The organism is Streptomyces sp. NPDC031379, assembly GCF_055569615.1.
This window is the reverse complement of record NZ_JBVIIT010000011.1, coordinates 82,868-138,460: the sequence shown is the minus strand read 5'-3', so window position 1 is coordinate 138,460 and position 55,593 is coordinate 82,868. Positions and strand designations below refer to the sequence as shown.

Sequence of the window (55,593 nt, the reverse complement as noted above, 5' to 3'; positions counted from 1 at the left end):
TCCGCTGGCGCTCGCCCGAACGCTGCTGGTGCTGATGCAGGGCCTGCGGGTCGTCGGCAAGGCGTCGGCGGACCCGGCCCGGGTCCGGGACGCGGCCGAGCAGGCCCTGGCCCTGCTCGACTGACCGCCACCCTCCACCGGAGGGTGCTTTTTTTGCCTCGATACTGAACCGATCGGTCTAGAAAAAGGGGAGATCATGACCGCCACCGCACGCAACCGCTTCACGGACCGGACCGCGCTCGTCACCGGTGCCGGCTCCGGCATCGGCCGGGCCGTCGCCCTCGCCCTCGCCGCCGAGGGAGCACAGGTGGTCGTCGCCGGGCGGCGGCCCGAGCCCCTGGCGGAGACCGTCCGGCTGATCGAGGAACAGGGCGGCAAGGCCCTCGCGGTGAGCGCCGACGTCTCCCGCGCGGACGACGCCGACGCCCTGGTCCGCGCCGCCGTCGAGCACTTCGGCTCACTGGACGTGGCGGTCAACAACGCGGGCGTCTTCCGGGGCGGGCGGCCCCTGGCGGACCTCCCCGAGGAGGACTGGCAGACCCAGCTGGCGACCAACGTCACCGGCGTGTTCCTGGCCCTGCAGGCCCAGGTCCGCCAGATGCGCACCCAGCCCGCGGGCGGCGCCGTCGTCACCGTCTCCTCCACGTTCGGCCTGCACGCCGCCTCCCCGGGTGCCGCCGCCTACGCCGCGACCAAGGCGGCGGTGACCGCGCTCAGCCGGGGTGCGGCGCTGGACCACATCGGGGACGGAGTCCGGATCAACGTGGTCAGCCCCGGCGCCACCGAGACGTCCATGTCCCTGCTGCCCGGCGAGACGGAGGCGGGGCGGGCCGAGCGCGCCCGGACCACGCTCCCGCTGGGCCGGATCGCCGCCACCCGAGAGGTCGCCGCGGCCGTCCTCTACCTGGCCTCGGACGACGCCGCCGCGGTCGTCGGCACGGACCTGGTGGTGGACAGCGGCGGCTCCCTGTGAGCCACGTTCCCGGCGGCCGCCCGTGAGCCGTGTTCCGCCGGCCTAGTCGATCCCCGACCGCTCCACCCCCGCCACGATCCACCGCTGGAAGCACAGGAACACCAGCAGCAACGGCAGGATCGACACGGCCGCCGCCACGAACAGCTCGTGCAGCCGGATGACCTGGGACGTCGTGAACGACGACAGCGCCACCTGCACCGTCCACGCGTTCCGGTCCTGCCCGATCACCAGCGGCCACAGGAAGGAGTTCCACGCGCCGAGGAACACGATCGTGCCGACCGCGGCGAACACCGGCCGCGCGTTCGGCACGACCACCAGCCAGTACGTGCGCCAGTACCCGAGCCCGTCGACCTGCGCGGCGTCCTCCAGCTCCCGCGGGAAACCCAGGAAGTACTGCCGGAAGACGAAACAGGCGAAGGCGGAGAACAGCGTCGGGACGATCAGGCCGCGCAGGGTGGAGATCCAGCCCAGCGACGACACCAGCACGAAGCTCGGTACGAAGGTCACGGCGGCCGGCACCAGCAGGGTGCCCAGGATGCCGTAGAAGACCTTGTTCGCGTGCCGGTAGGGGATGCGGGCGAGGCCGTAACCCGCGAGGGAGGCGAGCAGCAGCGTGCCGAGCGTCGTCGCGACCGCGATCAGCGCGGAGTTGAGCAGGGACCGGGCGAAGGGAACGGACGGATCGGCGAACAGTTCCCGGACGTTCCCCCACCTCACCTCGCCCGGGAAGAAGGTCCACTCGGGCGAGGTGATGTCCCGCTCGCTCGACAGCCCGTTGCGGACCAGCAGGTAGAACGGGATCAGGAAGAGCACGGCGAGCACGATCAGCAGCACCAGCCGCAGCGCCCGGCCGGCCCGCACCAGGGCGTCATCCATCGGCGTCCGTCCTTCCCAGCTTCAGCCACCTCGCCTGCCCCACCGTGACCAGGGCGATGACCAGCGCCAGGATCACCGCGCCCGCGCTGCCGAGCCCCAGGTCCTGCCCCTGCCCGAGGGCGGTGTAGTAGAGGTAGACCAGCGGCGGCCGGGCATAGGGCGGATAACCCCGTGCGTCGGACAGCAGGTTGTAGAACTCGTCGAAGGCCTGGAAGGCGCCCACGACGAGCAGCAGCACCACCGCGACCGAGGTGGCCCGCAACTGCGGCAGGGTGATGTGCCGCAGCACCGTCCAGCCGGGCCGGGCCCCGTCCACCGCGGCCGCCTCGTACAGCGCCGGGTCGATGCGCTGCAGCCCGGCGAGGAACAGGATCATGTAGAAACCGGCCTGGAGCCACAGCCGTACGGTGACGATGACCAGCCAGTACCAGGGCGGATCGGTGGTGGACAGCCACGCCACGGGGTCGCCGCCGAACCAGCCCAGCACGGTGTTGGCCAGCCCGAACCGCACGCCGTTGAAGATCGACATCTTCCAGATCAGGGCCGCCACGACGTAACTGCACGCGGCGGGCAGGAAGAACACCGACCGGAAGAAGGCCCGGGCGCGTCCGACGCGGTTGACCATCAGGGCGAGGCAGAGGGCGCACACATAGGTCGCGGGCACGATGCAGGCGGTGAAGACGAGGAAGGTCCACAGGCTGTCGACGAACGCGTCGTCCTTCAGCATCGCCGTGTAGTTGGCCGCCCCGACGAAGTGCGTGGGCGTGACGGTGTTGTGCGCCTCGAAGAAGCTCAGGCCCACGCTCCACAGCAGCGGAACGTAGGTGAACAGCGCGAGCCCCAGGGCGAAGGGCCCTACGAACACCCAGAACCACAGCGCCCGTCGGCGCCTCACGACGTCTTCTTCACCCGGTCGAGTTCGCCCGACACCTTCCGTACGACCGACCTCAGCTCGCTCGCCGGATCGGCCCCGCTCCTGATGATCCGGCTGAGCGCGTCCTGGTAGGCGGTCTGGCTCGCCGGGGTCCACAGCAGCGGCTGGGAGGTGTGGCCGTACTCGGTGGTGAAACGGACCGCGTCCGCGGCCGCGCCCGACCTGAGCTTGGCGGCCTTCTCGGCGAGGGAGATCCGGGCGGGGATGTGGAAGCCGTAGGAGAGGGCGAAGTCCTGCTGGTGGTCGGTCCGTTCGACCCACAGCCACTTCACGAACTCCTTGGCCGCCCGCCGCTCCTTGCTCCGGGCGCTGACGACGGCGCCGTACGCGCCGACGGGCACCGCGGGACGGCCATGGCCGCCGTCCCGGGGGAAGGGCAGCACCCCGAAGTCGTCGCCGAGTTCCTTCTGCACCTGCGGCAGCGCCCACAGCCCGGACCACTGCATCGCGGTCAGCCCCTGCAGGAAGGCGGACGGGTCGGACCAGTCGGTGGGGGCGCCGAGCAGGAGGGACTTGTCGGCGTACAGCTGGTGCAGCTTGCCCAGGGTGCGGGCGGCCGCGGGGTCGTCGAAGCCGACCTTGCCGTCGGCGGTGACGAGTTCCAGTCCCGCCGCGTACAGGGGCGTGCCGCCGAGCACACCGGCTCCCCCGTCGTTGCCGAGGAAGAGCCCCTTGACCTTGCCGCCGGTGAGCTTCGCGGCCGCGTCGACGAGGGCGTCGAGGGTGGTGGGCGGCTCCACCGCGGCGTCCCGCAGCAGGCTCTTGCGGTAGTAGAGGAGCTGCATGTCGATGACCTGGGGGACGCCCCAGATCTTCCCGTCGTACGTCTTCGGGGTGAGCACGGCCGGGTTGAAGTCGTCCTCGACGCCGTCCAGCAGGTCGGTGAGGTCGACGACCTGACCGCCCTGGATCTGGTCGAGCGTGGGCCCGCCCTCGAAGACGTCCGGCCCGGAGCCGGTGAGCAGGGCGGCGGCGGTCTGCTGGTCGTAGTTGCCCGGCCGCCACTGGACCTCGACCCGCGCCTTGCCGTAGGCGGCGGCGTACCGCTCGACCGCCTGCTCGGTGCCGGCCTCGCCGTACTGGTGGTACCACTGCGACAGCACCGGCCCCGAGCCCCCGCCGCCGTCGCCGTCCCGTCCGGTGTTCGACCCGCAGGCGGTGAGGAGTCCGGCTCCGGCGCCCGCGACCAGCAGTGCCCTGCGGCTGATCGTCATCGTGTGCCCCCTGACGTTCGTCATCGATGCACGGCCCAACGATCAACCATGCGCGACGATTACGACCGGGGTGTTGCGGCGGTGTGTCACCCCTCCAGGGCTTCGTAGGACACGCCGGTCAGCCGCACCGATTCCTCCCAGAGCCTGCGGGAGACGGCGTCGTCGACGGCCCACCGTGCCCGCCGGGACGGCACCGGCGCGCCCCGCCACATCGCGAACGACGGCCCGAAGAAGGAGTCGGGCCGCACGCCGGGCGCGGTCGCCGCGTACAGCGTGGGCAGGGCCCCGGCCTCGGCCGGCTGGGCGAAGACCCGGTTGGCGGCCGCCATCATCCGCTCGGCCGTCCGGCGGCCCTCGGCACGCGGCCCGGCCGTCTGGAGGTTGGTGGCGGCGTACCCGGGGTGCGCCGCTGCCGCGACGGTGTCGGCGCCCCGGGCCGCCAGCCTGCGCGCCAGCTCGTGCGTGAAGAGCAGGTTGGCGGTCTTGGACCGCCCGTAGGCGATCCACCGCCTGTACCGCCGCTCGCCGCCCAGATCCCGGATGTCGATGCCGGCCAGGGCGTGCAGCATGCTGGAGACGGTCACGATCCGGGCACCCGGGGCGGCCAGCAGCCTCGGCAGCAGCAGCCCGGTGAGCGCGAAGTGCCCGAGGTGGTTGACCCCGAACTGCGTCTCGAACCCGTCGGCGGTGGTCCCGTACGGTACGGCCATCAGGCCGGCGTTGTTGACGAGCAGATCGAGCCGGTCGTACGGCAGCCGGTCCGCGAACTCCCGCACCGACGCGAGGTCCCCGAGATCGAGCCGCCCCAGCTCCACCCGCCCGTGCGGCACCTCCCCCGTCGCCCGCGCGACGGCCTCCCGCCCCCGGGCCTCGCTCCGGCACCCGAACACCACCCGCGCCCCCTTGCGGGCCAGCTCCCGCGCGGTGACATAGCCGAGCCCGCTGTTGGCCCCGGTGACGACGGCGACGCGGCCGGTCAGGTCGGGGATGTCGGTCGTGGTCCAGCCGGACATGAGCGGACTCCCTCCGCACGGAGTGATCCCGCCAGCCTAGGCGGGCCCGGGGCGCCCCGCCGTCCGCGCGCGGCCGGAACCGCCGGAAGACGCCGAAGGGGCGGCACTCCCGCAAGAACTCGTTTGGCGGACCACGGCGACCGCTGCTACCTTCCCGGAGGCCGTGCGAGAGAACGAGGAGGTGGTACCCGTGAACGCAGTATCGACATGGGTGCTCCCCTCCGGGGTCACGGTCGGGCGATAGGTCGTCCGGGAGCGCCGCTCAAGAGCACTCCCGAAGGGCACGACCATGCGATTCACTTCCGAACAACGCCTCGACGACGGCGTCCTCGAACGCGAGTTCACCCTCGGCGAGATCCCCGGCACCCTGTGGACACCTGGATCCGCCGCACCGTCCCCGCTGATCCTGATCGGCCACAACGGCGGCTTGCACAGGCGGGAATCCCGGCTGGTGGCCCGCGCCCGGCAATCCGCGGCGTACGGCTACGCGGTGGCCGCCATCGACGCCCCCGGGCACGGGGACCGGCCCCGTTCCGCCGTCGATGAGCAGGCCCGCGCCGACCTCCGCCGGGCGATGCGGGCCGGCGAGCCGGTCGACGACATCTTCGAGTCCTTCATCGGCCCGCTGGTCGAAAAGACGGTCCCGGAATGGCGGACCACCCTGGACGCACTCCTTTCGCTGCCCGAGATCGGCGGCCCGGTGGGGTACTCGGGATGGACCGCCGTCGGCATCCGGCTGGCGGTGGTCGAGCCGCGCATCGTGGCCGCCGGTTTCTTCGCCGGGGGTTTCGTGCCCCGCGCCCAGCGCGAGGAGGCCCGGCAGGTCACCGTCCCACTGCTGTTCCTGCTGCAGTGGGACGACGAAGGGAACCCCCGGCAGCGGGCCCTGGACCTGTTCGACGCCTTCGGCACCCAGGAGAAGACGCTGCACGCCAATATGGGCGGGCACGCCGGCACCCCGTGGTTCGAGGTGGACGACGGGGACCGGTTCTTCGGCCGGCACCTGAAGTGATGCCGGGCCGACTCCCCGAGGCCAGAGCACTGGCGTGATCCCGTGCCCGGCGGGAACAGCCGATCCGACAGGCACTGTTGCACCAGCCGAGGGAAATGCGCCTGCGGCGGAATCGGACCGAGGCGTTTTCACACAGGAGGACTGTTTCATGAATGACCGGCCCTTGACGCTCATGGCGGTGCACGCCCACCCCGATGACGAGGCCACCGGAACGGGAGGTGTCCTCGCACGGTATGCGGCGGAGGGCATCCGCACGGTCCTCGTGACGTGCACCGACGGCGGTTGCGGTGACGGACCGGGGGGTGTCAAGCCGGGCGATCCCGGGCACGATCCGGCAGCCGTCGCCTTGATGCGGCGTCAGGAACTCGAGTCGAGCTGCGAGATCTTGCAGGTCGGTCATCTGGAGATGCTGGGCTACGCCGACTCCGGGATGATGGGCTGGCCGACCAACGACGCCCCCGGATCCTTCTGGCGGACACCCGTGGAGGAGGGCGCTGCCCGACTCGCGGAACTCATGCGCCGTTACCAGCCCGATGTGGTCGTCACCTACGACGAGAACGGCTTCTACGGCCACCCCGACCACATCCAGGCGAACCGCATCACGATGGCGGCACTGGCGATGACCGTGCCGACACCGAAGGTGTACTGGACGACGGCGCCGCGCTCGATGATGCAGCGGTTCGGGCAGGCCATGCGCGAGTTCGGTGCGGACTGGCAGGAGCCGGATCCCGCCGAGGCCGCCGCGATGGCCGAGATCGGACTCCCCGACGAGGAGGTCACCACCTGGGTGGACACCACCGCGTTCGGCGGTCAGAAGTTCGATGCGCTGGCCGCGCACGCCAGCCAGGGCGAGAACATCTTCTTCCTCAAAATGGGCCAGGACAGGTTCACCGAATTGATGGGCGTCGAGACCTTCGTACGCGTCCGGGACACCACCGGCGCGGCCGTGCCCGAGAACGACCTCTTCGCCGGACTGCGCTGATCCGCCCGCCTTCCCGCCGTGAGGGCCCGCCGGCATGCTGACGGGCCCTCACGCGGGGTCGGGGTCAGCTCTTGTAGATGAGGACCCGGAACTTCCACGACGAGTCGCCCGGGTACTGGGACGACGAGTTGTCGCTGACATCCGGATCGTTCACCCCGAACAGCAGCCGCACGGGGCGACTGTCCGTCCAGGTCATGCAGCCACCGAACGCTGTGGCCTGAGCCGGCGGCCCGACCCAGCCGCCCGGGTTGTTGTTGAACCTGAGTACGGCGGAGAACTGGAACAGGTCCGGATAGGGCCACCCGGTGGGCGGTGCGGCCAGGAGGTTGCCGTTCGGGTACGCCCAGTTGTTCCAGTAGTCGATGGTGATCGTGCTCCTGAGGTCAGGGACGATCCGCACGACGTTGCCCAGGGCGAGGACGTTTCCCGGGTTGGGCCCGGAGGGGAAGCTCCCGGCCTCCTTCCCCCATACCCTGACCACCTCATCACGGTCTCCGGGGTTGGTCGCGGGCGCTCCTCTGCTGCATCGGTCCATGGCGTTCGTGGCGGACACGGAGGCCTTGTAGATCTGCACCCGGAACTTCCACATGCCGCCGTTGTCATCGAGTTTCGGGTCGTTGACCCCGAAGAGCAGGCGTACCGGAAGGCTGCGATCCCATCGGGTGCACTGCTGGAACGCGGTGGCCTGGACAGGGGAGTCCACCCAGCCCCCCGGATTATTGTTGAACCGCAATACCGCTGAGTACTGAGACAGCCCGGGGTACGGCCATGAGTTGTCCGCCACCCTTCCGCTGCCGTTGGGCCCGTAATTCTCCCCCAAGCGAGAGACGCTCACCCGACTCCCGAATTCTGGGATGATCACGAAGACGTCTCCCGGTTCCAGCACGTTCGACGGGTTGGCGCCCGCAGGTTCACTGCCCCCGCCGTTTCCCTGGACAGCGACTTCTGGAATGTCGCGGTTCGGCACCTGCTGCTCCGTGCAGCGGGTCATCGCCGGGGCCGGTGGCCCGGCTGCTGCGCGCGGCGCCGGAACCATGACGAGAGCGGCGAGCAGGGCGAGGAACAGGAATGCCGACCAGGGTCGGGAGACCGGTGAGCTGATGCGAACAGGCTCTAGTGTCACTGAGAGCCCCCGTGAGCGGTGCGTGCGAGCAGGCGTCGGGACCGTGCCATGGGCAACCTCCAGGGTGAGGCGTGGGCGGGCGACGACCCGCCGGCCTGCGCATCAGGTTGGCGCCCTGCGCGAGCACGGTACATACGAACAAATCCGTAGCGCGGCGCACTTCCGAGGAAGAGCAATGCCTCAACGTGCCGGTTGGCAAGGGAGAACAACTCGTCTTCGCCGAGGATCCTGTATGGGCAGACCTCGACAGCCTCGGGCATCAGGACACCGGGTTCGACCACGACGAGATCGGCGCACCCAGGATCGCCGCGCTGGGAGGAGAACGCCCGAAGGGGCGGCACCCCCGCACAGGGTGCCGCCCCTTCTCTTTCGTGCGCCGGAGCCGCCGCCGATCGGTGAGGGTCGGGGACCAGCGGCGGCTCCGGGGTTCAACCGGCCGCGAGGGCCTAGCGGTGGTCGCTGCCCGCCGACTGGGTGGCGGCGCGTCCCGCTTCGAGGCGGGCGACCGGGATGCGGAACGGGGAGCAGGAGACGTAGTCCAGGCCGACCTCGTGGAAGAAGTGGACCGACTCCGGGTCACCGCCGTGCTCGCCGCAGACGCCCAGCTTGAGGTCGGGGCGGGTGCGCCGGCCCGCTTCGGCGGCCAGCTTCACCAGGGAGCCGACGCCGTCCCGGTCGATCGTCTCGAAGGGGCTGACGCCGAAGATGCCCTTCTCCAGGTACGCGGTGAAGAACGAGGCCTCCACGTCGTCGCGGCTGAAGCCCCACACCGTCTGGGTCAGGTCGTTCGTGCCGAAGCTGAAGAACTCCGCGGCCTCCGCGATCTGCCCCGCCGTGAGCGCGGCGCGCGGCAGCTCGATCATCGTGCCGATCGCCAGCTTCAGCTCGGTGCCGGTGGCCTCCTGGACCTCGGCGATGACCTGGTCCGCCTCCTCGCGGACGATCTCCAGCTCCTGGACCGTGCCGACGAGCGGGATCATGATCTCGGCGCGCGGGTCGCCCTTGGCGGACTTGCGCTCGGCCGCCGCCTCGGCGATCGCCCGTACCTGCATCGTGAACAGGCCGGGGATGACCAGGCCCAGGCGTACGCCGCGCAGGCCGAGCATCGGGTTCTGCTCGTGCAGGCGGTGGACCGCCTGGAGCAGGCGCAGGTCGTTCTCGTGCGGCTCCTGGCGGGACTCGGCCAGGGCCACGCGCACGGAGAGTTCCGTGATGTCGGGGAGGAACTCGTGCAGCGGCGGGTCGAGCAGGCGGATGGTGACCGGCAGGCCGTCCATCGCCTCGAACAGCTCGACGAAGTCCTTCTTCTGCAGCGGCAGCAGGGCCTTGAGGGACGCCTCGCGCTCCTCCTCCGTGTCCGCCAGGATCAGGCGCTCGACCAGCTCGCGGCGGTCACCGAGGAACATGTGCTCCGTGCGGCACAGGCCGATGCCCTGGGCGCCGAAGCGGCGGGCGCGCAGCGCGTCCTCGGCGTTGTCGGCGTTGGCGCGCACCCGCAGGCGGCGCTTGCGGTCGGCGAAGGCCATCATGCGGTGCACGGCCTCGACCAGCTCGTCGGCGTCGTCGGCGCCCGGGTGCATCCGGCCCTCGAAGTACTCCACGACCGGGGACGGGACGACCGGGACCTCACCGAGGTACACCTTGCCGCTGGAACCGTCGATGGAGATGAGGTCGCCCTCCTCCACCACGTGGCCGCCGGGGACCGTCATCCGCCGGCGCTTGGTGTCGACCTCCAGCTCCTCGGCGCCGCAGACACAGGTCTTGCCCATGCCGCGGGCGACGACGGCGGCGTGCGAGGTCTTGCCGCCGCGCGAGGTCAGGATGCCCTCGGCGGCGATCATGCCGTCCAGGTCGTCGGGGTTGGTCTCCCGGCGGACCAGGATGACCTTCTCGCCCGAGCGGGACCACTTCACGGCGGTGTACGAGTCGAAGACCGCCTTGCCGACCGCCGCGCCCGGCGAGGCCGCGATGCCCCGGCCGACCTGCTCGGTCTTCGCGTGCTCGTCGAACCGCGGGAACATCAGCTGGGCGAGCTGGGCGCCGCTGACGCGCTGGAGCGCCTCGGTCTCGTCGATCAGGCCCTGGTCCACCAGCTGGGTCGCGATCCGGAAGGCCGCGCCGGCGGTGCGCTTGCCGACCCGGGTCTGCAGCATCCAGAGCTGGCCGCGCTCGATGGTGAACTCGATGTCGCAGAGATCCTTGTAGTGGTTCTCGAGGGTCTCCATGATCTGCATGAGCTGGTCGTACGACTTCTTGTCGATCTGCTCCAGATCGGCGAGCGGGACGGTGTTGCGGATGCCCGCGACCACGTCCTCGCCCTGCGCGTTCTGCAGGTAGTCGCCGTAGACGCCCTGGTGGCCGGAGGCGGGGTCACGGGTGAAGGCGACGCCGGTGCCGGAGTCGGGGCCGAGGTTGCCGAAGACCATGGAACAGACGTTGACGGCCGTGCCCAGGTCGTGCGGGATGCGCTCCTGGCGGCGGTACAGCTTCGCGCGGTCGCCGTTCCACGAGTCGAAGACCGCCTTGATGGCGAGGTCCATCTGCTCGCGCGGGTCCTGCGGGAAGTCCCGGCCGGCCTCCTTCTTGACGATCTTCTTGAAGGTGGTGACCAGCTTCTTCAGGTCGGCGGCCTCCAGGTCGGTGTCGACCGTGACCTTCTTGGCCTCCTTGGCCTTGTCGATGGCCTCCTCGAAGAGGTCGCCGTCGACGCCGAGGACGGTCTTGCCGAACATCTGGATGAGGCGGCGGTAGGAGTCCCAGGCGAACCGCTCGTCGCCGGCCTGCTTGGCCAGGCCCTGCACCGAGTTGTCGGAGAGGCCGATGTTCAGGACGGTGTCCATCATGCCCGGCATGGAGAACTTGGCACCGGAGCGGACCGAGACGAGGAGGGGGTTGTCGGCCTGGCCGAGCTTCTTGCCCATCTTCTGCTCGAGGGCGTCGAGGTGCGCACTCACCTCGTCACGCAGTGCCGCGGGCTCCTCACCGCTCTCCAGGTAGACCTTGCAGGCCTCGGTGGTGATGGTGAAGCCGGGAGGGACCGGAAGACCGAGGTTGGTCATCTCGGCGAGGTTGGCACCCTTGCCGCCGAGGAGGTCTTTGAGGTCCTTGTTGCCCTCGGTGAAGTCGTAAACGAACTTCGCTACGTGGGGTTCTTTGTTTTCCGACACGGGTCTCGACTCCTTGAGGCCGCGGTGGCTGCCCTGACGGCGAGGAACATACCCAGATCGAAGGTCCATGGGTACGTCTACTTGCGCGTCATACGCCTGTAACCACCCGTCCGCCAGCGGATCGAAAGTCAAAGCTTGGCAAGCCAAGCCGGGCTGATGTTTTCACTTCTTGAACACACAGGGCCCTGGAGGCGCCTTTTTCCGCTCACATGAGCGCACCTCGGCACGGCTGAGTTCGATCGATGAACGATCAAGGGGTGGCACCGAGTGCCACCCCTTGGAGAAGTGCAGCCGCGCTTGATCCGCTCATCTGAGCGCAACCCTTATCAAGGGTGGCGAGAATCACGCTGCCACAGCGGGCCGGATTTCACCATGCGGACGCGATCCGAGACGGAAACAGACGGCAAACACGCCTGTCACAGGGGGTGCGGCAGCGGCCGTCACACACCCATCGCCACGAGCCGCTCCTCCACCCGCGCCGGCGCGTACAGGTGGTCCACGACCAGCGCCCCCGCTCCGATGAGCGCGGCCCGCTCCCCCAGCCGGGACGTGACCACGTCCAGGTGGGCCGTGGAGCGGGGCAGCGCCCGCTGGTAGAGCAGTTCGCGCACGCCCGTGAGGAAGGGCGTGCCGGCGAGGTCGCCCGCGATCATCAGCACGCCGGGGTTGAGCAGGGTCACGACCGTCGCCAGCACGTCACCGACCCGGCGCCCGGCCTCCCGGGCGAGCGCGGCGGCCTCCGGGTGCCCGGCGGCCAGCAGGTCCCGGACGTCCGAGCCGGACGCGGCCGGCACCCCGGACTCGGCCAGCCGCCGGGCCACGGCACCTCCGCTCGCGACGGCGGCGAGGCAGCCGTACGAGCCGCACCGGCACAGCGCGTCCGCGCCGACCCGGATGTGTCCGAGGTCGCCCGCGCCGCCGTCGACGCCCCGGTAGATCGAGCCGTCGACCACGACCCCGGCGCCGATGCCGGTCGACACCTTGACCAGGACGAAGGCCGAGCAGTCCGGGTGTCCGGTGCGCTGTTCGCCGTAGGCCATGAGGTTGGCGTCGTTGTCCACGAGGACCGGCACTGCCGGGGCGCCGGTGTGCTCGGTGAAGGCGCGGGAGAGGCGGCCCGTTATGTCGTAGCCGTCCCAGCCCGGCATGATCGGGGGCTGCACCACCCGGCCGGTCTCGCTGTCCACCGGACCGGGCACCGCGATCCCCATCCCGCAGACCTCCGCCGCGAGATGCCCGGACTTCTCCAGCAACTCGGCGAACCAGTGCGCGAGTTCGCCGAGCACCGCCTCCGGCCCGTCCTCGACCACCAGCGTGCCGGAGTGCTCGGCCAGGATCTCCCCGGTCAGGGTGAGGACGGCCGCGCGCGCGTGCCGGGTGTCGAGGTCGGCGGCGAGGAGCACGGCGTGGGAGTCGTCGAACTCCAGTGTGATGGCGGGGCGTCCGCCGAGCGGCGAGTCGACCGGGCCGCCGACGCCCTCGCGCAGCCAGCCGGCCCGGAACAGCCGGTCCAGGCGCTGGCCGACGGTGGCCCGGGAGAGTCCGGTCGCCTGCTGGAGCGCACCCCGCGTCACGGCCCGCCCGCTGCGCACCAGTTGGAGCAGGTCCCCGGCGCCGGCCTGACTGCCGCCCTTCGACGTCTTCCCGGTTCTGCCCGGACGTCCGGTCATGCGCACCCCCTTGTGTTTCTCAAGCTTGCCTTACATATTGGGTTTTGCGTGTTAAATAGACGTAACCCTACGGTAGCCACGACCAAACCCGGCCGGCCGGACGTCTTTCGGGGAGCCCCGAGTGGATCGCACTGCCCAGCTCACTGTCCGTCCCTCGCAGTACGAGATCGCATACGATCCGCCGCCCTCCGGCACGTCCCTGCATGTCAGGGCGGCCCGGGTGCTCGACGCGAACTGGACGGGCGGCTCTACGGTCCCGTCCCGGAGCCTGTATCCCCACCAGTGGTCCTGGGACTCGGCGTTCATCGCGATCGGCCTGCGGCACGTCTCCCCGGCACGCGCCCAGAGCGAGCTGGAGACCCTGCTGACGGCCCAGTGGGCCGACGGACGGGTCCCGCACATCGTCTTCAACCCCTCCGTACCGCTCGACGCCTACTTCCCCAGCCCCGACTTCTGGCGCTCCTCCACCGCCGGCCACCGCGCGGGCGCCCCGCGCACCGTACAGACGTCCGGCATCGTGCAGCCACCGGTGCACGCGCTGGCGGCCTGGCTGGTACACCGCGCCGACCCCGTCCTGTCCCGGGCCCGCGGCTTCCTGCCCCGGGTGTACCCGCGGCTGGCCGCCTGGCACCGCTATCTGCTGCACCGGCGCGACCTGGGCGGCGGCGGGCTGGTGTCCGTGGTCCACCCCTGGGAGCAGGGCATGGACAACAGCCCCTGCTGGGACGCCCCGCTCTCCCGTGTCACCCCGGCCCCGGCCCGCTCCTTCCGCCGCGCCGACCTCGCACACGGCGCGCCCGAGGACCGGCCGACGGATCTGGACTACGGGCGGTACGTACGGCTGGCCGCCGACTACCGGGACCGCGGATATGCCGACGGCGGCGGGGAGTTCGCCGTGGAGGACGCGGCGTTCAACGCCCTCCTCATCGCCTCCGAGCACGCGCTGGCGCGGATCGCCGAGGAACTGGGCGCGGCCGGCACCGCCCGGCACGCGCGCGCCGAGCGGCTGACGGCGGCGCTGGTGGAGCGGCTGTGGGACCCGGCGGCCGGGATGTTCCTGTGCCGCGACCTGCGGGGCGCGGGGCTGATCGGCGAGCGCGGTGTCTCCGGGCTGGTGCCGCTGCTGCTGCCGGGCCTGCCCCGGGACATCGCCGCCACGCTCGTCGGCACCCTCCAGGGGCCCCACTTCTCGCTCGGCGAGCGCACCCGGCTCGTCCCGAGCTACGACCTGCTCGGCGAGGCCTTCGACCCCCACCGGTACTGGCGCGGCCCGGCCTGGTTCAACACGAGCTGGCTGCTGGAGCGCGGGCTGCGCACGCACGGCGAGCGGGACCTGGCCGACGCCCTGCGCGAGGCGGTGCTGCACCTCGCCGACACCACCGGCTTCGCCGAGTACGTCGACCCGTACACCGGCGAGGCCTGCGGCGCGACCGGCTTCAGCTGGACGGCCGCACTCGCGCTGGACCTGCACAAAGAGCTTCTCAAGCACCGCGGACAGGGCGTGTCCCCGACGGGCACCGGCACGTTCGACAGGAGTGACAAGGGAGGGGACCGGCGATGACGGACCGGCATCATCTGCTCGTGCACGGGGCGACGTTCGCCGCCGTGGGCGACCGGGGCGACATCAGCGGGGTGCGAGGCGGCAGCTCCCCGGACGGGTTGTTCGTACGGGACGCCCGGCACCTCAGCCGCTGGCAGCTCACCGTCGACGGCGCGGTGCCCGAGGTGCTCAGCCCGGTCGCGGACGGGGACGCGGCCCGCTGCGTCCTGGTGCCCCGCGGCGGCCGGCAGGAGCCGCCCGCGCACACGCTCTTCCGTGAGCAGGCCGTCGGGGACAGCTCGTTCGTCGAGTCGCTCCGGGTGACCAGCAACCGCCCGGTGCCGACGACGATCCGGCTCGCCCTCACCGTCGACGCCGACTTCACCGACCAGTTCGAACTCCGCTCCGACCACCGCACCTACGTCAAGGCCGGCGCCCAGCGCACCCGTGAAGTCCTGCCCGACGGCATCGAGTTCACCTACCGGCGCGCCGAATGGCGGTCCTGTACGGCCATCACGGCCGACCCGGCCCCCGACGCCGTGGAGGAGACGGGCACGGGCGCCCGGCGCCTGGTGTGGACCCTCGACCTGGCACCGCACGGCACGACCCGGCTGGTGGTGCGCGTGATCGCCCGCCCGCACGGCGAGAGGCGGGCCCTGCGCGTGCCGCGCGACCCGGCCGCCGTGCACGAGCAACTGGCGGCACAGGAGAGCGAGTTCATGGAGGGCGTGGCCTTCCCGACCGGCTGGCCGGAGCTGGCGGCGGCCTGTGCGCGGGGCCTCGCCGACCTGGCCGTGCTCCAGGTGCCGGCCACCGGACCGGACGGTGAGGAGCTGCGGGTACCGGCGGCGGGCGCCCCGTGGTTCCTCACGCTCCTCGGCCGGGACGCCCTGCTCACCTCCCTGTTCGCGCTGCCGTACCGCCCGCGGCTGGCCGCCGCCACGCTCCCCGCCCTCGCCGCGACCCAGGCGACCGGCACCGGCGTGTCCCCGGTCGTCCAGCCCGGCAAGATCGTGCACGAGGTGCGGTACGGCGAGCTGGCGCACTTCGGGCAGGTGCCGTTCGGGCGCTACTACGGCTCGGTCGACGCCACCCCGCTGTTCCTGATCCTGCTCGGGACCTACGTCGAGCGGACCTCGGACACGGCCCTGGCCCGCCGCCTGGAGCCGCACGCCCGGGCCGCCATCGGCTGGATGCTGGACCACGGCGGCCTCACCACGCGCGGCTACCTCGTCTACCGCGCCGACGAGGGCGGCCTCGCCAACCAGAACTGGAAGGACTCCCCCGGCGCGATCTGCTGCGCCGACGGCTCCCGGCCCACCGGGGCGGTGATGGCGGCGGGCGCCCAGGGCTACGCGTACGACGCGCTGCGCCGCACGGCGTGGCTGGCGCGCACGGTGTGGGCCGACGAGACCTACGCGGCCCTGCTGGAGCAGGCGGCCGCCGACCTCCGGGACCGTTTCCAGCGGGAGTTCTGGATGCGGGAGCACTCCTTCCCGGCGCTCGCCCTGGACGGAGAGGGCCGCCAGATCGACGCGCTCGCGTCCGACGCCGGGCATCTGCTGTGGTCGGGGCTGCTGGACAAGGAGTACGGCGAGGTGGTGGGGCGGCGGCTCCTCGAGCCGGACTTCTTCTCGGGCTGGGGCGTCCGCACGCTCGCCTCCGGGCAGCCCGCGTACCACCCGCTCTCCTACCACCGCGGCTCGGTCTGGCCGCACGACAACGCGCTGATCACCCTGGGCCTGGCCCGCTACGGCCTGCACGACGAGGCCCGTTCGGTCGCCCACGCGCTGGTCGACGCGGCGGCGGCGACCGGGCACCGGCTGCCGGAGGTGCTGGCGGGATACGACCGCGACACCCGTCCGGAGCCGGTACCGTACCCGCACGCGTGCGTGCGCGAGTCCCGCGCCGCCGCCGCGCCGCTGGCGCTGCTGACGGCGGTGGGGGGCGTGTAACCGGCCGCCGGCACCGTGGAGTCCCCGCGCCTGCCGGGGCGCGGGTTTGCCGGGTGTTTGCCGTGTGCTGTGAACAGGGACCGGGGAGCGGCCGTACGAGAGGGCGTCACAGGTCTCGCAGGGAAAGGCCTTCGGGTTGTCTCAGTACACGAGCACGCGCCGGCCGCCGGGTACGGCCGGGGAGGCCGCGGGTGCCGCGGAAGGCGCCGAGCCGTCGGCGTCCGAGGCTCCGGCGCCCGAGGCTACGGCGTCCGAGGCGCCGGAGACCGCCCCAGAGGAGACCCCCGCGGCCGCTGCCCGTTCCTTCCGCCGGCCGTGGACCGTCTGGTCCGCCTGGACGCGGCGCTGGCGGGAGCGGTACCCGTCGGCGGCACGGGCGCTGTCCGTCACGGTCACCGTGCTCGCCGCCGGGCTCGTCGTCGCCGCGCTCGTGCTGCCGAACAGCGTCGTGGGGCTCGGACCGGCCAAGTTCGCGCGCATACCGGGGGAAGCGGTCATCGGGGCCGCCGTGCTGCTCGCGCTGCCGCGCCGGCCCCGGGTGGTGCTGGCGGCGGTGTCCGGGGTGGCGCTCGGGGCCATGACGGTGCTGAACCTGCTCGACATGGGCTTCAACCAGTACCTCGGCCGCAACTTCAACGTCGTCCTCGACTGGAGTCTGTTCGGTGACGCCGAGTCGTACCTGGAGGACTCCCTCGGCCGCTCCGCCACCCTCGCCGCCGTGGCCGGCGTGATCGCCCTCGTCCTGCTCCTCTTCGTCCTGCTGGCGCTCTCCACGGTCCGGCTGAGCAATCTGCTCGCCCGGCACACCGGCACCGCGACCCGGGGCACGCTGATCGCCGGGGTCGTCTGGATCACCTGCTCCTCGCTCGGGCTGCAGATATCCGGCGTGCCGATCGCGTCCGACCGCACGGCCACCTCGGTGAAGGCGCAGGCCCGGCGGATCTCGGACACCCTCGCGGACGAGGCGGAGTTCCGTAAGGTGGCCCGGGTCGACGCGTTCGGGAACACCCCGGGCAGCCAGCTGGTCCCGGATCTGCGCGGCAAGGACATGATCTTCACGTTCATCGAGAGCTACGGCCGCAGCGCGATCGAGGACCCGATCATGGCGCCCGGCGTGGACCGGACGCTCGAGGTCCGCACCAAGGCGCTGGCCAAGGCCGGTTTCCACGCCAAGAGCGGCTGGCTGACCTCGGCGACCTACGGCGGCAGCAGCTGGCTCGGCCACTCCACCACGATGTCGGGCCTGTGGATCAGCAACCAGCAGCGCTACCGCACCGTCATGGCCAGCGACCACCTCAGTCTGACGGAGGCGTTCCAGAAGACCGGCGCGTTCGACACGGTCGGGGTCATGCCGGGCGTGCAGAAGGGGTGGCCGGAGCAGAAGTGGTACGGCCTCGACAAGGTCTACAACGCCTTCCAGCTCGGCTACCAGGGGCCGAAGTTCAGCTGGTCGACCATGCCGGACCAGTACGCGCTCCAGCAGTACCAGGAGCGGGTGCACAGCAAGCAGCCGGCCGCGGGCAAGTCGCGGATGTCGCTGCTCATCCTGACCTCCAGCCACCAGCCCTGGGCTCCGATCCCGAAGATGGTCGGCTGGGACGAACTGGGCGACGGCTCGGTCTTCAAGGACATCCAGGCGGCGGGCGACAAGCCGGCCGACGTCATCGCCGACACCAGCAGGTCCCGCCAGGAGTACGGCAAGTCGATCGAGTACTCGGTGACCGCGCTCACCCAGTGGCTGGAGCGCTACGGCGACGACGACACCGTCCTGGTGTTCCTGGGCGACCACCAGCCCATCGCCCGGGTCAGCGGCAACCACGCCAGCCGTGACGTCCCGGTCTCCGTCGTCGCGAAGGACCCCGAGGTCCTGGACAAGATCGCCGACTGGAACTGGACGGACGGCCTGCGCCCCGCGCACGACGCCCCGGTCTGGAAGATGAGTTCCTTCCGGGACCGCTTCCTGACGGCGTACGGCTCGACCCCCCACCCGAAGACGGGCTGAGGTCAGCCGCCGGAGGTGTCGAGTTCGGCGTCCTCGCCGACGCCCGCGCAGTCGTAGGGGTCCTTCAGCCAGCCGTCCGGCAGGACGACACGGTTGTTGCCGGACGTACGGCCCCGGGGCCCGTCCGCACCGGCCGGCCACGGCTGATCGAGGTCCAGCTCGTCGAGCCCGGCCCGCAGTTCCTCGAGCGAGGACGTGATCGCGAGGCGCTTGCGCATCTCGGAGCCGACCGCGAAGCCCTTCAGGTACCAGGCGACGTGCTTGCGGAAGTCGACGACGCCCTTGGACTCGTCGCCGATCCACTCCCCGAGCAGGGTGGCGTGCCGCACCATGACGTCGGCCACCTCGCGCAGGGGGGGACGGGCGACGTCGTCGGGGCGGCCCTCGAACGCCGCCACCAGGTCCGCGAACAGCCACGGCCGCCCCAGACACCCGCGCCCCACGACCACCCCGTCGCAGCCCGTCTCCCGCACCATCCGCAGCGCGTCCTGCGCGCACCAGATGTCGCCGTTGCCGAGGACGGGGATCTCCGGGACGTGCTCCTTCAGGCGCGCGATGGCGTCCCAGTCGGCGGTGCCGCCGTAGTGCTGGGCGGCCGTACGGCCGTGCAGCGCGATCGCGGTGACGCCCTCCTCGACGGCGATCCGGCCGGCGTCGAGGTAGGTGATGTGATCGTCGTCGATGCCCTTGCGCATCTTCATGGTCACCGGCAGGTCACCCGCGCCGGCCACCGCCTCGCGCAGGATCGCCCGCAGCAGGTTCCGCTTGAACGGGAGGGCGGAGCCGCCGCCCTTCCGCGTGACCTTCGGGACGGGGCAGCCGAAGTTCAGGTCGATGTGGTCGGCGAGGCCCTCCTCCGCGATCATGCGGACGGCCTTGCCGACGGTCGCCGGGTCGACGCCGTACAGCTGGATCGAGCGCGGCTTCTCGGACGCGTCGAAGCGGATCAGCTGCATGGTCTTCTCGTTGCGCTCGACCAGCGCCCGGGTCGTGATCATCTCGCTCACGAACAGGCCCTTGCCGCCGCTGAACTCCCTGCACAGGGTGCGGAAGGGCGCGTTGGTGATCCCCGCCATGGGTGCGAGCACGACGGGCGGCGCCACGGCGTGCGGGCCGATGGAGAGCGGGTGGGTCATCGCGGGACTCCGGGACGGATGTGCGGCACAGGGCAAGCACCCATTGTCCCTCACCCCGCGCCGCACTCGTCCGCCGGTTCCGCCGGCCCGGAAACGGACGCATCGGGCGGCTCGTCGCACCACAGAAGATGATGTATGGCTCATTAGTTAGCCGCACTATCGAAATGGGCGTACGATGCCCAGCATGCACGACTCGAGCCACCGTCGACGCCTGCTCGTGCTCGCGATCTGCTGCATGAGCCTGCTGATCGTGAGCCTCGACAACACCGTGCTGAACGTGGCGCTGCCCTCGCTGCAGCGCGACCTGCACGCCGACACCTCCGGCCTGCAGTGGACCATCGACGCCTACACGCTCGTCCTGGCCTCGCTGCTGATGCTCGCGGGCTCGACGGCCGACCGCCTCGGCCGCAGGAAGGTCTTCATGGCAGGCCTGGTGGTCTTCTCCATCGGCTCCCTGCTCTGCTCCCTGGCACCCAGCCTGGAACTGCTCATCGTGTTCCGCATGGTCCAGGCGGTGGGCGGCTCGATGCTCAACCCGGTCGCGATGTCGATCATCACCAACACCTTCACGGACTCCCGGGAGCGCGCCCGCGCGATCGGCGTGTGGGGTGCGGTGGTCGGCATCTCGATGGCGGCCGGACCGCTGGTCGGCGGCCTGCTCGTGCAGTCGGTCAGCTGGCGTTCGATCTTCTGGATCAACCTGCCGGTCGGCCTCGCCGCCCTCCTCCTCACCCTCCGCTTCGTCCCCGAGTCCCGCGCGCCCCGGGGCCGCCGCCCCGATCCGGTCGGCCAGCTCCTGGTGATCGTCCTGTTCGGCTCGCTGACCTACGCGATCATCGAGGCGCCGGACGCGGGCCTGGGCACGACGGCCCCCTTCGCCGCGATCGCTCTCGCGGCCCTGGCGGCCCTCCTGTGGTACGAGCCTCGCCGCGCCGAACCCCTCATCGACCTGCACTTCTTCCGCTCCGCGCCGTTCAGCGGGGCGACCGTGATCGCGGTCAGCGCCTTCGCCGCGCTGGGCGGCTTCCTCTTCCTGTCCACCCTGTACCTGCAGAACGTGCGCGGCCTCGACGCCCTGCACGCGGGCCTGTGGATGCTGCCGATGGCCGCCCCGACGTTCCTGTGCGCACCGCTGTCCGGCCGCCTGGTCGGCAGCCGGGGCCCGCGGCTGCCGCTCCTGGTGGCGGGTACGGCGATGACGGTGAGCGGCTTCCTGTTCGCGGTCTTCGAGGCGGAGACGGCGAACACCACCCTCCTCATCGGATACGTCCTTTTCGGCATCGGCTTCGGGTTCGTGAACGCGCCGATCACCAACACGGCGGTGTCGGGCATGCCGCGTGCCCAGGCCGGAGTCGCCGCCGCCGTCGCCTCCACCAGCAGGCAGCTGGGCCAGACGCTCGGTGTCGCGGTGGTCGGCGCCGTCCTGGCCTCCGGCGTCGGCTCGTCCTCCTACCGGCACCTGTTCGTCTCGGCGGCCCGCCCCGGCTGGTGGATCCTCACCGCCTGCGGCCTGGCGGTGCTCGTCCTCGGTCTGCTCACCACCGGCCGCTGGGCCCGCCGCACGGCCGAACGGACGGCCGAGCAGCTCCGGTCGCCCGAGGTGCGCCAGGTCGTGGGGGCGTCGGGCCGCACCTGACCGGGCAGGGGCCCCTACGCGGGAGCCGGTCGGTCCCCGCGTGCGATCTCGTGCAGCCTCTCCAGCCGCTCGCGGGTCTCCTCGTTGTGCGGGGTGTACGTCAGCATGCGGGCGCCCTGTTAGGGGCCGAGCCACAGGTCGGTGTGGACCAGGGTGAGGTGGCCGACGTAGGGGTTGAGGAACTCCTTGGTCTTGGAGCGGGTGCCGACCACCTCGTAGCGCTGCCAGTTCTCACGGAACACCGGGGACTCCTCCAGCCGCCCGAGGAGCATCTTCCAGGCGGGCTCGCCGAGATGACCGGCCAGGGAGGCACGCAGCCGCGCGGCCATCAGGCGCTGGGACTCCTCCAGGTGGACGACCGCCGCCCGCCACTCCTTGTTGGTGTGCACGAGGAAGATGCAGTTGCGGTCCTCGGGCGGGATGGCGTCCAGGTCGCCCAGCAGGCGGCCGTAGGTGCGGTTGTAGGCGAGGATGTCGTACCGGCTGCTCGTGATCGCGCTGGCCCTGCAGCGGGGCGCCGGGCTGGGTCCGGTGCCGGCCGGGCTCGCGCTCGCGCCGATGGCCGTGGCGTTCCTGTTCGTCTCCCTCGCCGGACCGCGGCTGATCGCGCGCTACGGCACCCAGGTGGTCACCGCGGGGGCCGTCGTGCAGGGCGTGGGCGTGCTGCTGCTCGTGCTCACCGCCTGGCGGGACTGGCCGCATCTGGGCTTCGGCTCGCTGCTGCCGGGCGCGACCGTGGCCGGTGCCGGACAGGCGCTGCAGCTGCCCAACGTGCTGCGGATCGTGATGTCCGAGGTGCCGCCCGCGCGGGCCGGTGTCGGCAGCGGTGTGATGGTCACCACCCAGCAGTCCGCGCTCGCCCTGGGCGTGGCCACGCTCGGCACCCTGTTCCTCACCCTCGTGCCCCATCTGGGCATGCGGAACGCCCTGATCACCACGTTGCTGGTGCAGTTGGCCGGGGTCGTGCTGGCCGGCCTGCTCAGCCTGCGCCTGCCCCGCGAGGTCGGCTGAGCCGAGGGCACGGCCCGGACGGCCCGGTGCTCGGGCCGCCCTGTCGATGCCGGTCCGGCGGCACCCTCCTTGCCGTCGGGTCGCCGGACGCGGGGAGGGGAGGCGTCGTGCCAGGGGGCGGCGCCGTCATCGTGCGGGCGAGCCGAGCCCGCGTATCAGGAGGTCCACGACGGCCGTGAACTCCTCCTCGACGCCGGGGGCGGTCCACTCGCGGGCGTAGCAGGGGTCGTGGAAGCGGCCGGTGGCCTGGAAGACGGCCCGGGCCGTGGCGGCCGGGTCGGGCACCGAGAAGGCGCCCGACTCGGCCCCGGCCGCGATGACGCGGGTCAGCTGTGCGGTCAGGTCGGCGATGTGCTCGCCGACGACCGTGCCGTTCTCGCCGGTCAGCACCGTGTAGGTGGCGAACAGTTCGGGGTCGTCGCCCGCCTTGTGCCGCTTGGCCTCGAACAGGGCCGCGAGCCAGGCCCGCAGCCGCTCCTCGGGGCTGCCGTCGTCGCCGGCGATCCCGGCGAGCCGCTCGGAGGTGCGGTCCAGCCAGCGCTTGGTGACGGCCTCCCGCAGCGCCGCCTTGGTCCGGAAGTGCCGGTAGACGCTGCCGTGGCTGACGCCGAGCGCGCGGGCCACGTCGACCACGGTGGCCTTGGCCGGGCCGTGGCGGCGCAGCACTTCCTCGGTCGCTTCGAGGATGCGCTCGGCGGTCAGGGTCTCGCTGGTCGGTGCCATGCTCTAGACCGTACCGGGCGGCGGGCTCAGCGCTCGCTGTCGAGGTGTGCCATCTGCGCGGTCGGGTAGCGGTCGCCGGCCGCGGCGTCCGCCGGGACGGCCTCCTCGATCGCCGCCAGGTCGGCCGCGTCCAGGGTCACTTCGAGCGCGCCCAGCGACTCGGCCAGCCGCTCGCGGGTGCGGGCGCCGACCAGCGGCACGATGTCCTCGCCGCGGGAGAGCACCCAGGCGATGGCGGTCTGGGCGACCGTCACGCCCTTCTGCTCGGCGATCTTGCGCAGGGCGTCGACGAGGTTCAGGTTGTGCTGGAGGTTGTCGCCCTGGAAGCGGGGCGAGTGGGCGCGGAAGTCGTTCGCGGTCAGCTGCCGGTCGCGGGAGAAGTGGCCGGAGATCAGCCCCCGGGAGAGCACGCCGTAGGCGGTGATGCCGATGCCCAGCTCGCGGGTGGTGGGCAGGATCTCCTGCTCGATGCCGCGCGAGATGAGCGAGTACTCGATCTGCAGGTCGGCGATCGGGGCGGTGGCGGCGGCCCGGCGGACGGTCTCGGCGCCGACCTCGCTGAGGCCGATGTGCCGGACGTGTCCCTTCTCGATCAGCTCGGCGATCGCGCCGACGGTCTCCTCGATCGGCACGTCCGGGTCGAGGCGGGCGATCCGGTAGACGTCGATGTGGTCGACGCCGAGCCGCTGCAGCGAGTAGGCGGCGAAGTTCTTCACGGCGGCGGGGCGGCCGTCGTAGCCGGTCCAGTTGCCGTCGGGGTCGCGCAGGGCGCCGAACTTCACGCTGAGCCGGGCCTGTTCGCGGCGGGCCGGCGGGGCGCTGCGCAGGGCCTCGCCGATGAGCATCTCGTTGTGCCCCATGGCGTAGAAGTCGCCGGTGTCCAGCAAGGTCACGCCCGCCTCCAGGGCGGCGTGGACGGTCGCGACGGACTCCGCGCGGTCGACGTCGCCGTACAGGGCGGACATGCCCATGCAGCCGAGGCCGAGGGCGGAGACCTGGGGGCCGGTGGTTCCGAGGGTTCGGGTTCGCATCGTCATGGCTCCACCCTGCCATGACAGCTGACAGATTTCAATATCTGTCATTCCATCTTTGTGACCCACCCGTGGAGATCTGGTCCAGACCTATTGACGAAAGGTCTGGACCACGCGCACTGTCATAGCGCCGAACTGTCATGCCTACGACACCTCACCGCACCCCCACCGGGAGGCCCCCGCATGCTCCGACGCACGCTGCGACTGCTCACCGCCGCCGTCACCACGGCCGTCCTCGCCCCGCTCGCGATCGCCACCGCGCCCACCGCGTCCGCCGCCGACACCTGCGCGGTGAAGTCGCGGCCGGCCGGCAAGGTGCTCCAGGGCTACTGGGAGAACTGGGACGGCGCCGCCAACGGCGTCCATCCGCCCTTCGGCTGGACCCCGATCACCGACTCCCGCATCCCCGCACACGGCTACAACGTGATCAACGCCGCCTTCCCGGTGATCCGTTCGGACGGCACGGCGCTGTGGGAGGACGGCATGGACTCCGGCGTGAAGGTGGCCACGCCCGCCGAGATGTGCCAGGCCAAGGCGTCCGGCCAGACGATCCTTCTCTCCATCGGCGGCGCGGCGGCGGGCATCGACCTGTCGTCCTCGGCCGTGGCCGACCGCTTCGTGGCGACGATCGTGCCGATCCTGAAGAAGTACAACTTCGACGGCATCGACATCGACATCGAGACGGGGCTGGTGGGCAGCGGGAACATCAACCAGCTCTCCGCCTCCCAGGCCAACCTGATCCGCATCATCGACGGGATCCTCGGGCAGATGCCGTCCAACTTCGGCCTGACGATGGCCCCCGAGACGGCCTACGTCACCGGCGGCAGCGTCACCTACGGCTCGATCTGGGGCGCGTACCTGCCGATCGTCAAGAAGTACGCCGACAACGGCCGCCTGTGGTGGCTGAACATGCAGTACTACAACGGCAGCATGTACGGCTGCTCCGGCGACTCCTACTCGGCGGGCACCGTGCAGGGCTTCACCGCCCAGACCGACTGCCTGAACAAGGGCCTGGTGGTGCAGGGCACCACGGTCAAGGTGCCGTACGACAAGCAGGTCCCGGGCCTGCCCGCCCAGCCGGGCGCGGGCGGCGGTTACATGTCACCCTCGCTGGTCTCCCAGGCCTGGAGGCACTACGGCACCTCACTGAAGGGCCTGATGACCTGGTCGGTCAACTGGGACGGCTCGAAGAACTGGACCTTCGGCGACAACGTGCGGACGCTGCAGGGCCGTTGAACCGACCGGGGTGAACGCAAAAGGCCCACCCGCCCGGCCGACACAGTCGGATGGGCGGGTGGGCGATCAGTGCGACGCCGGCCTCAGCAGCCCAGAAGGCGCTGGGCCAGGTAGCCCTCGATCTGGTCCAGCGACACGCGCTCCTGCTTCATCGAGTCACGCTCACGCACGGTGACGGCGTTGTCCTCGAGGGTGTCGAAGTCGACGGTCACGCAGTACGGCGTACCGATCTCGTCCTGGCGGCGGTAACGCCGGCCGATCGCGCCGGCGTCGTCGAACTCGATGTTCCAGTTCTGCCGCAGCGCCTGGGCCAGACCCTTCGCCTTCGGGGACAGCTCGGGGTTGCGCGACAGCGGAAGGACAGCCACCTTCACCGGGGCCAGACGGTGGTCCAGCCGCAGCACGGTCCGCTTCTCCATCTTGCCCTTGGCGTTCGGCGCCTCGTCCTCGACGTAGGCGTCGAGGAGGAAGGCCAGCATGGTGCGGCCGACACCGGCCGCGGGCTCGATGACGTACGGAGTCCAGCGCTCGCCGGCCTCCTGGTCGAAGTAGGACAGGTCCTGGCCGGAGGCCTTGGAGTGCGCGCCGAGGTCGTAGTCGGTGCGGTTGGCGACGCCCTCCAGCTCGCCCCACTCGCTGCCGCCGAACTGGAAGCGGTACTCGATGTCGGCGGTCCGCTTGGAGTAGTGGGAGAGCTTCTCCTTCGGGTGGTCGTACCAGCGCATGTTCTCAGTGCGCAGGCCCAGGCCGGTGTACCAGTTCCAGCGCTGCTCCATCCAGTACTCGTGCCACTGCTCGTCCTCGCCCGGCTTGACGAAGAACTCCATCTCCATCTGCTCGAACTCGCGGGTACGGAAGATGAAGTTGCCGGGCGTGATCTCGTTGCGGAACGACTTGCCCATCTGGGCGATGCCGAACGGCGGCTTGCGGCGCGAGGTGGTCTGCACCTGGGCGAAGTTGGTGAAGATGCCCTGGGCGGTCTCGGGGCGCAGGTAGGCGACGGAGCCGGAGTCCTGCGTGGGGCCGAGGTGGGTGGAGAGCAGACCGGAGAACTGCTTGGGCTCGGTGAACTGGCCCTTGTTGCCGCAGTTCGGGCAGTTGATGTCGGCCAGACCGTTCGCCGGGGCGTGGCCCTTCTTCTCCTCGTACGCCTCCTCGAGGTGGTCGGCGCGGAACCGCTTGTGACACGAGGTGCACTCGGTCAGCGGGTCCGTGAAGGTGGCGACGTGGCCGGATGCGACCCAGACCTCGGAGGCCAGGATGACGGACGAGTCGATACCGACCACGTCCTCGCGCGACGTCACCATGTAGCGCCACCACTGGCGCTTGATGTTCTCCTTGAGCTCGACACCCAGCGGTCCGTAGTCCCAGGCGGCACGCTGTCCGCCGTAGATCTCACTGCACGGGAAAACGAAGCCACGGCGCTTGCTCAGGCTGACGATGGTGTCGATCTTGTCGGCGGCCACGGTGCTCTCTTCATTACGACGACGGGCGTTGAAGCGAGATGCTTCCAGCGAATGATTCAGGTTACCGGCGCAGGCTCCCCCTCGGCCAAATCGGCCCCCCGTCTCCGGCCCCTCGACCAGGCTTGTTGACAACGGTTTCCATGTTTGTTGAAAATGACTGTCATGAACGTACGACGACGCCTCATACCCGTGGCCGCGGCGACCGCGGTCACCGCCCTCGGGCTCGGCTCCCTCACCGCCTGCTCCAGTGACTCCGCCGCAGCGGCCGCCACCGGCAAGTTCGACGTCGTCGCGTCGTTCTACCCGATGACCTTCCTGGCCGAGCAGATCGGCGGGGACCACGTCCACGTCACCACGCTCACCTCCCCCGGCCAGGAACCGCACGACCTGGAGATCAGCCCGCAGCAGATCGCCGGGCTCGAGCAGTCCGAGGCCGTCCTGTACCTGAAGAACCTCCAGCCCTCCGTCGACGACGCGGTGGCCCAGTCCCCGGTCAGGACCAAGATCGACGCGGCCTCCCTGACCACGCTGGAGGAGCACGGCAACGAGGTCGGCGGCCACGCGGCCGAGCACGACGCCCACGAGGGCGAGGAGTCCGGCGGCAAGGACCCGCACCTGTGGCTCGACCCGGTGCGCTACGCCCAGGTCGCCGAGGGCGTCGGCAAGGCCTTCGAGAAGGCCGACCCGGACCACGCGGCCGACTACAGGAAGAACACCGCCGCCCTGGTGAAGAAGCTGCACGGCCTGGACACGCGGTTCAAGGACGGGCTCGCGCACACTAGGACCAAGGTCTTCGTCACCACGCACGCCGCCTTCGGCTACCTGGCCGAGCGCTACGGCCTCACCGAGGAGGCCATCAGCGGCCTCGATCCCGAGTCCGAGCCCAGCGCCGCACGTGTGAAGGACCTGGAGAAGATGGCCGAGGCCGACGGAGTCAGCACCGTCTTCTACGAGACGCTCGTCAGCGACAAGACGGCGAAGACCATCGCGAACGACGCGGACCTGCGCACGGACGTCCTCGACCCGATCGAGGGCATCACGAAGAAGTCCCGGGGCACCGACTACTTCTCGGTCCAGGAAGCCAACCTCAAGGCGCTCCAGCAGGCCCTGGGCGCCAAGTGACCGGCACGGAGGACGACACCATGGACGAGCCCGTCATAGCGATGCGCGGGGTGCGGGCGGAACTGGGCTCGCGCCCGGTGCTGCGCGGCATCGACCTCACCGTGCGCGTCGGCGAGGTGGTCGCGCTGCTCGGCGCCAACGGCTCCGGCAAGTCGACGGCGGTACGCAGCGTCATCGGCCAGGTGCCGGTGAGCGCGGGCACGATCGAGCTGTTCGGCACCCCGCGCCGCGGCTTCCGGGACTGGGCGCGCGTGGGATACGTACCGCAGCGCACCACGGCGGCGGGCGGCGTCCCCGCCACGGTGACCGAGATCGTCTCCTCGGGCCGCCTGGCCCGCACCCGTTTCGGCGTCTTCCGCAAGGCGGACCGTGAGGCCGTCCACCGCGCCCTGGAGCTGGTCGGCATGGCGGACCGGGCCAAGGACTCGGTGACCGCGCTCTCCGGCGGCCAGCACCAGCGGGTGCTGATCGCCCGTGCCCTGGTCGCCGAGCCCGAGCTGCTGATCATGGACGAGCCGATGGCGGGCGTCGACCTGGCCAGCCAGGAGGTGCTCGCCCGCACGCTCCGGGAGCAGGTCGCGGCCGGTACGACGGTCCTGCTCGTCCTGCACGAACTGGGTCCGCTGGAGCCGCTGATCGACCGGGCCGTCGTCCTGCGCGACGGCTGCGTCGTGCACGACGGCCCGCCCCCCGAGGCCCTGGGCCAGCACGCCCTGCCCGGCCACGACCACGTACACCCGCACGCACCCGCGGGCGCCGAACCGATCCGCACGGGACTGCTGAGCTGATGGACTTCCTGAACTACGCCTTCATGCAGCGGGCGCTCGTCGCGGCCGTCCTGGTCGGCATCACCGCGCCCGCGATCGGCATCTACCTCGTCCAGCGCCGTCAGCCCCTGATGGGCGACGGCATCGGGCACGTGGCGATGACCGGCGTCGGCCTCGGCTTCCTGCTGAACGCCTCGCCGGTGTGGATGGCCACGGCCGTCTCCGCGCTCGGCTCGGTCCTGATGGAGCTGATCCGCTGGTACGGCAGGACACGCGGCGACATCGCCCTGGCGATGCTCTTCTACGGCGGCATGGCCGGCGGCGTGATGTTCGTCAACCTCGCGCCGGGCGGCTCCAACGCCAATCTGACGTCGTACCTGTTCGGCTCGCTGTCGACGGTCGCCCCCTCGGACGTGACCGCGATCGTGGTCCTCGCCGCGTTCGTGATGCTCGTGACCCTCGGGCTGCGCCGCCAGCTGTTCGCGGTCAGCCAGGACGAGGAGTTCGCGCGGGTCACCGGGCTGCCCGTACGCGCCCTGAACCTGCTCACCGCCGTCACGGCGGCGGTCACGGTGACCGTCGCCATGCGGGTGGTCGGCCTGATCCTGGTCTCCGCGCTCATGGTCGTACCGGTCGCCGCCGCGCAGCAGCTCACCCGCAGCTTCGCCGCGACCTTCGCGATCGCCGTCGCCCTCGGAGTGACCGTGTCGATCGGCGGCACGGTGACCTCGTTCTACCAGGACGTTCCGCCGGGCGCGACGATCGTGCTGCTGACCATCGGCGCGTTCGTCGCCCTCACCGCCCTGGCCACCCCGCTGGCCCGCCGACGCGCCCGTGCGGCAGCCGCGGCACAGCCCGCCGGGGACCCGGCGGAGTGCTCGATTCCGGCCACCCGGGCAGCGGGGGACGAGGTCGGCGTCTGACCGCGCCCTGCCCGGGCTGGCACAATGGCCCGGGCAGACGCCAGACGTGGGCCCGCGCGCCGAAGGGGCACCGGCACAGAGCCCCCCTGAGGCGAGCGAGCCACCAGAAGGAGGAACCGGTGACGACCGCTGGACCGCCCGTGAAGGGCCGCGCGACCCGACAGCGGGCAGCCGTGGCGGCGGCCCTGGACGAGGTCGACGAGTTCCGCAGCGCGCAGGAACTGCACGACATGCTCAAGCACAAGGGCGACTCGGTCGGCCTGACCACGGTCTACCGCACCCTCCAGTCCCTCGCCGACGCCGGCGAGGTCGACGTCCTGCGCACCTCCGACGGCGAGTCCGTCTACCGCCGCTGCTCCAGCGGCGAACACCACCACCACCTGGTCTGCCGCTCCTGCGGCAAGGCGGTCGAGGTCGAGGGCCCGGCCGTGGAGAAGTGGGCGGAGGCGATCGCCGCGGAGCACGGGTACGTGAACGTGGCGCACACGGTGGAGATCTTCGGCACGTGCGCGGAGTGCGCCGCGGCCTGAGCCGTCGCCCCCCGGGCCGTCGCCCCCGGCCCGCGACGCCGCTGCGGCCGCGGGCACCGGGGCGGCCGGCTCAGGCGTCCGGCCTGCCCTTCATGGCCGCTTCCATCGCGAGGAGTTCCTCGTTCGGGACGGCGCCGCCGAACCGGCGGTCGCGGGAGGCGAACTCCATGCAGGCCCGCCACAGGTCGCGCCGGTCGAAGTCGGGCCACAGCACGTCCTGGAAGACCATCTCGGCGTACGCGCTCTGCCACAGCAGGTAGTTGGAGGTGCGCTGCTCACCGCTCGGCCGCAGGAACAGGTCGACGTCCGGCATGTCCGGGTAGTACAGGTACTTCGCGAGGGTCTTCTCGTTGACCTTGGACGGGTCGAGACGGCCCGCCTTCACGTCCTCGGCGAGGGCCTGCGCCGCATCCGCGATCTCCGCCCGGCCGCCGTAGTTCATGCAGAAGTACAGCGTCAGCAGGTCGTTGCCCTTGGTCTGCTCCTGGGCGACCTGCAGTTCCTTGGCGACCGACTTCCACAGCTTGGGCATGCGGCCCACCCAGCGCACCCGGATGCCGAGTTCGTCGAGCTGGTCGCGGGTCTTGCGGATGAAGTCGCGGTTGAAGTTCATCAGGAAGCGGACCTCGTCGGGCGAACGCTTCCAGTTCTCGGTGGAGAAGGCGTACAGCGAGATGTTGCGCACGCCGACCTCGATGGAGCCCTGGAGGACGTCGAGCACCCGCTCGGCGCCCACCTTGTGCCCCTCGGTCCGGGGCAGTCCGCGCTCCTTGGCCCAGCGGCCGTTGCCGTCCATGACGATCGCCACGTGGTTCGGGACCAGCTCGCCGGGGAGCTTCGGCGCACGGGCACCCGACGGGTGCGGCTCCGGCGCCTTGTACTCGCGCCGCTGGCGCCCGAGGATCCCGCGTACCACCATGTGCTTCTCGTCTCCCTCTGCGATCTACGGGTTTCGCTACGACTTCTCGACGTACCGGAGCGAGCGCAGTCCGCGCTCCAGATGCCAGTGCAGGTAGGCGGACACCAGCCCGCTGCCCTCCCGGACGTACCGCGGCTCGCACGCGTCCGCCGTCCCCCAGTCTCCCGTAAGCAGCGCCCCGAGCAGTACCAGGGTCTGCGGGGACGGTACGACACTGCCGGGCACGCGGCAGTCGACGCAGACGGAGCCGCCGGAGGCGACCGAGAAGAAGCGGTTGGGGCCGGGCATGCCGCACTTCGCGCAGTCGCCGAAGCTGGGGGCGTAGCCGTTGACGGCGAGGGAGCGCAGCAGGAAGGCGTCGAGGACGAGGTGCGGCGCGTGCTCACCCCGGGCGAGCGTCCGCAGCGCTCCCACCAGCAGCAGGTACTGCTGCACGGCGGGCTCGCCCTCATGGTCGGTGAACCGCTCGGCGGTCTCCAGCATGGCCGTGCCGGCGGTGTAGCGGGCGTAGTCGGTGACGATCCCGCCACCGTAGGGAGCGATGGTCTCGCTCTGCGTGCACAGCGGGAGCCCGCGCCCGACCAGCTCGCTCCCCCGCGAGAAGAACTGCACGTCCACGTGGGAGAAGGGCTCCAGCCGGGCCCCGAACTTCGACTTGGTCCGCCGCACGCCCCGGGCCACGGCCCGCACCCGCCCGTGACCGCGCGTGAGCAGCGTGATGATCCGGTCCGCCTCGCCCAGCTTCTGGGTGCGCAGCACGATGCCGTCGTCGCGGAACAGAGTCATGGACCCATTCTCGCCCATGGCGGCAGCGTCCAGGGGCGAGAGCGCCCAGGGCGGGCCCGGCACGGTTTCAGGGCACCTCGCCCCGGCTGCGGGCGTTGGCGTACGCCGTCTCCGCGCTGAGCCGCTCGGCGGGGGTCGCCTTCCGCACGGCACCGGGCTCGGCGTCCCACTCCCTGCCTCCGCCGTACGGTCTCAGCTGGACGTAGGGACCCTCGTGCCCCATGACGATCCCGACCCGCCCGGTACCGGTGTCCACGACGTGAGTGCCGATGGGCGGCTTCATCGCGGCACCCCCGCCGGGGCCGCCGCGAGCCGCCGCGCGGTCTCCACGGAGCATCGCCGGATTCCGCTCTTTTCCAGAGCCGACCGCAATTCCTCCAACGTCTCCTCCGCCTCCTCGACCCACAACGCCGAATGTGTGGTCCGTCACGCCGTCACCGTGCTCCCCTTCCTTTTCGAGTTTCACGCTTCGCACACCCGGAGTGACGCTCCGCCTCTACACTCGGCAGGAGTCTGCGCCCTACAAGTACGAGGTATTCCAAGGGGGTTGACTATCGGGTCTTCGTTTCCGGTCCTTATATCGGACTGTTCGAGCAGGCCATTCAGGTGTCGCCCCTTGACCGCCCCCGGAGGCCCTCCTCACAGCGGCTGCCCGTTCCGCACCCGCTGCCGGAAGGCCGACGGGGTGTGCGCCGAGGCGATGCCGGACTTCTCGGCCGCGTCACTGCCCGGACACCGCTACCGCTGTCACCATCCTGTGGAGGAGGACCAGCCGACCCGCGACCCAGCACGCCAGGAGCCCTGAATGACCTTCCCCGCCCCGCTCTCCGGTGTCGTCCCGCCCGTCTGCACGCCCCTGACACCGGAGCGCGAGGTGGACGTGCGCTCGCTGCTCCGGCTGGTCGACCATCTGGTGGAGGCCGGGGTGCACGGGCTGTTCCTGCTCGGCTCGACCTCGGAGGCGGCGTTCCTGACGGACCGGCAGCGCAGGCAGGTGGTGGAGGCGGTGACGGCGCACGTGGGGGGTCAGTTGCCCGTCCTGGCGGGCGCCATCGACATGACCACCCCGCGCGTCCTGGAGCACGTCAGGTCCGTCACCGCGGCCGGCGCGCAGGCCGTCGTCGTCACCGCCCCCTTCTACGCCCGCACCCACCGCGCGGAGATCGTCCACCACTACCGCCGGACCGCGGCCGCGAGCCAGGTTCCGGTCATCGCCTACGACATCCCCGTGGCCGTGCACAGCAAGCTCCCCGCCGACCTGGTGCTGGGACTCGCCGGGGACGGCGTCCTGGCCGGGATCAAGGACTCCAGCGGCGACCTGGCGGCCTTCCGGGCGATCGTCACGGGCGCCCGCGCGCACCCCGGGTTCAGCGTCCTGACCGGCTCCGAACTGATCGCCGACTCCGCCCTGGCGCTGGGCGCCGACGGGGCGGTACCGGGCCTGGCCAATGTCGACCCGCACGGTTACGTCCGCCTCTACCGCCTGTGCCGGGCGGGCGACTGGGAGGGTGCACGGGCCGAACAGGACCGGCTGTGCGCCCTGTTCGCCATCACCGGTGTCGGCGACCCGGCCCGCATGGGCCACAGCTCCTCGGCGCTGGGCGCGTTCAAGGCGGGACTGCACCTGCGCGGCGTCATCGACTGCCCGGTCACGGCCGAGCCCCAGGTCCCGCTGTCCGGCGACGAGACCGAGAAGATCGCCAAGCACCTGGCGGCGGCCGGGTTGCTCTAGGGCCTGGCGTCGCATCAGGTCAGGCTCACCCTCCGGAACTCGATGGTGTCGTAGGTGCCGGTGGTGCCGGTCTCGTAGAGGACGCCGACGGTGCCGGAGCCGAGTTGGACGAGGTCGGAGTAGGCGGCGCGCCGGGTGGAGAGGGTGCGCAGTCTGGTGAAGGTGCGGCCGGTGTCCGTGCTGGACCAGATCGTCATGGCGCGGCGGGCGGTCGGCACGGACGGGGCGGAGAGGAGCAGAGGCGCTTCGGGGCCGTGGAGCTGGAGGAGGCCGGCCTGGACCACCGGGACGTCGTTCAGGGTGGGCTGGACGGCGTAGGGGCGGTCGAGGGTCCGGCCGCCGTCGCCGGAGTAGGTGTCGAGGCGGTTGCCGGGAGCCCGGCCGTCCTGGTCCCGGGAGCTGAGGTAGAGGCGCCCGTCGGGGAGTTGTGCGGCGCTGGTCTCGTTGGCGTTGATCGTGCCGTCGTAGTCGGCGTCCACGAAGCCGAGCCGCCAGGTGCGGCCGCCGTCGTCGCTGTGGAGGGCGTGGCCGCCGTAGTACCTGGGTTCCCGGCCGGTGTCGGAGGAGCCGGCGGGCGGGGCGGCGGAGTGGTCGGCGGGGACGAGGAGGCGGCCGGCGTGGGGGCCCCGGGTGAGGGCGACGGCGTGGCCGGGGCCGGTCGCGTACCAGCGCCAGCCCGGCGGCTTGACCTCGGCGGTGATGTCCCGCGGGGGCGTGAAGTGGCGGCCGTCGTCCCAGCTGCGCTGCACGAACACCCGGCGCCCCTCGGCGGGCGTGACCTCGCCGCGCATGATCTGCGCCTCCGTCACGGAGCCGCTGTTGGCGCAGGTCACCAGGACGATCGCACCGGTACGCGGGTCGACGACCGGTGCCGGATTGCCTCGTGTGTGCCCTTCCCCCGCGGCCACCACCGCCGTCGGGCCCCAGGTGCAGCCGCCGTCGGTGGAGCGGCGCAGCACGACGTCGATGTCACCGGTGTCGCCCGCGCCGTCGCGCCGGCCCTCGGCGAAGGCGAGGACCGTGCCGTGCGGGGACTTCACCGTGGCGGGGATGCGGTAGGTGGCGTAGCCGCCCCGCCCGGACTCGTAGGGCACGGAGGAGACGCAGCCGGACGTGGCGTGCGCGGGCAGGGGGGCGGTGAGCGGGGCGAGGAGCGCGAGGGCGGTGAGGAGGGAGCGGCTCAGCGGTGTCACGCACCCATGTTCCCCGGAATCACCAGCCCCGACTCGTAGCCGACGATGACGAGCTGGGCCCGGTCGCGGGCGCCGAGTTTGCCCATGATCCGGCTGACGTGGGTCTTCGCGGTGAGCGGGCTCAGCGCCAACGCCTCGGCGATCTCGGTGTTGTTGAGGCCCCGGGCGACCAGCGTCAGCACCTGCCGCTCCCGGTCCGACAGACACTCGGGGCCGCCCGTCGCCGGCGCCGAGGGGCTGCGCAGGAACCGCTCGATCAGCCGTGCCGTGGGGCCCGGCGAGAGCAGCGCCTCGCCGGCGGCGATCGTGCGGATGGCGTCGAGGAGGTCGGCCGGACGGGTGTCCTTCACCAGGAAGCCGGAGGCTCCGGCGCGCAGGGCGTCGACGATGTTCTCGTCGGTGTCGTAGGTGGTGAGCACCAGCACCCTCACCCCGGCCAGGTCCTCGTCGGCGGCGATGAGCCGGGTGGCCTCGATGCCGTCCAGGCCGGGCATGCGGATGTCCATCAGCACCAGGTCGGCGCGTTCGGCGCGGGCCAGGTCGACGGCTTCGCGGCCGGTGGCCGCCTGGCCCACGACCTCCATGTCCGGCGCGGACTCCACGAGCATCGCGAACGCGGCCCGCACGAGGGTCTGGTCGTCGGCGAGCAGGACCCTGATCATCGTTCGTCCCCCAGCGGCAGCACGGCACGTACCTCGAAGCCCGCGTCGTCCGCGCGCGGTCCGGCCTCGACCGTGCCGCCGACGCTGCGGGCCCGCTCCCGCATGCCGACGAGCCCGAAGCCGGGCGGCCCGTCGTCGCCGCCGGCACCGCCGGTGCCGTCGTCGGTGACCCGGACCCGCAGGGCGCCGTCCCCCTCGTCCACACGCACCCGCACGGTGAGGTCGTCCCGGCCGCCGTGCCGGACGGCGTTGGTGAGCGCCTCCTGGACGATCCGGTAGGCGGCCGCGCCCACGGCGGGCGGTACCGCGGCGGCCTCCACCGTCAGGTCGACCTCGACGCCCGCCGTCTTCGCCAGGTCGGCGAGGCCGTGCAGGCCGGGCAGCGGGCCCCGGGCGTCCGGGGTTCCGGGGGCACGCAGCACCTCCAGGGTCGTACGCAGTTCCCCGCGGGCCGTGCGGCAGGTCTCGGCGATGTCGTCGAGGGAGCGGGCGACGGCCGCCCGGTCGAGACGGTCGGGGTCGGCGGCCAGGACGTGCGCGGCGACCGAGGTCTGCACGCCGATGAGGGTGATGCTGTGGGCGAGCAGGTCGTGCAGGTCGCGGGCGATGCGCAGGCGTTCCTCGGCGACCCGGCGGCGGGCCTCCTCCTCCCGGGTGCGCTCGGCGCGTTCGGCCCGCTCCAGTGCGGCGGCCGCGTTCTCGCGGTGGGCGCGGAGGTAGCCGCCGAGGACGAGCATGGAGACGATCCAGCCGGTGATCTGGAAGGTCACCGTCAGCCCGGCCATCCCGTGGTCGATCTTCAGGACGGCCATGAGCGCGACGACGGCACAGCCGATGAGGGCGGTGCGCCGGGGGCTGCCGCTGACCGCCACCGTGTAGAGGATCACCATGGAGGCGGCGGTCGGCGCGGAGTGGTTGTAGTCCAGCTGGTGGTAGGTGGCGATCAGCCCGATCATGATCGCCAGCACGGTCACCGGCGCCCGCCGGCGCCAGGCCAGCGGCACGTGCAGGCCTAGCAGGAGGACCCAGCCGAGGGCGTCCGGATGCCGGCCGCTGCCCACGGTGACGGCGACGAGGGAGGCCAGCGCGCCGAGTCCGGCGGCGAGGCACACGTCCTGCCGCAGGGAATCCAGGGGCACGAAGCCCCGCCGGGGCCGGACAGCGGTGATGGTTGCCTGCACGCTCTTCATCTTCCGGTAGACGGCCGCCCCCGCCCAGGGCGGGTCCGGACAGGGGGACCGGGCCGGAGAGTCCGGAGCCGGAGAGCGGCCCACAGGGCCAGGACACGGAGCCGGGGGCCACGGAGCGGAGGGCCACGGAGCCGGGGGCGCGGAGCCGGGGGCGGGCCGCAGGGCCGGGACACCGAGACCGGACCACGGGCCGGAGCCGGAGGCCGGGTCACCGAAGATCAAGCCACGGAGCCGGGGGCGGGTCGCCGGCGGCCGGGACGCGGAGCCGGAACCCGGGGCGCGGGTCGGCGTTCGCGGGGCCGTGGTCGGGGGTCAGGGCAGTGGTTCGGCGGGGAGTGGGTGGGTGGTGGGTTCCTCGGCTCGGTCGTGAGGGGGCCTGGACAGTCGTCCCGGCCACCACACGCGACGGCCCAGTGCCACGCTCGCGCTGGTCACCAGGTAGGTGCGGACGAGGAAGGTGTCGAGGAGGACGCCGACGGCGATGACGAAGCCCAGTTCGACCAGCTGGACGAGGCCCATGTTGGTCAGGACGGCGAAGGTGGCGGCGAGCACCAGTCCGGCGGAGGCGATGACCCCGCCGGTCGTGCGCAGCGCGGTCAGCACGGCCTGCGCCGGCTCGGTCCCCTTGAGGGACTCCTCCCGCATCCGGTGCATCAGGAAGATGCCGTAGTCGACGCCGAGGGCGACCAGGAACACGAAGGACAGCAGGCCGAGTCCGGGGTCGGTGCCGTGGAAGCCGAACAGCGGCCCGAAGACCAGCCCGCCCAGCCCCAGGGCCGCGCCCCACACGGCGACCACGGCGGCCACCAGGATCAGCGGGGCGACCAGGGAGCGCAGCAGGGCGACCAGGATCAGCAGCACGGAGACCAGGACGATGGGGACGACGACCAGCCGGTCACGGGCGTTGGTGTCGCGCAGGTCGAGCTGCTGGGCGCTGGGCCCGCCGACGTGGGAGCCGGGCAACCGGTGCCGCAGCGCCTCGATGGTGGCGGTCTCGGCGGCGGACTGCGGCGGCGCGGAAGCGGTCACCGTGATCTCGGTCCAGCCTCCGCCGGTACGGCCCTGCCGCGCGTCCGCCACTCCCCGGGTGTCCTTGACCGCGGCCAGGGCCGCGTCGGCACGCCCGGCCGGGGTGAGGATCTCGATGGGCTGCGCGGACCGCTCCGGGTATGCCTGGGCCACGGTCTCCATCGCGGTCACGGACTCGGGCCGGTCCACGAAGGCGTCCAGCTGCTTGAGGGGGCCGGGCAGGTTCAGCGCGCCCAGCGCGAGGGCGCCGAGCAGGGCGGCGCCGGAGGCGAGCACGGTCAGCGGGCGGCGCCCGGCCGAGGTGCCCATCGCCGCGAACAGGGAGCGGCGGGCCTGGGGCGTGCTGCCGTAGGCGGGTACGAGCGGCCAGAACACGCGGCGGCCGAGCAGGACCAGGACGGCCGGGAGCAGCGTCAGCATCGCGGCCAGCGCGCACAGCACGCCGACGGTGCCGAGCGGGCCCATGCCACGGCTGGAGTTGAGGTCGGCGGCGAGCAGGCAGAGCAGGCCCGCGGCGACCGTGCCGGAGGAGGCGAGGACGGCGGGCCCGCAGCCGCGCAGCGCGGCCCGCATGGCGTCGTACGGCCGCTCGTGGCGGCGGAGTTCCTCGCGGTGGCGGGAGACGAGGAGCAGGGCGTAGTCGGTGCCGGCGCCGAAGACGAGGATGGTCATGATGCCGGCGCTCTGGCCGGAGACGGTGGTGCCGAAGGCCTGGTTGAGGCCGTAGGCGGCCGCCCGGGCGAGGAAGTCGGAGAGGCCGGCGACGAGGAGCGGGACCAGCCACAGCAGCGGGCTGCGGTAGATGAGGATCAGCAGGACGGCGACCACGCCGACCGTGGTGTAGAGCAGGGGGCCGCCGAGGGAGGAGTAGACGCCGGAGGCGTCGGTGGCGAGGGCGGCCGGACCGCCGACCCGCACCGTCAACCCGCCCTCGGTGTGGGCGACTTCGCGGACGTCGTCCACGAACGCGTCGCGTTTCTCCTCGTCCGCGCCGGGCTCGTTGCTGGTGACCGGGTACATGAGGGTGGTGCCGTCGGCGGAGGGGACGCCCCGCGGGGTGCCGGTCAGGGCGTGCCGGTCGGCGACGGCCGCCACCTGTCCGGCCGCCGTGGCCCGGTCGGCCGCGGTGAGCCCGCCAGCGCGCCGGTAGACGAGGATCAGCTCGGTGGTCTCGCCGCCCGGCAGGCGGTCCTGCAACGCGGCGACCTGGGTGGAGTCGGCGGATGCCGGCAGGTAGTCGGTGGCTCGGTCGTGCTGGACGTCGGCGAGCCTGGCGGCGAACGGTGCCGCTCCTGCCAGCAGGACCACCCACAGTCCCACCACCAGCCACGGCAGCCCTCGCCGCCCCTGTGACGCCCGTGTTGTCGCGGCCCCCATGGAAACGGGCCTCCCCTCCGGAACGGTTGTCTGGATACGGCTTCCAGACTTCCGCCGGAAAGGGATGCGTTCGTCGGGCTCGGGGGCGAGTTCACGGGTACTGCCACGGGTGTCCGGGGTCCGCCGTTACTCCCCGGGGAGTAACGGGCGGGCGTACCGCGGGCGGGCGTGGGTCAGGACGGCGTGCGCGCCGCGGCCAGCAGCCGGGTCACGTCGTCGGCGCAGATGGTCAGGGCCGCGCCGATCGTGGTGAGGGCGTCGCGTTCGGCGGGGGTGTAGGGGCCGTCGGCGAGGGCGATGCGGGCGGCCTGCAGGAGCAGGGACTCGCGGCCGGCCGGGGCCAGGTGCGGGGCCAGCGGGTCCAGGGCCTCGTGCAGCTCTATGGTCAGGCTCGCGCCGCACGGCTGCTCGAAGACCCGGCCGGTGTCGGCGACGAGGGCCTCGACCAGGGCGGCCAGCTGGTCCTCGGTGCAGTCGTCGTAGCCGGCCCCGCGGACCGCGCCGGCGGCCGTCTCCAGGGCCGTACGGGAGCAGGTGCCGCCCGCGGCGAGCACGGCGAGGGCGACGGTGTGCACGGCGTCGCGGAGCAGCGCCGAGAAGCGGCGGGTGGTGGGGTGGTCGAGGGCCTCGGTGCCGAAGTGGTGGCGGCAGGACGCGCACTCCACGACCGGTCCGGTCACCCCGCGCGGCAGCAGGGGCACGCCGAGCAGGGTGAGGCGGCGGCGCCCGGTCAGCCGCTGGTAGTTGCGGTCGCCTCCGCAGCCGGGGCAGAAGAACTCGCCGTCTCCCGCGGGTGTCCAGGCGATGCGGGTGCCCAGGATGCGCGCAGCCCTGGCGGCACGGCCGTCTCGTCCCCGTACTGGCAGCACGTCGCACCTCCGTAACCACGCGGCAGCATCGCCGCGCTGGCGTGATGTTAGCCACATCCTGGACGCTGAGTCAGTACCTCGTACGAGACCTTTCCGTGACCTCGGAGGCACGATGGCTGATACACGACGGGGCCCTGACCGTCGTGGACAACGGTCAGGGCCTCGAAATCGCCGGTCAGAGGCGTCAGCGGGCGGCGCGGTTCACCGCGGAGACGACCGCCTTCAGCGACGCACGCGTCGTGTTCGCGTCGATGCCGATCCCCCAGAGAACCTTGCCGTCGATCGCGCATTCGATGTAGGAGGCGGCCTGCGCGGAGGCGCCCTCGCTCATCGTGTGCTCCTGGTAGTCCAGCAGGCGTACGTCGATGCCGATGGACTGCAGGGCGTCGAAGAAGGCCGAGATCGGACCGTTGCCGGAACCGGACAGGATCCGGTCCTCGCCGTCGACCGTGGCCTCGACGGTGAGGACGTCCACGCCGTCGGTGTCGGTGGTCGACTGCCCGGTCCTGACCTGGATGCGGCCCCAGGGGTTGTCGGGGTTGGGCAGGTACTCGTCCTGGAAGACCGACCAGATGGCGCCGCCGGTGACCTCGCCGCCCTCGGCGTCCGTCTTCGCCTGGATGATCTTCGAGAACTCGATCTGCATCCGGCGGGGCAGGTCCAGCTTGTGGTCGTTCTTCAGGACGTACGCGACACCGCCCTTGCCGGACTGCGAGTTGACCCGGATGACCGCCTCGTAGGAGCGGCCGACGTCCTTCGGGTCGATCGGCAGGTACGGGACCGCCCACTCGATGTCGTCGACGGTGACGCCCTTGGCCTTGGCGTCGGCCTCCATGGCGTCGAAGCCCTTCTTGATGGCGTCCTGGTGGGAGCCGGAGAAGGACGTGTAGACCAGGTCGCCCACGTACGGGTGGCGCGGGTGGACCTCCATCTGGTTGCAGTACTCCCACGTACGACGGATCTCGTCGATGTCGGAGAAGTCGATCTGCGGGTCGACGCCCTGGGAGAACAGGTTCATGCCCAGGGTGACCAGGTCGACGTTGCCGGTGCGCTCGCCCTGCCCGAACAGGCAGCCCTCGACGCGGTCGGCTCCGGCCATCAGCGCCAGCTCGGCGGCGGCGACGGCCGTACCGCGGTCGTTGTGCGGGTGGACGGAGATGCAGACGTGCTCACGGCGGGAGATGTTGCGGCTCATCCACTCGAAGCGGTCCGCGTGCGTCGACGGGGTCGAACGCTCCACCGTGGCGGGCAGGTTGAGGATGATCTCGCGACCCGGGCCCGGCTGGTAGACGTCCATGACCGCCTCGCAGACCTCCAGCGCGAAGTCCAGCTCGGTGTCGGTGAAGATCTCCGGGCTGTACTGGTAGCCGAACTCGGTCTCCGGGCCCAGCAGCTTCTCGGCGTACTCCATCACCAGGCGGGTGCCGTCGACGGCGATCTGCTTGATGTCGTCCTTGGAGCCGCGGAAGACGACCCGGCGGAAGACCGGGGCGGTGGCGTTGTACAGGTGGACGGTGGCCCGGCGGGCGCCCTTCAGGGACTCCACGGTCCGCTCGATCAGGTCCTCGCGGGCCTGGGTCAGGACGGAGATCGTCACGTCCTCGGGGATCGCGCCCTCTTCCTCGATGATCGAGCGCACGAAGTCGAAGTCGGTCTGGCCGGAGGCGGGGAAGCCGACCTCGATCTCCTTGTAGCCCATCTTGACCAGCTGGTCGAACATCCGGCGCTTGCGCTCGGGCGACATCGGGTCGATCAGGGCCTGGTTGCCGTCACGCAGGTCGGTGGAGAGCCAGCGGGGGGCGACGGTGATGCGCTGCTCCGGCCAGGTGCGGTCCGGGATGTCGACCTGCTCGTAGCGGCCGTACTTGTGGATCGGCATGGAACTGGGCTGCTGGCGGTTCGCCATGATTGCGTGGGCTCCTCGAGAAGGTCCGCAGGTCCGCGGGTCCGGTGGACGGCCGACGACGCAACGCCAAAGCTCCGCGGGGAGGGAGTCGGCCTCTGACTACAGGCCCTCGCCGCGGCAGCTAAGAAGAAGCAGCCCGAAACGCATGATGCTCCGCAGCCTAGCCGAGCCGCGCCGGGTGCGCGGGCCTGTATCAGTATGCGAAACCGAGACCGCAAATGGGACAAAAAGTGCGCTACGCCACTCCCCTGCACACAGCCATACCATCGAGTGACACAGAGCGATGACGAATGTCCGCGTATTTCACCAATCATGGTTGCTGCTAGTGACATCTCCGTCACACAGTGCAAGGGTGCCGGGCATGACGACCAACGGGGGCTCTGTGCCCGTCTTCTGCACGATCGTGCCGCCCCACGTCCTCGACAAGCTCGCCCGCTCCGAGGACTCCGCGCTCTCCGCACCGGCTCGCCGGTCGCTGGAACACGACGCCTACCAGCGCACCAAGCGCCGCCTGACCACGGTGATCGGCGCGCCCTCCGTCGCCGCGCCCGCCGGTGCCGCCGCCGACCAGCCGCACCGCACCATCTACGACGCCGGGCACACCCAGGACCTGCCCGGCACCGAGGTCCGCACGGAGGGCTCCGAGCCCGGCTCCGACGCCACCGTCAACCGCGCCTACGCGGGCCTGGGCGCCACCTTCGAGCTGTATCTGAAGGCGTACGGCCGGCACTCGATCGACGACAACGGCCTCCCGCTGGACGCCACCGTGCACTTCGGCGAGGGCTACGACAACGCCTTCTGGAACGGCGAGCAGATGGTGTTCGGCGACGGTGACAACGAGATCTTCCTCGACTTCACCATCCCGGTCGACGTCATCGGTCACGAGCTGACCCACGGCGTCACCCAGCACACCGCCAACCTGGCCTACTTCGGCCAGTCCGGCGCGCTGAACGAGTCGGTCTCCGACGTCTTCGGCTCGCTGATCAAGCAGTACACGCTCGGCCAGACCGCCGCCGAGGCCGACTGGCTGATCGGCGCGGGTCTCCTCGCCCCGCGCGTCACCGGCACCGCCCTGCGGTCGATGAAGGCGCCGGGCACGGCGTACGACGACGACGTCCTCGGCAAGGACCCGCAGCCGGCCCGGATGGAGGACTACGTCCACACGGGCCGCGACAACGGCGGTGTGCACATCAACTCCGGCATCCCCAACCACGCCTTCTACCTGCTCGCCACGGCCCTCGGCGGCCACTCCTGGGAGAAGGCCGGCCAGATCTGGTACGACGTGCTGACCGGCGGCAAGCTGAAGGAGGACGCCCTGTTCACCGACTTCGCCACGCTGACGGTGAAGGCGGCCCGGAAGCGGTACGGCGCCGGGGACGAACTCCAGGCCGTGCAGAAGGCGTGGGAACAGGTCGGGGTGCGGACGCTGTAGTTCCGTACTACACAGTGACCCATGCGTATTCGAGTACGGCGCACGGGCGGTTTCGCGGGCATCGAGCGCCGGGCCGAGGTGGACACCTCGGGCCGGCCCGACGCCCATGAGTTGCAGGCCCTGGCCGAACGCGTCCTCGCGTCCGGCCGGGGCAGCACGCCCACCGGCGTCCCGGACGGCTTCCACTACGAGATCACGGTCGACGGCCGTACGGTCCACGCGGCCGACCCCCGGCTCACCGAGGACGAACGTCGCCTGGTGTCCCGGGTGCTGAAGGAGGGCGCCTAGGGGGCTTCGTCCGGATCAGCCCGGGTCCGCGACGCCCCCTAGGGCCTGGCCGCCTCCCACTCCTCGCGGAGCATGCCGAACTCCACGGAGTCGTACCACTCCTCCCCCACCCGTACGGCGGCCCGGCGACGCCCCTCCTCGACGAACCCCAGGCGGCGGAAGGCCCGGACGGCGCGCTCGTTCCCGCTCCAGGTGTCCAGCTCGACCCGGTGCAGCCGGCAGGCGCCGAAGAGATGGCCGAGCAGCAGCCGCAGCGCCTCGGTGCCGTAGCCGCCGCCCCAGCGGTCGCGTTCGCCGATGGTGATGCCGGCGGTCGCCCGCCCGGCGAACGGGTCGAGCCCGCGGTAGTCGGCCATGCCGATCGGACGTCCGCCGTCCCGTTCCTCGACGGTGAACGTGGCGCCCTCCCGCGGGTCCTCGCGGAGCCGGGCCTCATGGAAGTGCTCCAGGGCCTCCCGGGTGACCGGGCCGAAGCCGGGATGGTCCGCGCTGGCCCAGCGCACCACCTCCGGGTCGTTGCGCCACCGCAGATGGAACTCCAGGTCATCGGCGCGCAGGGCGCGCAGCCTCACCAGCTTGCCTTCGATCATCCGATGATCCTATGTGCCCGTCACAACCGCCGTTTCGGGCCCGGGCGTTGACTTGCGTTACCCGGGGTAAGGATGATCCGGCCATGGCGACTGACGCGCGCGATCCGCTGCCCCGTTTCCCGGACGGCTTCCTGTGGGGTGTCTCGACCTCGGCCCATCAGATCGAGGGGGCGGCCGAGGAGCGCGAGCGTTCCGTGTGGGACGAGTTCACGGCCGAGCCGGGGCGGGTGAAGGACGGCTCGACGGCGGCGGTGGCCTGCGACCACTACCACCGCTACCCGCAGGACGTGGCCCTCCTCGCCGGCCTCGGCGTGGACGCGTACCGCTTCTCGGTCTCCTGGCCCCGGGTGAACTCCCCCGGCGGCCTGGACTTCTACGACCGTCTGGTGGACGAGCTGTGCGCGGCGGGCGTGCGCCCCGTACCCACCCTCTTCCACTGGGACCTGCCCGCCTCGCTGGACTGGCTCCGGCGGGACACGGCGGCCCGGTTCGCCGACCACGTGGCCGTGGTGGCCGAGCGCCTCGGCGACCGGGTCACGAAGTGGATCACCCTCAACGAACCCGCCGAGCACACCCTCCTCGGTCACGCGCTCGGCGCCCACGCCCCCGGCAGGCGGCTGCTCTTCGACGCCCTCCCGGTCGCCCACCACCAGCTCCTCGCCCACGGACTCGCGGTCCGGGCCCTGCGGGCGGCCGGGGCGGGGGACATCGGCATCGCGAACTCCCACGGCCCGACCTGGCCCGCCTCCGCCGAGCCGGCCGACGTGGAGGCGGCGGGCTTCTACGACCTCCTGCTCAACCGCCTGTTCGCCGAGCCCGTCATCCTGGGGCGGTACCCCGACGGCATGGGCGAGCTGATGCCCGGGGACGTGGAGTCCGACCTGTTGGTCATCGCCGAGCCGGTCGACTGGTACGGCGTCAACTACTACGCCCCGACCAGGGTCGGGGCCCCCGGGGGCGGCGAAGCCGAGTACGGCGGTCTGACACTGCCCGCCGAACTGCCCTTCTCGGTACGGGAGATCGAAGGGCGGCCGAAGACCGACTTCGGCTGGCCGGTCGTCCCGGAAGGCCTCACCGAGCTGCTGTGCGGGTTCCGTGAGCGCTACGGCGACCGGCTGCCGCCGATCGTCATCACCGAGAACGGCTGCTCCTACGACGGCATCGACGACCCGGACCGCATCGCCTACCTGGACGCCCATCTGCGCGCCCTGCACGCGGCGCTGGAGGCCGGGGTGGACGTACGCGGCTACTTCGTGTGGTCCCTGATGGACAACTTCGAGTGGGCGGAGGGCTACGCGCGCCGCTTCGGCCTGGTCCACATCGACTACGCCACCCAGCAGCGCACCCCGAAGGCGTCCTACCGCTGGTTCCGGGATGTGCTGCGGGCACAGAGATGACCGCCGGCGGCGCCTCGGCCGCCCTGGCCGAGCCCGCGGACCGGGTCGGCCGGGGCTGGACGGCCGCGCTGGCCCTGGCCAACGGGGCGATCTGGGTGGGCTGGTTCGGCCCGCTGCAGATCCTGCTCGCCTCCCAGGCGGAGGACTTCGCGCCCGGCACCGGGATGTCGAAGGAGGCGCTGCTGGCGTGGGTGACGGGTGCGGGCGCGGTGGTCTCCCTGCTCGCCAACCCCTTCTTCGGCGCCCTGTCGGACCGTACGACGGCCCGCCGGGGCCGCCGGACGCCGTGGATCGTGGCCGGGGCGGCGGGTGGCGCGCTGGCGCTGCTGCTGCTCGCGGGCGCGGGCGGGCCGTGGACGATGACGCTGGGCTGGTGTCTGGTGCAGCTCACGCTGAACGCGGCGTTCGCGGCGGTGACCGCGGCCGTGCCGGACCGGGTGCCGCGGCTCCAGCGGGGGTCGGTGGGCGGCTGGCTGGGCGCGGCGCAGATCCTGGGCGTGGTCGGCGGGACGGGCCTCGCCACGGCGGCGGGCGGGACCGGCGCCGGGTACGCGGCCTGTGCGGTGTTCACGGTGGTGGGCGTGGTGCCGTACGTCGTGCGGTACGAGGATCTGCGGCTCGCGGTGGAGGACCGGCCGCGATGGTCCTGGCGGGCCTTCCTGGCGGGCTTCCGGCTGAGCCCGCGCCGGTACCCGGACCTGGGCTGGGCGTGGCTGACCCGCTTCCTGATCAACCTCAGCAACTCTCTGGTGCTGCTGTACCTCCTCTACTACCTGCGGGACCGCCTGCACCGCTCCGACCCCGACCAGGGCGTCCTGGTCCTGACGGCGGTCAACAGCCTGACCCTGCTGGCGACGGTCGTGGCGGGCGGAGCCTGGTCCGACCGGGTGGGCCGGCGCAAGCCGTTCGTGGTGTGGTCGGGGGTGCTGATGGCGGTGGCGACGGCGGCCCTGTCCGGCTGGCAGACCTGGCCGGGCGCGATCGTGGCGGCGGCGGTCCTGGGGATCGGCTTCGGCGTGTTCACCTCGGTCGACTTCGCGCTGATGACCGACGTCCTGCCCAAGGCGCTGGACCGGGGAAAGGACCTCGGCGTGATCAACGTGGCGAACGCCCTGCCGCAGGTGGCGGCTCCGGCACTCGCCGCGCCGATCGTGACGTATCTCGGCGGCTACCGGGTGCTGTACCTGGTGGCGGCGGCGCTCGGGCTGGCGGGGGCGGTGCTGGTGGGCCGGATCCGCGGGGTGGACTGACCGGTCCGCCGCGGCCCGCTAGAAGCCGAGCCTGCGCAGCTGCTTCGGGTCCCGCTGCCAGTCCTTGGCGACCTTGACGTGCAGGTCCAGGAAGACCGGCGTGCCGAGCAGTGCCTCGATGTGCTTGCGGGACTTGATGCCGACCTCTTTGAGGCGCTTGCCCTTGGGGCCGATGATGATGCCCTTCTGGCTGGGGCGTTCGATGTAGACGTTGGCGTGGATGTCGAGGAGGGGCCGGTCCGCGGGGCGGTCCTCGCGCGGGAGCATCTCCTCCACCACCACGGCGATGGAGTGCGGCAGCTCGTCGCGGACGCCCTCCAGCGCCGCCTCGCGGATCAGTTCCGCGATCATGACCTGCTCGGGCTCGTCCGTGAGGTCGCCCTCGGGGTAGAGCGCCGGGCCCTCCGGCAGCAGCGGAACGAGCAGGTCGGCCAGCAGGCCCACCTGCTTGTCGCCGACCGCCGACACGGGCACGATCTCCGCCCACTCGAAGCCCAGTTCCTTGCCCAGCTGGTCGATGGCGATCAGCTGCTCGGCGAGGGTCTTGGAGTCGACCAGGTCGGTCTTGGTGACGACGGCGATCTTCGGGGTCTTCCGGATCCCGGCCAGCTCCTTGGCGATGAAGCGGTCTCCGGGGCCGATCTTCTCGTTCGCCGGGAGGCAGAAGCCGATCACGTCGACCTCGGCCCACGTCGTCCGTACGACGTCGTTGAGCCGCTCGCCGAGCAGCGTGCGCGGCTTGTGGAGGCCCGGGGTGTCCACCAGGATGAGCTGGGCGTCGGGACGGTGCACGATGCCGCGCACCGTGTGCCGCGTGGTCTGCGGCTGGTTCGCGGTGATCGCGACCTTCTGCCCGACCAGAGCGTTCGTGAGGGTGGACTTGCCCGCGTTGGGGCGGCCCACGAAGCAGGCGAAGCCGGCGCGGTGGACGGACTCGGCCGGCTGCTCGGATGACTGGGTACGAACGCTCATGGCGACCATTCTCCCTGATCCACGAACCCGTGCCGTACCAGCCGCGGCCACCACGTCCCCACGTGAGCCTTCGGAAACCCCCACGCAACGAAACGTCACGGAAACAACGCCGTACGCAACCGGAAACGCACACCGGTGACCCTCTGACGAGCCCCCACACCGTTGGAGACGCCCGTGACCCTCGCCGCCGCGCACGTGAACACCGGCGACACCGCCTGGCTGCTCGCCGCCACCGCCCTCGTCCTGCTGATGACCCCGGGCCTGGCCCTGTTCTACGGCGGCATGGTCCGCACGAAGAGCGTCCTCAACATGCTGATGATGAGCTTCGTCGCGATCGCACTGGTCACGGTGGTGTGGCTGGCCGCCGGCTACTCGCTGGCCTTCGGGGACGACGCCTTCGGCGGCCTCATCGGCGGCCTGGACCACGCCGGCATGAGCGGCCTCGGCCCGGACAGCGTCCACGGCTCGGTCCCGGCCCTCCTCTTCGCGACCTTCCAGCTGACCTTCGCGATCATCACGGCCGCGCTGATCAGCGGCGCGGTGGCCGACCGGACGAAATTCTCGGCCTGGCTGGTCTTCGTCCCGGTCTGGACGCTGCTCGTATACGTTCCCGTGACGCACTGGGTGTGGGGCCCGGGCGGCTGGATCCTGGACAGGCTCGGCGCCCTGGACTTCGCGGGCGGTCTCCCGGTCGAGATCACCTCCGGCGCCTCCGGCCTCGCCCTGTGCCTGGTCCTCGGGCCGCGGCTCGGCTTCAAGAAGGACGCCATGCGGCCGCACAACCTGCCCATGGTGATCCTCGGCGCCGGTCTGCTCTGGTTCGGCTGGTTCGGCTTCAACGCGGGCAGCGCGCTCGGCGCGAACGGCCTCGCCGCGGCCGCCTTCCTCAACACTCTCGCCGCCGGCTGCACCGGCCTGCTCGGCTGGCTCTTCGTCGAGCACAAGCGCGACGGCCACCCGACCACCCTGGGTGCGGTCTCCGGCGCCGTGGCCGGCCTGGTCGCGATCACCCCGTCCTGCGGCACGGTCTCCCTGCTCGGCGCCCTGGTCGTGGGCCTCGCCGCCGGTGTCGTCTGCTCCTACGCGGTGAGCTGGAAGTTCCGGCTGAACTACGACGACTCCCTCGACGTCGTCGGCGTCCACCTGGTCGGCGGCATCATCGGCACCCTGCTGATCGGCCTGTTCGCCGAGAAGGCGATGACCGGCGGCACGGAGGGCCTCTTCTACGGCGGCGGACTCGCCCCGCTGGGCAAGCAGCTCCTCGCCGTGGTGGTCGTGGCGGCGTACGCCTTCACGGTGACGTACGGCCTCGGCAAGCTGATCGACAAGGCCATGGGCTTCCGGGCGAGCGAGGAGCAGGAACACACCGGTCTGGACCTTACGGTGCACGCCGAGACGGCCTACGATCACGGAGTCCTGGGCCATGGCGCCCCGGTCTCCCACTCCGTCCTCTCCCCCGCCCAGAAGGTCAAGTCCCAGGCATGAAGCTCATCACCGCGATCGTCAAGCCGTACCGTCTGGACGAGGTCAAGACCGCCCTGCAGGAGCTGGGCGTGCACGGCCTGACCGTGACCGAGGCGAGTGGCTACGGCCGGCAGCGCGGCCACACCGAGGTGTACCGGGGCGCCGAGTACCGGGTCGACCTGGTGCCGAAGGCGCGCATCGAGGTCGTGGTGGAGGACGCGGTGGCGGAGGACGTGATCGAGGCGATCGTCAGGGCCGCGCAGACGGGGAAGATCGGGGACGGGAAGGTGTGGGCCGTTCCGGTGGAGACGGTCGTGCGGGTGCGGACCGGCGAGCGCGGCCCCGACGCGCTCTGACCAGCAGGACCCCGCTCACCAGGCCCGCGAGGGACACCAGCGCCGCGAGCAGCCAGGGCAGTGCGAGGAAGGAGGCGCTCGCCGACTCCCGGGTGCCCGTCGCGCGCACGCTCAGCGTCACGTCGGCCCGGTCCAGCTGGGGCGCCCCGCGCCAGTCCTCGGTGAGCCGCACCCGCTGTCCGGGCAGCAGCTCGGAGGGGACCCCGGTCAGGTCGCGGTCGAGCAGCGTACGCCCGAACAGCCCGCGCGCCGTCAGCCGGACCTTGGGGTCGAGGGTGACGTTCCCGGTGTTGCGCAGGGTGTAGGAGATGGTCGCCGTGCTGTCGCCGAGGCCCGGCATCGGGGGCTGGTGGTGGCTGATGCGCACGTGTTCGACGGAGAGCGCGGGGAGCGTGGGCCCGCCGACCCGCAGGTAGACCCGGGCTCCGACGGCCCGCCGCACACCGAGCGCCAGGGTGCCGCCGCCGGGATCGGTGCGCTCGTCCAGCGCGACGATCGCGCCCGGATGGTCGCCCGGCTCGGCCCCGTCGGGGACGCGCAGGGTGAAGGGCACGGTGACGGTCCTGTGGCCGGGCACGGTGACCCGTGACGTGGCGGGCTTCGCCCAGGCGCCCACCCCGCGCATCTTCTCCCCGGCCGTCCGCACGGCGAACCCGCCGTCGCGGGCGGTGTTGTAGGCGTCGGCCGCATACAGCCGGAAGGTGAGCGGTCCGCCGGTCTTGTTCTGGACGGCGACCTTGTCGGTGACCGTCTCGCCGGGGTCTGCGGAGAGGTAGAAGTAGGGGCGCGCGGCGACCTTGGAGGCGACCGGGTAGACGGACCAGCTGCCGTTGTCGGCGGCCCGCGCGGGCGTGCCGAGCACGCCGAGGAGGAGCGGGAGCAGGCTCAGGAGGAGGACGTACGGCTTGCGCATGGGTGCGGACCCCCCATGGGCTCGGGGTGGTGGCGGTCGGGCGGGTGCGGACCCCGTCCGTACGGCGCGGGCGCCCGGCCACCGGAGTGGGAGTCGGGATCAGGTGAGGGTGAGGGTCAGGACGCCGGAGTAGGAGCCGGGAGGCGTGAACGCCGGTACGTCCAGGGAGAGTCCGGCGTCGACGGTGAACTCGCCGCCGGTGACGGTGCCGTCGGGGGTCGACGCGAGGGTCGCTCCCGAGGTGCCCACGGCGCCCGCCGAACCGGCCTTGCAGGTGCTGGGGCTGCCCGGCTTGGTCACGCAGGCGGGGGTCCAGCCCAGCCTGCCCGCGTCGATCTTGGCGCCGGGACCGGTGAAGTCGGTGACCTTGCCGGTCAGGGACCAGCCCGCGGGCCCACCGCGGAAGTCCTTGACGGTCACCGTCTGCAGGGATCCGGTCGAGGCCCCGCCCTTGCCGAAGTCGACCGCCGACAACGCGACGGAGTCACCGGCCTGGGACATGGACAGCGTGCCCGCCTTGACGGTGGACGTCAGCTTCTGGCTGCCGGCCGGGACGGGCGTGGTGTCGTTGACGACGTAGGCCGCGGGGCCCGCGCCCTTGTCCGCGCTCCAGGAGCCGCCCTCGTAGGCCACGATCCCGGTCGTCGTCCTGTCGTTGACGACGAGGGAAGCGCTGAAGGCGCCCTGGGCGTTCGCGGTCACCGTGGCGGTGTCCGCGGTCTGGGTGGCCCCGGCCCGCCCGGCCAGGGTGACCGTCGCGCCCGGCGTGAAGTGGCTGCCGCTGACGGTGACCCCGGCGCCGGGGTCACCCGAGGCCGAACTCAGCGAGACGGCCCGGGTGTTGGCGGGAGTGCCGTCGGTGGCCTTGACGGTCCCCGACACCGGGGCGGGCGGGTCGGTGACCGTGCACGGGGTGTCCAGTTCCAGGATGTAGCTGGTGTGGATGTTGTAGTCGCCGGGCGAGAGGCTGATCTCGCCGGCCTTGGTGACGGTGAACGTCCCCGTCATGGAGAAGGACGGGAAGGCGGCCTTCCCCGGCACCGGCGGGTTCTTCTTCGGCCCGGCGACGGTGACGGCACCGGTCTGGGCGCCACCGAGGGTGACCTTGCCGGTCGGGGTCATGATGTCGGCCGGCAGGGCCAGGTCGGTGGGATTGCTCGCGGCGGCCGTGACCACGGTGTACGTGACGGTGACCGTGTCTCCGACCTTGGGGGTGGCGTTGTCCACCGACACGCTCGCGGTGGTGGTGCCGTCGATCGGCGGAAGACCCGAGACGGCGGGCGGGATGCAGTGCGTGGCGAAGTCCACGTTCGTACCGGCGGCACCGGCCGGGCAGGCCAGCGCGCCGCCCGCGGTGACCGCGAGAGCGGTCGCCCCGAACAGTGACGCCCAGCGCCACCGTCGGGATCTTCGGGGTGTCGAACCCATGGGGCCCCCTCCTGAGGGTTGCGGGCGCAGCGGCTCATCTGCGCCGACAGGGGGCATTGATGTGGAGCGGGGGTGAGAAGTCAATGGAGATGCCGCAGAAATCTGACGGATCATCAGTTTCTGCGGCATCCGGAACAGATCGCTCAGTTCAGTCAGTCGAAGACGAACGGGCCGGGGGACTGCGGACCGCTCGCCGTACAGGTCACGATGACCCCGAAGATCACCATCTTCAGCGAGCCGCCGTAGGCGTCCAGGCGGTCCCCGGAGGCGACGGTGCCGCTGAGCGGGCCGACGCTGACCGGGTCACCGGTGTTCATGGCCGGGTTCTTCGTCCCGCTGAACACGACGGAGCCGCCGCCCGCCTTCGCCATGGTGAGCGTGGAGGAGATCGAGTCCTTGGCCACCGCGAGCGGCGCCTTGATCGCGGAGGAGGTGAGGGTGATGGTGGCCGAGGTGCCGCTCTGGGTGGCGGTGAGCGTGGCCGCACCACCGCCGAAGATGCCGCAGCTCGCGGTGATGGTCGCCGACTGGGGAGTGACGGCGGCCGCGGTGGGCGCGAAGGCGAGTCCGGTGACCGCGAGGGCCCCGGCGATCACCGCCGCACCCGTTGCCGTGCGCTTGCCTCTCATGGGGATCCGCTTCCCTTCCCTGTGGGGGAGTGCCATGTGGGGGACGCCGACGGACGGGGAGGCCCGGACAGGCGGGTGCGGCGCGCTGCGGGCGGTGCGGATCTGACGGTCCGTCGGAACGCTGGCTCCATTGATGCGCGGGAGCACACGCCCAACAAGGTTGAATTCCAGCCGACCTTCTGTTCGGTCGGCTGCTTCCCGGCCGGACGACACGGGTGGGCGTGGTGGGCAGGCGGGGGCCGGGGGTCCAGGGGGCGGAGCCCCCTGGTGGCTCAGCCGGCGGAGACGGTGACCCGCACCGTGCCGTCCGGCGAGGCCAGCAGTACAGGCGTCCCCGCGCCCCCGAGATCGGCAACGGCCGCCAGGTCCTCGGCCGCCACCGACTCCACCTCGCTCACCACCGCCGCCGCCTCCAGGGACTTCGCCCCCGACGCCACCGCCATGGCGACCGCGGTCCGCAGAGCGCTCAGCTTCAGCGAAGCGAGTTCCACCGTCCCGGCGACATAGGTACGCCCGGTCTCGTCCCGTACGGCAGCCCCCTCGGGCACACCGTTACGGGCCCGCGCGGAACGGGCCAGGGTGACGATCTTGCGGTCCTCGGGGTCAAGCGCGTTGCTCTCGGTCATGCTCAGAGCATACGAAGCCGCGGCGGGTTCACCCCGCCACGGGGTACATGGCGCCCCGCCGCCCCTCCGGAGAGGCCAGCCACTCCAGCTTCGCCGCGGTGTTCGCCTCGTCCAGCGGCGCATGCAGCACGATCATCAGATCGGGCCGGACCGGCACCTTCATCACCGTCGACTCCACCACCAGCAGCCCGACCAGCGGATGGTCCAGCTCCTTGCGGACCTGCCCCTGGTCCTCGATGTCCCGCTCGGCCCACAGCGCCACGAACTCGGGGCTGCGCTCCGTCACCTCGGCGAGCACCGCCTGGAACCCCTCGTCGTCCGGCCGTGCCGCGCACGCGGCCCGGAACTGCGCCACGACCGTCCGCGCGTTCCGCTCCCAGCTGTTGCTGCGCGACCGGTACAGCGGGTCGACGAAGAAGTCGATGAGGCAGTTCTGGGTGATGTCCGGCCGCATACCGAGGACCAGCGCCGCCGCGTCGTTGTACAGCACGCAGTTGTAGTACAGGTCCATGATGTGCGCCGGATACGGCATCCAGGTGTCGATCAGCCGCCGCAGCCCGTCGCACATGTCCCGCCGCTCCGGCGCCACTTCGGGCGCCGGGGGGTTCAGCCCGGCCAGCAGGTACAGGTGCCGGCGTTCGGCGTCGCTGAGCCGGAGCACCCGGGCGACGGCGTCCAGGACCTGCGGGGAGACCGAGATGTCCCGTCCCTGCTCCAGCCACTGGTACCAGGAGGCGCCCACACCGGCGAGCACGGCGACCTCCTCCCGGCGCAGTCCGGGCGTACGGCGCCGGCCGCCACCGCCCGGCAGCCCGGCCTCCCCGGGGCTGACCCGGGCCCGCCGGCTCATCAGGAACTCGCGCAGCTCGTTCCGCCGATGACTCCTCGTCGCCTCCGCAGCAGGCACGTACCGCTCCTCCCCCGTCGTGTCTGGTGGTGCCACCACCACCATAAGTTCCGACTCCCCAGCATTGTTCCGGCCGCCGCAAGCTCTTGGCATGGCGATCGACACCACCACCCAACCCGCCGCCCCCGCGGGCGGACCACTCGACAACCCCCGGCTGTCGACGCGAGACAAGCTCGTCCTCTTCGTCCTGTGCGCGGCCCAGTTCATGGTCGCGCTGGACTTCTCCGTCCTGAACGTGGCCCTGCCCGAACTCGGCGACGACCTCGGCATGAGCCGGTCCGCCCTGCAGTGGGCGGTCACCGCGTTCGCGCTGCCCTCCGGCGGCTTCCTGCTCCTCTTCGGCCGCATCGGCGACCTGTACGGCCGCCGCAGGCTGTTCCTGAGCGGTCTGGCCCTGTTCGGCGTGGCCTCGCTGCTCGCGACCCTGGCCTGGGACCCGGCGTCCTTCCTCGCCGGGCGCGCCCTGCAGGGCCTCGGCGCGGCGGCGATCGTCCCGACCGGCATGTCCCTGCTGACCACCACCTTCCCGGAGGGCCCGGCCCGGGACCGCGCCCTCGGCATCTCCGGCACGCTGCTGTCGCTGGGCTTCACGGTCGGCATGGTCGCGGGCGGTGTGCTGACCGACGCGCTGGGCTGGCGCTCCACGATGGCGCTGCTCACGGTGTTCGCGCTGATCGTGCTGCCGCTGGCACCGGGCCTGCTGCCGGAGTCCCGCACCCCGGACCGCCCGCGCCTGGACGTGCCCGGCGCGGTCACCGTCACCACCGGTCTGCTCTCGCTGATCTACGCCCTCTCCACGGCGGCCGACCATGGCTTCGGCCGCACCGACGTCATCACCGCACTGATCGCCGGCCTCCTGCTGCTGACCGCGTTCACGGTCGTGGAGTCCCGCTCGGCGGCTCCCCTGGTCTCCCTGCCCATGCTGCGCCGCCGCACGGTGGCGTGGGGCAACGTGGGCGGCCTGGTCACCTTCTCGATGATGTCGACGGTCGTCTTCGTCCTGACCCTGTACCTGCAGGAGATACTGGGCCTGTCGGCCTTCGAGACCGGTCTGGTCTTCGGCTTCCAGGGCGTGCTGTCGGCCGTCGCCGGCACCCTCGCCCCGAAGGTCATCGGCCGCTTCGGTGCCCGCCGCACCCTGGTCGGCTCGCTGGCCGGCCAGGGGGCGCTGGTGGCGGCCCTGCTCCCGCTGAACGCCCACACCTGGTCGGTCTGGCTCGCCACGGCGGCCGTGTCGCTGGCGAGCATGTGCCACCTGGGCGCGATCATCTCGTACGGCCTCACCGTCACCTCCGGCGTCCCGGACGAGGAGCAGGGCCTGGCCACCGGCCTGGTGACCTCCACCCAGCAGGTCGGCATCACGGTCGGCATCCCGCTGCTGGGCGTGCTGGCCACCACCTCCGGCGACCTGCTGGCGGGCGTGCACACGGTCCTCGCCCTGGACGCGGCGATCGTCCTGGCCGCCGCCGTCCTGGTCGGCCTGGGGCTGCGCCGGAGTCAGTCCAGGGTCTGAACGATCTCGCTCCGCGGGGGGGGGGGGGAGGGACGGGGGGGGGGGGGGGTGGGGGGGGGGGGGGGGGGGGGGGGGGGGCCTCGACCCGCGACCGTTGAAAGTGGGACCCCCAACGGGACGAGT

49 protein-coding genes and 2 pseudogenes (1 of these 51 running past the window's edge) are annotated in these 55,593 nt (G+C 71.7%); 23 read left to right on the top strand and 28 right to left on the bottom strand.

Translation table 11 applies throughout. From position 1 onward, the window contains the following. Together ACZ5CW_RS18020 and ACZ5CW_RS18015 are read left to right on the top strand one after the other, a co-directional pair. On the top strand, nucleotides 1-124 hold the end of the coding sequence (locus tag ACZ5CW_RS18020) for a TetR/AcrR family transcriptional regulator (RefSeq protein ID WP_468602307.1). 461 nt of this gene lie to the left of the window's left edge; only the last 124 of its 585 coding nucleotides appear in the window; the start codon falls outside the window, past its left edge; its stop codon occupies nucleotides 122-124. A gap of 72 nt (nucleotides 125-196) precedes the next feature. After that, complete coding sequence (locus ACZ5CW_RS18015) at nucleotides 197-973, top strand: SDR family NAD(P)-dependent oxidoreductase (protein ID WP_468602305.1); 777 nt, start codon at nucleotides 197-199, stop codon at nucleotides 971-973. Between the two features lie 42 nt (nucleotides 974-1,015). Here the strand turns inward: ACZ5CW_RS18015 and ACZ5CW_RS18010 are convergent, their stop codons facing one another. The 4 genes from ACZ5CW_RS18010 to ACZ5CW_RS17995 form a co-directional block, all read right to left on the bottom strand. Beyond that, entirely contained in the window at nucleotides 1,016-1,849 is an 834-nt protein-coding gene (locus tag ACZ5CW_RS18010) for a carbohydrate ABC transporter permease (RefSeq protein ID WP_468602303.1), read from the bottom strand. After that, complete coding sequence (locus ACZ5CW_RS18005; protein ID WP_468602301.1) at nucleotides 1,842-2,744, bottom strand: carbohydrate ABC transporter permease; 903 nt, start codon at nucleotides 2,742-2,744, stop codon at nucleotides 1,842-1,844. Before ACZ5CW_RS18005 ends, ACZ5CW_RS18010 begins: the two co-directional genes overlap by 8 nt. Then, nucleotides 2,741-3,997 carry an ABC transporter substrate-binding protein gene (locus ACZ5CW_RS18000; RefSeq protein ID WP_468602298.1) on the bottom strand — a complete coding sequence of 419 codons (1,257 nt, stop codon included), beginning with the start codon at nucleotides 3,995-3,997 and terminating at the stop codon, nucleotides 2,741-2,743. Before ACZ5CW_RS18000 ends, ACZ5CW_RS18005 begins: the two co-directional genes overlap by 4 nt. 86 nt (nucleotides 3,998-4,083) lie before the next feature. Next, nucleotides 4,084-5,010, bottom strand: coding sequence for an oxidoreductase (locus ACZ5CW_RS17995; protein WP_468602296.1), 927 nt, complete (start codon nucleotides 5,008-5,010; stop codon nucleotides 4,084-4,086). A 289-nt stretch (nucleotides 5,011-5,299) separates the two neighbouring features. On the opposite strand from ACZ5CW_RS17995, the gene ACZ5CW_RS17990 reads away from it, so the two are divergent. Together ACZ5CW_RS17990 and ACZ5CW_RS17985 are read left to right on the top strand one after the other, a co-directional pair. Further along, a complete protein-coding gene (locus tag ACZ5CW_RS17990) occupies nucleotides 5,300-6,022 on the top strand; it encodes a dienelactone hydrolase family protein (RefSeq protein WP_468602294.1) in 723 nt (240 codons plus the stop codon). A 148-nt stretch (nucleotides 6,023-6,170) separates the two neighbouring features. Next, entirely contained in the window at nucleotides 6,171-7,004 is an 834-nt protein-coding gene (locus ACZ5CW_RS17985) for a PIG-L family deacetylase (protein WP_468602291.1), read from the top strand. Nucleotides 7,005-7,068: 64 nt separating this feature from the next. On the opposite strand, the gene ACZ5CW_RS17980 is transcribed toward ACZ5CW_RS17985, so the two are convergent. The 3 genes from ACZ5CW_RS17980 to ACZ5CW_RS17970 form a co-directional block, all read right to left on the bottom strand. Beyond that, a complete protein-coding gene (locus tag ACZ5CW_RS17980) occupies nucleotides 7,069-7,707 on the bottom strand; it encodes a hypothetical protein (protein ID WP_468602289.1) in 639 nt (212 codons plus the stop codon). Nucleotides 7,708-8,573: 866 nt separating this feature from the next. Continuing rightward, the gene (ppdK, locus tag ACZ5CW_RS17975; protein ID WP_468602287.1) at nucleotides 8,574-11,294 is read right to left on the bottom strand and encodes a pyruvate, phosphate dikinase; all 2,721 of its coding nucleotides are present in this window, start codon (nucleotides 11,292-11,294) and stop codon (nucleotides 8,574-8,576) included. 440 nt (nucleotides 11,295-11,734) lie between these two features. Continuing rightward, nucleotides 11,735-12,964, bottom strand: a complete 1,230-nt coding sequence (locus tag ACZ5CW_RS17970; protein WP_468602285.1) for an ROK family transcriptional regulator — start codon at nucleotides 12,962-12,964, stop codon at nucleotides 11,735-11,737. 121 nt (nucleotides 12,965-13,085) lie between these two features. On the opposite strand from ACZ5CW_RS17970, the gene ACZ5CW_RS17965 reads away from it, so the two are divergent. The 3 genes from ACZ5CW_RS17965 (at nucleotide 13,086) to ACZ5CW_RS17955 (ending at nucleotide 18,461) form a co-directional block, all read left to right on the top strand. Beyond that, nucleotides 13,086-14,525: an MGH1-like glycoside hydrolase domain-containing protein gene (locus tag ACZ5CW_RS17965; protein ID WP_468602283.1), complete on the top strand. Its 1,440-nt coding sequence runs from the start codon at nucleotides 13,086-13,088 to the stop codon at nucleotides 14,523-14,525. Beyond that, a complete protein-coding gene (locus ACZ5CW_RS17960) occupies nucleotides 14,522-16,459 on the top strand; it encodes an amylo-alpha-1,6-glucosidase (protein ID WP_468602280.1) in 1,938 nt (645 codons plus the stop codon). Before ACZ5CW_RS17965 ends, ACZ5CW_RS17960 begins: the two co-directional genes overlap by 4 nt. 136 nt (nucleotides 16,460-16,595) lie before the next feature. After that, complete coding sequence (locus ACZ5CW_RS17955) at nucleotides 16,596-18,461, top strand: sulfatase-like hydrolase/transferase (protein WP_468602278.1); 1,866 nt, start codon at nucleotides 16,596-16,598, stop codon at nucleotides 18,459-18,461. Between the two features lie 2 nt (nucleotides 18,462-18,463). On the opposite strand, the gene dusB is transcribed toward ACZ5CW_RS17955, so the two are convergent. Beyond that, nucleotides 18,464-19,597 (bottom strand): tRNA dihydrouridine synthase DusB, encoded by a 1,134-nt coding sequence (gene dusB / locus ACZ5CW_RS17950; protein ID WP_468602276.1) that lies wholly within the window; start codon nucleotides 19,595-19,597, stop codon nucleotides 18,464-18,466. Nucleotides 19,598-19,781: 184 nt separating this feature from the next. Between dusB and ACZ5CW_RS17945 the strand changes: the two genes are divergently transcribed. After that, nucleotides 19,782-21,233 carry an MFS transporter gene (locus ACZ5CW_RS17945; protein WP_468602274.1) on the top strand — a complete coding sequence of 484 codons (1,452 nt, stop codon included), beginning with the start codon at nucleotides 19,782-19,784 and terminating at the stop codon, nucleotides 21,231-21,233. 119 nt (nucleotides 21,234-21,352) lie between these two features. Here ACZ5CW_RS17945 and ACZ5CW_RS17940 read toward each other — a convergent pair whose 3' ends face one another. Next, entirely contained in the window at nucleotides 21,353-21,673 is a 321-nt protein-coding gene (locus ACZ5CW_RS17940; protein WP_468602571.1) for an MmyB family transcriptional regulator, read from the bottom strand. Between the two features lie 43 nt (nucleotides 21,674-21,716). Here ACZ5CW_RS17940 and ACZ5CW_RS17935 point away from each other — a divergent pair. Further along, nucleotides 21,717-22,244, top strand: a pseudogene (locus ACZ5CW_RS17935) (MFS transporter); the annotation flags it as partial. Nucleotides 22,245-22,370: 126 nt separating this feature from the next. Here the strand turns inward: ACZ5CW_RS17935 and ACZ5CW_RS17930 are convergent. Next, entirely contained in the window at nucleotides 22,371-22,967 is a 597-nt protein-coding gene (locus tag ACZ5CW_RS17930) for a TetR/AcrR family transcriptional regulator (RefSeq protein ID WP_468602272.1), read from the bottom strand. A gap of 26 nt (nucleotides 22,968-22,993) precedes the next feature. Next, on the bottom strand, nucleotides 22,994-24,004 hold the full coding sequence (locus ACZ5CW_RS17925) for an aldo/keto reductase (protein WP_468602270.1): 1,011 nt from the start codon (nucleotides 24,002-24,004) through the stop codon (nucleotides 22,994-22,996). A gap of 177 nt (nucleotides 24,005-24,181) precedes the next feature. On the opposite strand from ACZ5CW_RS17925, the gene ACZ5CW_RS17920 reads away from it, so the two are divergent. Continuing rightward, complete coding sequence (locus ACZ5CW_RS17920) at nucleotides 24,182-25,234, top strand: chitinase (RefSeq protein ID WP_468602268.1); 1,053 nt, start codon at nucleotides 24,182-24,184, stop codon at nucleotides 25,232-25,234. Nucleotides 25,235-25,317: 83 nt separating this feature from the next. Here ACZ5CW_RS17920 and ACZ5CW_RS17915 read toward each other — a convergent pair whose 3' ends face one another. Further along, nucleotides 25,318-26,700, bottom strand: coding sequence for a glycine--tRNA ligase (locus ACZ5CW_RS17915; protein ID WP_468602266.1), 1,383 nt, complete (start codon nucleotides 26,698-26,700; stop codon nucleotides 25,318-25,320). Between the two features lie 162 nt (nucleotides 26,701-26,862). Between ACZ5CW_RS17915 and ACZ5CW_RS17910 the strand changes: the two genes are divergently transcribed. The 4 genes from ACZ5CW_RS17910 to ACZ5CW_RS17895 all read left to right on the top strand — a co-directional run bounded on the left by ACZ5CW_RS17910 (nucleotide 26,863) and on the right by ACZ5CW_RS17895 (nucleotide 30,042). Then, entirely contained in the window at nucleotides 26,863-27,822 is a 960-nt protein-coding gene (locus ACZ5CW_RS17910; RefSeq protein WP_468602264.1) for a metal ABC transporter substrate-binding protein, read from the top strand. Nucleotides 27,823-27,842: 20 nt separating this feature from the next. Then, complete coding sequence (locus tag ACZ5CW_RS17905; RefSeq protein ID WP_468602262.1) at nucleotides 27,843-28,610, top strand: metal ABC transporter ATP-binding protein; 768 nt, start codon at nucleotides 27,843-27,845, stop codon at nucleotides 28,608-28,610. Beyond that, nucleotides 28,610-29,512, top strand: a complete 903-nt coding sequence (locus ACZ5CW_RS17900) for a metal ABC transporter permease (RefSeq protein WP_468602259.1) — start codon at nucleotides 28,610-28,612, stop codon at nucleotides 29,510-29,512. The genes ACZ5CW_RS17905 and ACZ5CW_RS17900 overlap by 1 nt, the downstream gene beginning before the upstream one ends. A gap of 119 nt (nucleotides 29,513-29,631) precedes the next feature. Continuing rightward, a complete protein-coding gene (locus tag ACZ5CW_RS17895; RefSeq protein ID WP_468602257.1) occupies nucleotides 29,632-30,042 on the top strand; it encodes a Fur family transcriptional regulator in 411 nt (136 codons plus the stop codon). Nucleotides 30,043-30,112: 70 nt separating this feature from the next. Here the strand turns inward: ACZ5CW_RS17895 and ACZ5CW_RS17890 are convergent, their stop codons facing one another. The 3 genes from ACZ5CW_RS17890 to ACZ5CW_RS17880 form a co-directional block, all read right to left on the bottom strand. Further along, nucleotides 30,113-30,961 carry an isoprenyl transferase gene (locus tag ACZ5CW_RS17890; RefSeq protein WP_468602255.1) on the bottom strand — a complete coding sequence of 283 codons (849 nt, stop codon included), beginning with the start codon at nucleotides 30,959-30,961 and terminating at the stop codon, nucleotides 30,113-30,115. Between the two features lie 36 nt (nucleotides 30,962-30,997). Further along, nucleotides 30,998-31,747, bottom strand: a complete 750-nt coding sequence (gene recO, locus ACZ5CW_RS17885; protein WP_468602253.1) for a DNA repair protein RecO — start codon at nucleotides 31,745-31,747, stop codon at nucleotides 30,998-31,000. 67 nt (nucleotides 31,748-31,814) lie between these two features. Beyond that, a complete protein-coding gene (locus ACZ5CW_RS17880) occupies nucleotides 31,815-32,030 on the bottom strand; it encodes a hypothetical protein (RefSeq protein ID WP_468602251.1) in 216 nt (71 codons plus the stop codon). A 354-nt stretch (nucleotides 32,031-32,384) separates the two neighbouring features. Between ACZ5CW_RS17880 and ACZ5CW_RS17875 the strand changes: the two are divergent. Together ACZ5CW_RS17875 and ACZ5CW_RS17870 are read left to right on the top strand one after the other, a co-directional pair. Further along, nucleotides 32,385-32,552: pseudogene (locus tag ACZ5CW_RS17875) on the top strand (peptide ABC transporter ATP-binding protein); the annotation flags it as partial. Further along, a complete protein-coding gene (locus tag ACZ5CW_RS17870; RefSeq protein WP_468602249.1) occupies nucleotides 32,553-33,479 on the top strand; it encodes a dihydrodipicolinate synthase family protein in 927 nt (308 codons plus the stop codon). It abuts the pseudogene before it with no gap. A gap of 14 nt (nucleotides 33,480-33,493) precedes the next feature. Here ACZ5CW_RS17870 and ACZ5CW_RS17865 read toward each other — a convergent pair whose 3' ends face one another. From ACZ5CW_RS17865 to leuA, 6 genes are all read right to left on the bottom strand, one after another. Continuing rightward, nucleotides 33,494-34,672 (bottom strand): sialidase family protein, encoded by a 1,179-nt coding sequence (locus tag ACZ5CW_RS17865; protein ID WP_468602247.1) that lies wholly within the window; start codon nucleotides 34,670-34,672, stop codon nucleotides 33,494-33,496. Continuing rightward, on the bottom strand, nucleotides 34,669-35,334 hold the full coding sequence (locus ACZ5CW_RS17860; protein WP_468602245.1) for a response regulator: 666 nt from the start codon (nucleotides 35,332-35,334) through the stop codon (nucleotides 34,669-34,671). The genes ACZ5CW_RS17865 and ACZ5CW_RS17860 overlap by 4 nt, the downstream gene beginning before the upstream one ends. Beyond that, on the bottom strand, nucleotides 35,331-36,524 hold the full coding sequence (locus tag ACZ5CW_RS17855; protein WP_468602243.1) for a sensor histidine kinase: 1,194 nt from the start codon (nucleotides 36,522-36,524) through the stop codon (nucleotides 35,331-35,333). Before ACZ5CW_RS17855 ends, ACZ5CW_RS17860 begins: the two co-directional genes overlap by 4 nt. 312 nt (nucleotides 36,525-36,836) lie before the next feature. Next, nucleotides 36,837-38,930, bottom strand: a complete 2,094-nt coding sequence (locus tag ACZ5CW_RS17850; RefSeq protein WP_468602240.1) for an MMPL family transporter — start codon at nucleotides 38,928-38,930, stop codon at nucleotides 36,837-36,839. Nucleotides 38,931-39,103: 173 nt separating this feature from the next. Continuing rightward, complete coding sequence (locus ACZ5CW_RS17845; protein ID WP_468602238.1) at nucleotides 39,104-39,799, bottom strand: TerB family tellurite resistance protein; 696 nt, start codon at nucleotides 39,797-39,799, stop codon at nucleotides 39,104-39,106. Between the two features lie 184 nt (nucleotides 39,800-39,983). Then, complete coding sequence (leuA, locus tag ACZ5CW_RS17840) at nucleotides 39,984-41,705, bottom strand: 2-isopropylmalate synthase (protein ID WP_468602236.1); 1,722 nt, start codon at nucleotides 41,703-41,705, stop codon at nucleotides 39,984-39,986. A gap of 361 nt (nucleotides 41,706-42,066) precedes the next feature. Here leuA and ACZ5CW_RS17835 point away from each other — a divergent pair, with 361 nt between their 5' ends. Together ACZ5CW_RS17835 and ACZ5CW_RS17830 are read left to right on the top strand one after the other, a co-directional pair. Further along, nucleotides 42,067-43,137: a M4 family metallopeptidase gene (locus ACZ5CW_RS17835; protein ID WP_468602234.1), complete on the top strand. Its 1,071-nt coding sequence runs from the start codon at nucleotides 42,067-42,069 to the stop codon at nucleotides 43,135-43,137. A 21-nt stretch (nucleotides 43,138-43,158) separates the two neighbouring features. Further along, the gene (locus tag ACZ5CW_RS17830; protein WP_468602232.1) at nucleotides 43,159-43,425 is read left to right on the top strand and encodes a protealysin inhibitor emfourin; all 267 of its coding nucleotides are present in this window, start codon (nucleotides 43,159-43,161) and stop codon (nucleotides 43,423-43,425) included. A gap of 38 nt (nucleotides 43,426-43,463) precedes the next feature. On the opposite strand, the gene ACZ5CW_RS17825 is transcribed toward ACZ5CW_RS17830, so the two are convergent. Continuing rightward, nucleotides 43,464-44,015, bottom strand: coding sequence for a GNAT family N-acetyltransferase (locus ACZ5CW_RS17825; protein WP_468602230.1), 552 nt, complete (start codon nucleotides 44,013-44,015; stop codon nucleotides 43,464-43,466). A gap of 83 nt (nucleotides 44,016-44,098) precedes the next feature. On the opposite strand from ACZ5CW_RS17825, the gene ACZ5CW_RS17820 reads away from it, so the two are divergent. Together ACZ5CW_RS17820 and ACZ5CW_RS17815 are read left to right on the top strand one after the other, a co-directional pair. Next, entirely contained in the window at nucleotides 44,099-45,412 is a 1,314-nt protein-coding gene (locus ACZ5CW_RS17820) for a GH1 family beta-glucosidase (protein ID WP_468602228.1), read from the top strand. Further along, nucleotides 45,409-46,662, top strand: coding sequence for an MFS transporter (locus ACZ5CW_RS17815; protein ID WP_468602226.1), 1,254 nt, complete (start codon nucleotides 45,409-45,411; stop codon nucleotides 46,660-46,662). The genes ACZ5CW_RS17820 and ACZ5CW_RS17815 overlap by 4 nt, the downstream gene beginning before the upstream one ends. Nucleotides 46,663-46,680: 18 nt before the next feature. On the opposite strand, the gene era is transcribed toward ACZ5CW_RS17815, so the two are convergent. Next, the gene (era, locus tag ACZ5CW_RS17810) at nucleotides 46,681-47,634 is read right to left on the bottom strand and encodes a GTPase Era (protein ID WP_468602224.1); all 954 of its coding nucleotides are present in this window, start codon (nucleotides 47,632-47,634) and stop codon (nucleotides 46,681-46,683) included. A 174-nt stretch (nucleotides 47,635-47,808) separates the two neighbouring features. Between era and ACZ5CW_RS17805 the strand changes: the two genes are divergently transcribed. Together ACZ5CW_RS17805 and ACZ5CW_RS17800 are read left to right on the top strand one after the other, a co-directional pair. After that, a complete protein-coding gene (locus ACZ5CW_RS17805; protein WP_468602222.1) occupies nucleotides 47,809-49,119 on the top strand; it encodes an ammonium transporter in 1,311 nt (436 codons plus the stop codon). Further along, entirely contained in the window at nucleotides 49,116-49,454 is a 339-nt protein-coding gene (locus tag ACZ5CW_RS17800) for a P-II family nitrogen regulator (protein ID WP_468602219.1), read from the top strand. The genes ACZ5CW_RS17805 and ACZ5CW_RS17800 overlap by 4 nt, the downstream gene beginning before the upstream one ends. On the opposite strand, the gene ACZ5CW_RS17795 is transcribed toward ACZ5CW_RS17800, so the two are convergent. From ACZ5CW_RS17795 to ACZ5CW_RS17775, 5 genes are all read right to left on the bottom strand, one after another. After that, nucleotides 49,348-50,367 (bottom strand): DUF916 domain-containing protein, encoded by a 1,020-nt coding sequence (locus ACZ5CW_RS17795; protein ID WP_468602217.1) that lies wholly within the window; start codon nucleotides 50,365-50,367, stop codon nucleotides 49,348-49,350. The genes ACZ5CW_RS17800 and ACZ5CW_RS17795 overlap by 107 nt on opposite strands. 99 nt (nucleotides 50,368-50,466) lie before the next feature. Continuing rightward, nucleotides 50,467-51,795 carry a beta-xylosidase gene (locus ACZ5CW_RS17790; protein WP_468602215.1) on the bottom strand — a complete coding sequence of 443 codons (1,329 nt, stop codon included), beginning with the start codon at nucleotides 51,793-51,795 and terminating at the stop codon, nucleotides 50,467-50,469. Nucleotides 51,796-51,947: 152 nt separating this feature from the next. Beyond that, the gene (locus ACZ5CW_RS17785) at nucleotides 51,948-52,424 is read right to left on the bottom strand and encodes a hypothetical protein (RefSeq protein WP_468602213.1); all 477 of its coding nucleotides are present in this window, start codon (nucleotides 52,422-52,424) and stop codon (nucleotides 51,948-51,950) included. A gap of 272 nt (nucleotides 52,425-52,696) precedes the next feature. Further along, nucleotides 52,697-53,050 (bottom strand): cytidine deaminase, encoded by a 354-nt coding sequence (locus ACZ5CW_RS17780; protein ID WP_468602211.1) that lies wholly within the window; start codon nucleotides 53,048-53,050, stop codon nucleotides 52,697-52,699. Nucleotides 53,051-53,078: 28 nt separating this feature from the next. Continuing rightward, entirely contained in the window at nucleotides 53,079-53,900 is an 822-nt protein-coding gene (locus tag ACZ5CW_RS17775) for a helix-turn-helix transcriptional regulator (RefSeq protein WP_468602569.1), read from the bottom strand. A gap of 148 nt (nucleotides 53,901-54,048) precedes the next feature. Here ACZ5CW_RS17775 and ACZ5CW_RS17770 point away from each other — a divergent pair, with 148 nt between their 5' ends. After that, nucleotides 54,049-55,470 (top strand): MFS transporter, encoded by a 1,422-nt coding sequence (locus tag ACZ5CW_RS17770; protein ID WP_468602209.1) that lies wholly within the window; start codon nucleotides 54,049-54,051, stop codon nucleotides 55,468-55,470. Nucleotides 55,471-55,593 lie beyond the last annotated feature (123 nt).

Excerpts from the sequence above, each read along its gene's own strand:
- ACZ5CW_RS17790 (WP_468602215.1), bottom strand. The coding sequence starts at position 51,795 with ATGGGTTCGACACCCCGAAGATCCCGACGGTGGCGCTGGGCGTCACTG.
- ACZ5CW_RS17820 (WP_468602228.1), top strand. The coding sequence starts at position 44,099 with ATGGCGACTGACGCGCGCGATCCGCTGCCCCGTTTCCCGGACGGCTTC.
- ACZ5CW_RS17785 (WP_468602213.1), bottom strand. The coding sequence starts at position 52,424 with ATGAGAGGCAAGCGCACGGCAACGGGTGCGGCGGTGATCGCCGGGGCC.
- ACZ5CW_RS17960 (WP_468602280.1), top strand. The coding sequence starts at position 14,522 with ATGACGGACCGGCATCATCTGCTCGTGCACGGGGCGACGTTCGCCGCC.
- ACZ5CW_RS17920 (WP_468602268.1), top strand. The coding sequence starts at position 24,182 with ATGCTCCGACGCACGCTGCGACTGCTCACCGCCGCCGTCACCACGGCC.
- ACZ5CW_RS17855 (WP_468602243.1), bottom strand. The coding sequence starts at position 36,524 with ATGAAGAGCGTGCAGGCAACCATCACCGCTGTCCGGCCCCGGCGGGGC.
- ACZ5CW_RS17825 (WP_468602230.1), bottom strand. The coding sequence starts at position 44,015 with ATGATCGAAGGCAAGCTGGTGAGGCTGCGCGCCCTGCGCGCCGATGAC.
- ACZ5CW_RS17985 (WP_468602291.1), top strand. The coding sequence starts at position 6,171 with ATGAATGACCGGCCCTTGACGCTCATGGCGGTGCACGCCCACCCCGAT.
- ACZ5CW_RS18015 (WP_468602305.1), top strand. The coding sequence starts at position 197 with ATGACCGCCACCGCACGCAACCGCTTCACGGACCGGACCGCGCTCGTC.
- ACZ5CW_RS17870 (WP_468602249.1), top strand. The coding sequence starts at position 32,553 with ATGACCTTCCCCGCCCCGCTCTCCGGTGTCGTCCCGCCCGTCTGCACG.
- leuA (WP_468602236.1), bottom strand. The coding sequence starts at position 41,705 with ATGGCGAACCGCCAGCAGCCCAGTTCCATGCCGATCCACAAGTACGGC.
- recO (WP_468602253.1), bottom strand. The coding sequence starts at position 31,747 with ATGACTCTGTTCCGCGACGACGGCATCGTGCTGCGCACCCAGAAGCTG.
- ACZ5CW_RS17990 (WP_468602294.1), top strand. The coding sequence starts at position 5,300 with ATGCGATTCACTTCCGAACAACGCCTCGACGACGGCGTCCTCGAACGC.
- ACZ5CW_RS17800 (WP_468602219.1), top strand. The coding sequence starts at position 49,116 with ATGAAGCTCATCACCGCGATCGTCAAGCCGTACCGTCTGGACGAGGTC.
- ACZ5CW_RS17860 (WP_468602245.1), bottom strand. The coding sequence starts at position 35,334 with ATGATCAGGGTCCTGCTCGCCGACGACCAGACCCTCGTGCGGGCCGCG.
- ACZ5CW_RS18010 (WP_468602303.1), bottom strand. The coding sequence starts at position 1,849 with ATGGATGACGCCCTGGTGCGGGCCGGCCGGGCGCTGCGGCTGGTGCTG.
- ACZ5CW_RS17995 (WP_468602296.1), bottom strand. The coding sequence starts at position 5,010 with ATGTCCGGCTGGACCACGACCGACATCCCCGACCTGACCGGCCGCGTC.
- ACZ5CW_RS17850 (WP_468602240.1), bottom strand. The coding sequence starts at position 38,930 with ATGGGGGCCGCGACAACACGGGCGTCACAGGGGCGGCGAGGGCTGCCG.
- ACZ5CW_RS17905 (WP_468602262.1), top strand. The coding sequence starts at position 27,843 with ATGGACGAGCCCGTCATAGCGATGCGCGGGGTGCGGGCGGAACTGGGC.
- ACZ5CW_RS17970 (WP_468602285.1), bottom strand. The coding sequence starts at position 12,964 with ATGACCGGACGTCCGGGCAGAACCGGGAAGACGTCGAAGGGCGGCAGT.
- ACZ5CW_RS17830 (WP_468602232.1), top strand. The coding sequence starts at position 43,159 with ATGCGTATTCGAGTACGGCGCACGGGCGGTTTCGCGGGCATCGAGCGC.
- ACZ5CW_RS17930 (WP_468602272.1), bottom strand. The coding sequence starts at position 22,967 with ATGGCACCGACCAGCGAGACCCTGACCGCCGAGCGCATCCTCGAAGCG.
- ACZ5CW_RS17945 (WP_468602274.1), top strand. The coding sequence starts at position 19,782 with ATGCACGACTCGAGCCACCGTCGACGCCTGCTCGTGCTCGCGATCTGC.
- ACZ5CW_RS17925 (WP_468602270.1), bottom strand. The coding sequence starts at position 24,004 with ATGACGATGCGAACCCGAACCCTCGGAACCACCGGCCCCCAGGTCTCC.
- dusB (WP_468602276.1), bottom strand. The coding sequence starts at position 19,597 with ATGACCCACCCGCTCTCCATCGGCCCGCACGCCGTGGCGCCGCCCGTC.
- ACZ5CW_RS17910 (WP_468602264.1), top strand. The coding sequence starts at position 26,863 with ATGAACGTACGACGACGCCTCATACCCGTGGCCGCGGCGACCGCGGTC.
- ACZ5CW_RS17835 (WP_468602234.1), top strand. The coding sequence starts at position 42,067 with ATGACGACCAACGGGGGCTCTGTGCCCGTCTTCTGCACGATCGTGCCG.
- ACZ5CW_RS18000 (WP_468602298.1), bottom strand. The coding sequence starts at position 3,997 with ATGACGATCAGCCGCAGGGCACTGCTGGTCGCGGGCGCCGGAGCCGGA.
- ACZ5CW_RS17770 (WP_468602209.1), top strand. The coding sequence starts at position 54,049 with ATGGCGATCGACACCACCACCCAACCCGCCGCCCCCGCGGGCGGACCA.
- ACZ5CW_RS17900 (WP_468602259.1), top strand. The coding sequence starts at position 28,610 with ATGGACTTCCTGAACTACGCCTTCATGCAGCGGGCGCTCGTCGCGGCC.
- ACZ5CW_RS17815 (WP_468602226.1), top strand. The coding sequence starts at position 45,409 with ATGACCGCCGGCGGCGCCTCGGCCGCCCTGGCCGAGCCCGCGGACCGG.
- era (WP_468602224.1), bottom strand. The coding sequence starts at position 47,634 with ATGAGCGTTCGTACCCAGTCATCCGAGCAGCCGGCCGAGTCCGTCCAC.
- ACZ5CW_RS17795 (WP_468602217.1), bottom strand. The coding sequence starts at position 50,367 with ATGCGCAAGCCGTACGTCCTCCTCCTGAGCCTGCTCCCGCTCCTCCTC.
- ACZ5CW_RS17775 (WP_468602569.1), bottom strand. The coding sequence starts at position 53,900 with ATGAGCCGGCGGGCCCGGGTCAGCCCCGGGGAGGCCGGGCTGCCGGGC.
- ACZ5CW_RS17780 (WP_468602211.1), bottom strand. The coding sequence starts at position 53,050 with ATGACCGAGAGCAACGCGCTTGACCCCGAGGACCGCAAGATCGTCACC.
- ACZ5CW_RS17890 (WP_468602255.1), bottom strand. The coding sequence starts at position 30,961 with ATGGTGGTACGCGGGATCCTCGGGCGCCAGCGGCGCGAGTACAAGGCG.
- ACZ5CW_RS17880 (WP_468602251.1), bottom strand. The coding sequence starts at position 32,030 with ATGAAGCCGCCCATCGGCACTCACGTCGTGGACACCGGTACCGGGCGG.